The 57,671-nt window shown below is 46.1% G+C and carries 52 protein-coding genes, 3 pseudogenes and 1 riboswitch (1 of these 56 running past the window's edge); of the genes and pseudogenes, 22 read left to right on the top strand and 33 right to left on the bottom strand.

Annotated features, from left to right (window positions below; genetic code table 11):
• The 3 genes and pseudogenes from ntdC to ntdA form a co-directional block, all read right to left on the bottom strand.
• A pseudogene (ntdC, locus tag RAC86_RS03200) lies at positions 1–390 on the bottom strand (glucose-6-phosphate 3-dehydrogenase NdtC); the annotation flags it as partial.
• A 13-nt stretch (positions 391–403) separates the two neighbouring features.
• Positions 404–1,252: a kanosamine-6-phosphate phosphatase gene (gene ntdB, locus RAC86_RS03205; RefSeq protein ID WP_241495694.1), complete on the bottom strand. Its 849-nt coding sequence runs from the start codon at positions 1,250–1,252 to the stop codon at positions 404–406.
• Complete coding sequence (gene ntdA / locus RAC86_RS03210; RefSeq protein ID WP_003233116.1) at positions 1,224–2,549, bottom strand: 3-dehydro-glucose-6-phosphate--glutamate transaminase; 1,326 nt, start codon at positions 2,547–2,549, stop codon at positions 1,224–1,226. Before ntdA ends, ntdB begins: the two co-directional genes overlap by 29 nt.
• A gap of 103 nt (positions 2,550–2,652) precedes the next feature.
• Between ntdA and ntdR the strand changes: the two genes are divergently transcribed.
• On the top strand, positions 2,653–3,642 hold the full coding sequence (gene ntdR, locus RAC86_RS03215; protein WP_144530859.1) for an NTD biosynthesis operon transcriptional regulator NtdR: 990 nt from the start codon (positions 2,653–2,655) through the stop codon (positions 3,640–3,642).
• Between the two features lie 213 nt (positions 3,643–3,855).
• Here ntdR and RAC86_RS03220 read toward each other — a convergent pair whose 3' ends face one another.
• Complete coding sequence (locus tag RAC86_RS03220) at positions 3,856–5,010, bottom strand: AbrB family transcriptional regulator (protein ID WP_015383286.1); 1,155 nt, start codon at positions 5,008–5,010, stop codon at positions 3,856–3,858.
• 106 nt (positions 5,011–5,116) lie between these two features.
• The gene (locus tag RAC86_RS03225; protein WP_377885376.1) at positions 5,117–6,322 is read right to left on the bottom strand and encodes an MDR family MFS transporter; all 1,206 of its coding nucleotides are present in this window, start codon (positions 6,320–6,322) and stop codon (positions 5,117–5,119) included.
• Between the two features lie 113 nt (positions 6,323–6,435).
• Between RAC86_RS03225 and RAC86_RS03230 the strand changes: the two genes are divergently transcribed.
• Complete coding sequence (locus RAC86_RS03230; RefSeq protein WP_241495696.1) at positions 6,436–8,163, top strand: SgrR family transcriptional regulator; 1,728 nt, start codon at positions 6,436–6,438, stop codon at positions 8,161–8,163.
• A gap of 29 nt (positions 8,164–8,192) precedes the next feature.
• On the opposite strand, the gene RAC86_RS03235 is transcribed toward RAC86_RS03230, so the two are convergent.
• Both RAC86_RS03235 and RAC86_RS03240 read right to left on the bottom strand, forming a co-directional pair.
• Entirely contained in the window at positions 8,193–8,519 is a 327-nt protein-coding gene (locus RAC86_RS03235; protein WP_241495697.1) for a four-helix bundle copper-binding protein, read from the bottom strand.
• A 117-nt stretch (positions 8,520–8,636) separates the two neighbouring features.
• Complete coding sequence (locus tag RAC86_RS03240; protein WP_003245806.1) at positions 8,637–9,074, bottom strand: ferritin family protein; 438 nt, start codon at positions 9,072–9,074, stop codon at positions 8,637–8,639.
• 183 nt (positions 9,075–9,257) lie between these two features.
• On the opposite strand from RAC86_RS03240, the gene addB reads away from it, so the two are divergent.
• From addB to hlpB, 5 genes are all read left to right on the top strand, one after another.
• Positions 9,258–12,758 (top strand): helicase-exonuclease AddAB subunit AddB, encoded by a 3,501-nt coding sequence (gene addB / locus RAC86_RS03245; RefSeq protein ID WP_326147446.1) that lies wholly within the window; start codon positions 9,258–9,260, stop codon positions 12,756–12,758.
• Positions 12,745–16,443 (top strand): helicase-exonuclease AddAB subunit AddA, encoded by a 3,699-nt coding sequence (gene addA, locus RAC86_RS03250; RefSeq protein ID WP_377885377.1) that lies wholly within the window; start codon positions 12,745–12,747, stop codon positions 16,441–16,443. The genes addB and addA overlap by 14 nt, the downstream gene beginning before the upstream one ends.
• Positions 16,444–16,514: 71 nt before the next feature.
• Positions 16,515–17,690 carry an exonuclease subunit SbcD gene (sbcD, locus tag RAC86_RS03255; protein WP_033883628.1) on the top strand — a complete coding sequence of 392 codons (1,176 nt, stop codon included), beginning with the start codon at positions 16,515–16,517 and terminating at the stop codon, positions 17,688–17,690.
• A complete protein-coding gene (gene sbcC, locus RAC86_RS03260) occupies positions 17,687–21,079 on the top strand; it encodes an exonuclease subunit SbcC (protein ID WP_377885378.1) in 3,393 nt (1,130 codons plus the stop codon). The genes sbcD and sbcC overlap by 4 nt, the downstream gene beginning before the upstream one ends.
• Positions 21,080–21,092: 13 nt before the next feature.
• Complete coding sequence (hlpB, locus tag RAC86_RS03265) at positions 21,093–21,395, top strand: HNH nuclease-like protein HlpB (RefSeq protein WP_213414398.1); 303 nt, start codon at positions 21,093–21,095, stop codon at positions 21,393–21,395.
• A 36-nt stretch (positions 21,396–21,431) separates the two neighbouring features.
• Here the strand turns inward: hlpB and RAC86_RS03270 are convergent, their stop codons facing one another.
• From RAC86_RS03270 to RAC86_RS03305, 8 genes are all read right to left on the bottom strand, one after another.
• Entirely contained in the window at positions 21,432–21,650 is a 219-nt protein-coding gene (locus RAC86_RS03270; protein ID WP_003233096.1) for a spore germination protein, read from the bottom strand.
• Between the two features lie 31 nt (positions 21,651–21,681).
• Positions 21,682–22,083 carry a spore germination protein GerPE gene (locus RAC86_RS03275; protein WP_326147450.1) on the bottom strand — a complete coding sequence of 134 codons (402 nt, stop codon included), beginning with the start codon at positions 22,081–22,083 and terminating at the stop codon, positions 21,682–21,684.
• Complete coding sequence (gene gerPD, locus RAC86_RS03280; RefSeq protein ID WP_003233093.1) at positions 22,083–22,259, bottom strand: spore germination protein GerPD; 177 nt, start codon at positions 22,257–22,259, stop codon at positions 22,083–22,085. Before gerPD ends, RAC86_RS03275 begins: the two co-directional genes overlap by 1 nt.
• Positions 22,256–22,873, bottom strand: a complete 618-nt coding sequence (gene gerPC / locus RAC86_RS03285) for a spore germination protein GerPC (RefSeq protein WP_377885379.1) — start codon at positions 22,871–22,873, stop codon at positions 22,256–22,258. Before gerPC ends, gerPD begins: the two co-directional genes overlap by 4 nt.
• A 22-nt stretch (positions 22,874–22,895) precedes the next feature.
• Complete coding sequence (gene gerPB, locus RAC86_RS03290) at positions 22,896–23,129, bottom strand: spore germination protein GerPB (RefSeq protein ID WP_003233090.1); 234 nt, start codon at positions 23,127–23,129, stop codon at positions 22,896–22,898.
• A gap of 14 nt (positions 23,130–23,143) precedes the next feature.
• Positions 23,144–23,365 (bottom strand): spore germination protein, encoded by a 222-nt coding sequence (locus RAC86_RS03295; RefSeq protein ID WP_003233088.1) that lies wholly within the window; start codon positions 23,363–23,365, stop codon positions 23,144–23,146.
• A gap of 423 nt (positions 23,366–23,788) precedes the next feature.
• Positions 23,789–23,959 carry an aspartyl-phosphate phosphatase YisI gene (gene yisI / locus RAC86_RS03300; protein ID WP_003233086.1) on the bottom strand — a complete coding sequence of 57 codons (171 nt, stop codon included), beginning with the start codon at positions 23,957–23,959 and terminating at the stop codon, positions 23,789–23,791.
• Positions 23,960–24,104: 145 nt separating this feature from the next.
• Positions 24,105–25,028 (bottom strand): CotH kinase family protein, encoded by a 924-nt coding sequence (locus RAC86_RS03305; RefSeq protein WP_038427585.1) that lies wholly within the window; start codon positions 25,026–25,028, stop codon positions 24,105–24,107.
• Between the two features lie 154 nt (positions 25,029–25,182).
• Between RAC86_RS03305 and RAC86_RS03310 the strand changes: the two genes are divergently transcribed.
• The 3 genes from RAC86_RS03310 (at position 25,183) to wprA (ending at position 29,412) form a co-directional block, all read left to right on the top strand.
• Positions 25,183–26,088, top strand: a complete 906-nt coding sequence (locus tag RAC86_RS03310) for a fumarylacetoacetate hydrolase family protein (RefSeq protein WP_003233084.1) — start codon at positions 25,183–25,185, stop codon at positions 26,086–26,088.
• A 115-nt stretch (positions 26,089–26,203) separates the two neighbouring features.
• The gene (locus tag RAC86_RS03315) at positions 26,204–26,560 is read left to right on the top strand and encodes a YisL family protein (RefSeq protein WP_003244937.1); all 357 of its coding nucleotides are present in this window, start codon (positions 26,204–26,206) and stop codon (positions 26,558–26,560) included.
• A 167-nt stretch (positions 26,561–26,727) separates the two neighbouring features.
• Positions 26,728–29,412 (top strand): cell wall-associated protease WprA, encoded by a 2,685-nt coding sequence (gene wprA, locus RAC86_RS03320; protein WP_101172501.1) that lies wholly within the window; start codon positions 26,728–26,730, stop codon positions 29,410–29,412.
• 30 nt (positions 29,413–29,442) lie between these two features.
• Here wprA and RAC86_RS03325 read toward each other — a convergent pair whose 3' ends face one another.
• On the bottom strand, positions 29,443–30,024 hold the full coding sequence (locus tag RAC86_RS03325; protein WP_082201000.1) for a DUF2777 domain-containing protein: 582 nt from the start codon (positions 30,022–30,024) through the stop codon (positions 29,443–29,445).
• A gap of 145 nt (positions 30,025–30,169) precedes the next feature.
• On the opposite strand from RAC86_RS03325, the gene asnB reads away from it, so the two are divergent.
• Positions 30,170–32,014: an asparagine synthase (glutamine-hydrolyzing) gene (gene asnB / locus RAC86_RS03330; RefSeq protein ID WP_377885380.1), complete on the top strand. Its 1,845-nt coding sequence runs from the start codon at positions 30,170–30,172 to the stop codon at positions 32,012–32,014.
• Positions 32,015–32,095: 81 nt separating this feature from the next.
• Positions 32,096–32,925: pseudogene (locus RAC86_RS03335) on the top strand (phytoene/squalene synthase family protein).
• A 29-nt stretch (positions 32,926–32,954) separates the two neighbouring features.
• On the opposite strand, the gene RAC86_RS03340 reads toward RAC86_RS03335, so the two are convergent.
• Positions 32,955–34,322, bottom strand: coding sequence for an MATE family efflux transporter (locus RAC86_RS03340; protein ID WP_003233074.1), 1,368 nt, complete (start codon positions 34,320–34,322; stop codon positions 32,955–32,957).
• Positions 34,323–34,445: 123 nt separating this feature from the next.
• Between RAC86_RS03340 and RAC86_RS03345 the strand changes: the two genes are divergently transcribed.
• The 3 genes from RAC86_RS03345 (at position 34,446) to iolX (ending at position 37,577) form a co-directional block, all read left to right on the top strand.
• On the top strand, positions 34,446–35,309 hold the full coding sequence (locus RAC86_RS03345; protein ID WP_038428766.1) for an AraC family transcriptional regulator: 864 nt from the start codon (positions 34,446–34,448) through the stop codon (positions 35,307–35,309).
• Positions 35,310–35,326: 17 nt separating this feature from the next.
• A complete protein-coding gene (degA, locus tag RAC86_RS03350) occupies positions 35,327–36,340 on the top strand; it encodes a transcriptional regulator DegA (protein WP_247471485.1) in 1,014 nt (337 codons plus the stop codon).
• A 208-nt stretch (positions 36,341–36,548) separates the two neighbouring features.
• Positions 36,549–37,577, top strand: a complete 1,029-nt coding sequence (gene iolX / locus RAC86_RS03355; RefSeq protein WP_015715649.1) for a scyllo-inositol 2-dehydrogenase — start codon at positions 36,549–36,551, stop codon at positions 37,575–37,577.
• A 50-nt stretch (positions 37,578–37,627) separates the two neighbouring features.
• Here iolX and RAC86_RS03360 read toward each other — a convergent pair whose 3' ends face one another.
• Both RAC86_RS03360 and RAC86_RS03365 read right to left on the bottom strand, forming a co-directional pair.
• Positions 37,628–38,137, bottom strand: a complete 510-nt coding sequence (locus tag RAC86_RS03360; RefSeq protein ID WP_029726286.1) for a DinB family protein — start codon at positions 38,135–38,137, stop codon at positions 37,628–37,630.
• Positions 38,138–38,186: 49 nt separating this feature from the next.
• Positions 38,187–38,848: pseudogene (locus RAC86_RS03365) on the bottom strand (LysE family transporter).
• Positions 38,849–38,914: 66 nt separating this feature from the next.
• Between RAC86_RS03365 and RAC86_RS03370 the strand changes: the two are divergent.
• Positions 38,915–40,369: an aminotransferase-like domain-containing protein gene (locus tag RAC86_RS03370; protein ID WP_082359949.1), complete on the top strand. Its 1,455-nt coding sequence runs from the start codon at positions 38,915–38,917 to the stop codon at positions 40,367–40,369.
• A 7-nt stretch (positions 40,370–40,376) separates the two neighbouring features.
• Here the strand turns inward: RAC86_RS03370 and RAC86_RS03375 are convergent, their stop codons facing one another.
• Positions 40,377–41,015 carry a pentapeptide repeat-containing protein gene (locus RAC86_RS03375; protein WP_124059700.1) on the bottom strand — a complete coding sequence of 213 codons (639 nt, stop codon included), beginning with the start codon at positions 41,013–41,015 and terminating at the stop codon, positions 40,377–40,379.
• A gap of 199 nt (positions 41,016–41,214) precedes the next feature.
• Between RAC86_RS03375 and RAC86_RS03380 the strand changes: the two genes are divergently transcribed.
• Positions 41,215–42,021 carry an alpha/beta fold hydrolase gene (locus tag RAC86_RS03380; RefSeq protein WP_377885382.1) on the top strand — a complete coding sequence of 269 codons (807 nt, stop codon included), beginning with the start codon at positions 41,215–41,217 and terminating at the stop codon, positions 42,019–42,021.
• Between the two features lie 27 nt (positions 42,022–42,048).
• On the opposite strand, the gene cysC is transcribed toward RAC86_RS03380, so the two are convergent.
• The 3 genes from cysC to RAC86_RS03395 all read right to left on the bottom strand — a co-directional run bounded on the left by cysC (position 42,049) and on the right by RAC86_RS03395 (position 44,637).
• The gene (gene cysC / locus RAC86_RS03385; protein ID WP_042977805.1) at positions 42,049–42,648 is read right to left on the bottom strand and encodes an adenylyl-sulfate kinase; all 600 of its coding nucleotides are present in this window, start codon (positions 42,646–42,648) and stop codon (positions 42,049–42,051) included.
• A complete protein-coding gene (gene sat / locus RAC86_RS03390) occupies positions 42,645–43,814 on the bottom strand; it encodes a sulfate adenylyltransferase (protein ID WP_041345028.1) in 1,170 nt (389 codons plus the stop codon). Before sat ends, cysC begins: the two co-directional genes overlap by 4 nt.
• Positions 43,815–43,926: 112 nt before the next feature.
• Complete coding sequence (locus RAC86_RS03395; RefSeq protein ID WP_015715655.1) at positions 43,927–44,637, bottom strand: phosphoadenylyl-sulfate reductase; 711 nt, start codon at positions 44,635–44,637, stop codon at positions 43,927–43,929.
• Between the two features lie 184 nt (positions 44,638–44,821).
• Between RAC86_RS03395 and RAC86_RS03400 the strand changes: the two genes are divergently transcribed.
• A complete protein-coding gene (locus RAC86_RS03400; protein WP_021479582.1) occupies positions 44,822–45,508 on the top strand; it encodes a 2-phosphosulfolactate phosphatase in 687 nt (228 codons plus the stop codon).
• On the top strand, positions 45,505–46,263 hold the full coding sequence (locus RAC86_RS03405) for a phosphosulfolactate synthase (protein WP_003233048.1): 759 nt from the start codon (positions 45,505–45,507) through the stop codon (positions 46,261–46,263). Before RAC86_RS03400 ends, RAC86_RS03405 begins: the two co-directional genes overlap by 4 nt.
• Positions 46,264–46,307: 44 nt before the next feature.
• Here RAC86_RS03405 and RAC86_RS03410 read toward each other — a convergent pair whose 3' ends face one another.
• The 7 genes from RAC86_RS03410 to RAC86_RS03440 form a co-directional block, all read right to left on the bottom strand.
• A complete protein-coding gene (locus RAC86_RS03410; RefSeq protein ID WP_009966972.1) occupies positions 46,308–46,937 on the bottom strand; it encodes a YitT family protein in 630 nt (209 codons plus the stop codon).
• Between the two features lie 95 nt (positions 46,938–47,032).
• The gene (locus RAC86_RS03415; RefSeq protein ID WP_377885383.1) at positions 47,033–48,148 is read right to left on the bottom strand and encodes a mandelate racemase/muconate lactonizing enzyme family protein; all 1,116 of its coding nucleotides are present in this window, start codon (positions 48,146–48,148) and stop codon (positions 47,033–47,035) included.
• 8 nt (positions 48,149–48,156) lie between these two features.
• The gene (locus RAC86_RS03420; protein WP_086343689.1) at positions 48,157–49,425 is read right to left on the bottom strand and encodes an MFS transporter; all 1,269 of its coding nucleotides are present in this window, start codon (positions 49,423–49,425) and stop codon (positions 48,157–48,159) included.
• 111 nt (positions 49,426–49,536) lie between these two features.
• Positions 49,537–50,385, bottom strand: coding sequence for a GNAT family N-acetyltransferase (locus tag RAC86_RS03425; protein ID WP_377885384.1), 849 nt, complete (start codon positions 50,383–50,385; stop codon positions 49,537–49,539).
• Positions 50,386–50,390: 5 nt separating this feature from the next.
• Complete coding sequence (locus tag RAC86_RS03430) at positions 50,391–50,840, bottom strand: GNAT family N-acetyltransferase (RefSeq protein ID WP_124073124.1); 450 nt, start codon at positions 50,838–50,840, stop codon at positions 50,391–50,393.
• Positions 50,841–50,930: 90 nt separating this feature from the next.
• On the bottom strand, positions 50,931–52,769 hold the full coding sequence (locus RAC86_RS03435) for a bifunctional homocysteine S-methyltransferase/methylenetetrahydrofolate reductase (RefSeq protein ID WP_217024223.1): 1,839 nt from the start codon (positions 52,767–52,769) through the stop codon (positions 50,931–50,933).
• Positions 52,770–52,858: 89 nt separating this feature from the next.
• Positions 52,859–52,976, bottom strand: a riboswitch (SAM riboswitch).
• Positions 52,977–53,082: 106 nt separating this feature from the next.
• Positions 53,083–53,574 carry a YajQ family cyclic di-GMP-binding protein gene (locus tag RAC86_RS03440; RefSeq protein WP_014479415.1) on the bottom strand — a complete coding sequence of 164 codons (492 nt, stop codon included), beginning with the start codon at positions 53,572–53,574 and terminating at the stop codon, positions 53,083–53,085.
• Positions 53,575–53,672: 98 nt separating this feature from the next.
• Here RAC86_RS03440 and RAC86_RS03445 point away from each other — a divergent pair, with 98 nt between their 5' ends.
• The gene (locus RAC86_RS03445) at positions 53,673–54,569 is read left to right on the top strand and encodes a CvfB family protein (protein ID WP_015252384.1); all 897 of its coding nucleotides are present in this window, start codon (positions 53,673–53,675) and stop codon (positions 54,567–54,569) included.
• A 52-nt stretch (positions 54,570–54,621) separates the two neighbouring features.
• Here RAC86_RS03445 and RAC86_RS03450 read toward each other — a convergent pair whose 3' ends face one another.
• Genes RAC86_RS03450 through RAC86_RS03460 form a run of 3 tightly spaced genes read right to left on the bottom strand, consistent with a single transcriptional unit; the run spans position 54,622 to position 56,653 of the window.
• A complete protein-coding gene (locus RAC86_RS03450; RefSeq protein ID WP_003244950.1) occupies positions 54,622–55,206 on the bottom strand; it encodes a sporulation delaying protein family toxin in 585 nt (194 codons plus the stop codon).
• Complete coding sequence (locus tag RAC86_RS03455) at positions 55,203–56,132, bottom strand: sporulation-delaying protein SdpB family protein (RefSeq protein WP_033883608.1); 930 nt, start codon at positions 56,130–56,132, stop codon at positions 55,203–55,205. The genes RAC86_RS03450 and RAC86_RS03455 overlap by 4 nt, the downstream gene beginning before the upstream one ends.
• Positions 56,117–56,653, bottom strand: coding sequence for an SdpA family antimicrobial peptide system protein (locus RAC86_RS03460; protein ID WP_003245405.1), 537 nt, complete (start codon positions 56,651–56,653; stop codon positions 56,117–56,119). The genes RAC86_RS03455 and RAC86_RS03460 overlap by 16 nt, the downstream gene beginning before the upstream one ends.
• A gap of 177 nt (positions 56,654–56,830) precedes the next feature.
• Between RAC86_RS03460 and RAC86_RS03465 the strand changes: the two genes are divergently transcribed.
• Entirely contained in the window at positions 56,831–57,178 is a 348-nt protein-coding gene (locus tag RAC86_RS03465; protein WP_003245674.1) for a PadR family transcriptional regulator, read from the top strand.
• A protein-coding gene (locus RAC86_RS03470; RefSeq protein WP_326144920.1) for an HAAS signaling domain-containing protein crosses the window boundary here: on the top strand, positions 57,175–57,671 show its 5' portion. The gene runs 91 nt beyond the window's last position; 497 of the gene's 588 nt are visible here — the first part of the coding sequence; its start codon is at positions 57,175–57,177; its stop codon lies beyond the right edge, outside the window. Before RAC86_RS03465 ends, RAC86_RS03470 begins: the two co-directional genes overlap by 4 nt.

Here is a 57,671-nt window from a genome sequence, read left to right on the forward strand (position 1 = left end):
TTTTAAGATATTTACGTAAGATAAATATCGATAATTAAATCCCATACTGGCTCTTACGCTCAACCTTTCAGCGGTATCTTTCATTATGCTTGCTTCTTCAAGAGAAATAGCCATAGGCTTTTCACACAATACATGCTTATGTTTTCCTAATGCTTGCAAAGCATGTTCTTTATGGCAAAAGTTTGGTGATGCTACAATTAAACCTTCTGAGGCATCAATTAGTTCATCTGCGTTTTCAAATGACTTCCCGCCGAAAGTTTTCACAAAGCTTTCCGCATTTTGTTGATTTATGTCATATACCCCTACTAACTCTGCATTTTTTATTGTAGATAAAGCAGTTGCATGCGCTCTTGCAATACCACCTGCACCTATGATGCCAATCTTCTTCATTTTAATTTCCTCCTCATGATCCAATTAATTTTTTTAAGGTATTAGTAATTCCTTTTGAGTACTCACTATCAGTTATAAGGTGGTGCAAGTTTTTGGCTTCCTGTGTTGCATTTTTTAGCAGATATCCATTCCCTACTGTCTGTAACATACGAACATCATTTCCACTATCCCCAAATGCGATAGCTCTTTCGGTATTTAGGTTGTATTTCTCTAACATAAACGTTACAATTTCATTCTTTCCTGTCCCTATGGGGATAAAATCTACATCATAGCTGTCTTCTGGATCGCCTGCTAAGGGATTACACCGATTTATATTTACTGAAACGCCATATTCCTCGCAGATTTTTTCAATTGCTAATAGGTTTTTCTTGTCGTTTATTTCATCTTGTTCCTGATAGTAGAAGTTATGCTTATACCGTGACTTTCCTAATTGAGTTTGAGGATTCAAAAGAATGTTATGATTTTCATGTAGCTGTTTCACAAGTTTTTCAACCTTTTCTTTACTAAACCCTTCATTAATGCGACTGTTCCACTTGTTATCTTGCTGACCGAAGTTATGCTCTGAAAAGTACGTAATTTCAGTTCCAAGATCACTAGCTATAAAATGCGGAAAATATCTAAATTTTCCTCTTCCCATTTTATCGAGAATAGATTCTATACTGCTCCCAGTAACCCATCCGATTATTAGCTTCCCATCTTTACTTTTTTGTTCTAGATAGTCTTCGAGTTCATAGATGTCTTGTTGCTTTTGTTCGTCGATTGTATGCGGAAAATACGTTTCATCAAAATCACAAAAAACAATATACTGAGGATGTTCAACCGTGGATAACGTTTTATACTCCGATTTCTTGCTTAATAACATGAAACAGTCCCTCCATTACTCTGTCTTGTTCTTCTAAAGTAAATGACGGATATAAAGGCAAATGCAGTACCTGACTATGAGCCTTTTCCGTATGAACCAATTGGAGTCCTGCATACTTGTCCTGTACTAAAGGAGTTTTTTGCATATGAGACAGTATTGGATAATATACATCTGTTTGAACACCAAAATCTTCATTTAATTTAGTCATGATATCTGCCCGATCTTCTGTTCTTACCTTAATAGGAAACAGATGCCATACATGATCTTCACTTAATTCTGGTAATTCAATATAGCCTTTATTCTGCAACTCTGCTAATTGGGTAATGTATCTATCCGCCAAGAACAATCTTTTGAAGTTGTTTAATGAAAGGTACTTCATTCTCTCTAAACCAATTGCTGCCTGTAAATTGTCCATTTTTGAATTAAATCCAAAATTGATGACTTTCTTATTTTTTACATTTACTTCAAAACCGTGATAACTAAATTGAATGCATTTTTTAGCGAGTTCTTCATTATCAGTTGCTATTGCCCCAGCCTTGCCACATACACCAAAATTCTTATAGGGATTAAAACTTAATGTAGTGATGTCTGCATACTTTCCTAAGTCTGTCAGTCCAATTCCTTGGCAGGCATCTTCAATTACTTTCAATTTATAACGATTTGCGATTTGACGAATATGCTGCATGTCTGAATGTTTTCCGTATAAATGCACAGGTAGAATAAACTTTGTATAAGGAGTTATTGCTTCTTCAATTTTGTCAGGATCGATGCAGAATGTTTGTGGGTTAATATCTACATAGATAGGAACGCCTCCCAAAGCTAACACAGCATTTTCAGTAGCTGAAAAGCTATTAGCCGGCATGATAACTTCATCCCCTGGGTTTAATCCTAAAGCCAATAAACCTATCATAATAGCATCGGTTCCACTGCTGGTTGCAATTACATACCTTTTATGTAAATATGTAGATAAAACTTTTTCGAATTGCTCTAAATAGGAACCACTCGTAAATTTTCCAGTTGGCAAAACTTCAGTTAATGTATTTAAGATATCTTCCACTTCATCATTGGTTATTAATCTGTCTACAGGCAAAAAAGGGACTTTACTGATTTCACGATTTTTTTGATAGTTGAAAAGATCATGTTCAATATCTATCTTTTCTTTTAATACTTGTTTCCACCGCTCGTTTACAATACTGTCTTCAATAACAAGTTCTTTTCCTTGTACGTCACCTTTTAAGTGTTTTAATAGTGACATGTTTTCTTTGCTTTTACCTGAAATCTTAACCTGTTTTTGCATGAACAGTACCTCCAATGATTTTATAATCTAAAAATTTATTACAAATTTATCCTAGTTTCTGAAATCGGTAACATGTCAACAACTTTTTTAAGGAAGGGAAAATATGCCTACAATTGATGAAATAGCAAAATTATGCAATGTGTCTAAAACCACAGTGTCAAGAGTATTGAATAATCATCCGTATGTGTCGAAAGAAAAAAGAGATATGATCTTAAAGGCAATTAACGAACTTGACTACACTCCCAATTATTTAGCTCGGAATTTTAGGAGAAATAAGACACAAACGATAGCTTTATCGGTTCCGAGTATCGACCATCCATTTTTTGCTCAATTAATAAAAGGGGTCTCTCATGAAGCACTGTTTAAGAATTACAAGGTAATTGTATTTCAGACCTTTTATGACAAACAGACGGAGCTAGAATTATTAGAGTTATTGAAACATAAAGAAGTGGATGGCATTATTCTTGGGACTTTAGAAAATGAATGGGATCAGATATCCCCTTTCTTAAAGTATGGTCCTATCTTATTATGTAATGAATATCATCACTCAGCGGACATCACGATAATTGGGTATGATGAATTTGAAGCCGCATACATGGGGGTAGTACATTTAATTGAAAGAGGGCATGATAAAATTGGGTTTTGTTTTGATACTCCATATAGCGAAGCTCAATGTCAGAGGAAAGAGGGTTACTTAAAAGCTTTACAAGATTACAATTTACATCATAGAAGCGAATGGATATTCGGCGAAATGTTTAATATCGAGGATGGCTTTCGTGTTTTTCATAAGATAAAGGATCTAAAGGACAGACCCTCAGCAATATTTACAGGAAATGATCAAGTCGCCGCAGGGATTATTAAACAGGCGATGAAAAATGGCTTTAAAGTTCCAGAAGACTTAGCTGTAATTGGTTTTGACAACCAATTGATCTGCCAAGTCGTTACTCCGACCATAACAACAATTGATATCCCCGTAATAGAATTAGGCCAACAGGCTGTGTTGAAAATCATCGAGTCCATTTCGGGTAATGCCTCTTTAAACAGAAGAATTATTAAACTGCCAACAAAGCTTATTATAAGAGAATCAACGTAACGATAGATTTCCCTTTAACATTCTATATCTTTATATAAGAAAAAGAGGTTATTCATTTTAACCTCTTTTTCAATCGTAAGTCGTCAATTATTTCTTTCATTTCACCCTCTGGCAGCACTCACTTCAAATCTGATCCATTAACAACGAAATATCCGCTTATATTTCCCCATCTCGATGGTTTGCGAATTAAAAGTTCTTGAACCCTTTTTTCAACTAGGCATTACTGCCGCTGATTGAGCTCTTTTTGTCTTTTTTTTCACCATGAAGATGGTGAAGCAGGCGATAAAACGGCGGCAGCAGGGCAATAACCAGAATGACGCGAATGACCTGAACCGCAACGACAAAGGTGGAATCAGCATGTAAGGTAACTGACGTCGTCGCCATCTCTGCAATCCCGCCGGGCGCAAATGCCAGAACAGAAGTGATGAGCGAAATTCCTGTCAGCTCGGAAACGATCACGGCGCTCAAAAACATTGCTGCGATTAAACCGACGGACGAGACAAACCCGACGATGATAATACGGGTGACGCCGGCAAACATGCTTTTGTACATCTTAGAGCCGATCGTTGCCCCGAGAAATACTTGTGATACATGGTTAGCTTGTGACGGCCACCATGCCGTCATGTCGTGCCCTGTCACCGCAGCTCCGCCAACATGTACAATTGCTACACCGAGCATGCTGCCGAGCAGCCATGGAGCTGGAAATTTTAAAAATTTCGCAGCTTTGCAAGCTCCCCAGGCAGCGAGAATAAGAATGACGGTCCACAAAACGGGAGCGAGCCTAAAATCTGTCGTTGCAGAAGAAATCGTCTCTGCTGCGGCACTTGCGGTACGATCTTGTTTTGTATAGATCAGAATGACTAAAAACGGAATGGAAAGCACCACGAGCAGCACACGCATCATTTGAACGAGGCTGACTATAGCGGTATTGGCGCCTACTTCCTGTGCGATGCTCGGCATGGCGGAAAGTCCGCCGGGAGCGGTGCCGACAAAGCTAGTCATCATATCCGTTTTGCTGAAACGCCAAAGCACATATCCTGACAGCATGGCCAGCAGGATAGACAATATCAGCATAACGCCGACTGAAAACCAATGGTCTTTGAGAACAGAGAGAACGGATAAATTCAGCTTTTGGCCCAATTCGATGCCGAGGATCATCTGCCCGAGGGCGAGCCATCGTCGGTTAATTCCTTTTTGGTCTGGTGCCATCATCAGCCATGCCGGCCGTATCATGGCGAGGCAGCAGGCGACAATCAGTGTTCCGATCATCCACCCAATTGATATTCCGGTTAATGAAAGAATAAACCCCCCGGCTGCACTGATTGCGATAAACCATAGATCTTTGAGGAGATTTTCGTCTTTCTTCAATGTAAAACCCTTCTTCCTTTTTCACGTAACACTCCAATTGTTCACGTAGTGAATGTATTTATTACTATAGTATATTTTTGTTGATAAAGAAATTATGAATTATTTTCTATAAGCGATTCACTTTTCTTATGACCTTGTGTTCGAGCTTTTCTATTGTGTAAGTCAGAGATAAACCCGCTGTCAGCAGACACACGGCAAGAGCGTAAAAAATCACTTCTCCGCCAAATGATGTCAGGATTAGCCCGCCTGCCAGCGGTCCGATTGAGCGGGATATATCCCAATGCAGACCATAGACAGCATAAAACCGGCCCAGCAAATGAGGCGGCGCCAATTTTGATATGAAGGTCTGGATGTGGATTAGCCCGATGCTTTCGCCAACCGTCATCACCGCTGCCGTCACTAAAAGCATTGTCAGGGAGGTTGAGCATGCAAAACCGGCAGCCGCAAGGGTGTAGCAAATATAAGTAATGAAGAGGATCGTTTTCATTGAAAGCTTTTCGGTCCCTTTGACAAGAGGTACTTGGAGAACACAGCTGAATAAAGCTTTTGCTGCTGAATAGATGGTCAGCATGGACAGATAATCAGAAAACATGTTTTTGCTGAACAGTCTGTATGTTGTTTCTGTTTGTGCATATAACATGCTGATGGGGAGAGAGAGCAGCAAAAGAAGCAGGACAGGCCTGTATATCGTAAAGCTCGCGGACATTTTCGGGGTAACAGCTGGGTGTAGCGGCTTTGTCTCAGGCAGTTTCAGTGCAGCGATCAGAAAGTAGATAAACAATGCTGCAGCATCTAATGCGAATATCCACACGGGGTTATGATTGTACAGCAGCATCCCCACTAGCGGTCCTGCCGTCAGACCCGTCGAATAGATCGCATTGATGACCGCAAACACTTCCGAACGTCTGCTTTCCGGCGTGCTTTCAGCGATTTGGGCGCGGGAAGCGGGAATGTACAACGACCTTCCGATGCCATTCATGACATAGAGAATAGCGAAAACATACGCATGCTCAGCAAATACAAACCCTGTCATTGCCGCTGATTGAAGAAGCAATGCGGTCAAAATCGCTGTGCGCCGCCCAAGCCGGTCCGTCACCCGTCCTGCAGCGAGCGTCAGGAAAATATCAGCAAATGGCTGAAGGCTGATGATCATCATTGGCATCATGATACTGCCGTTTAATTGTTCATGCAGATACAGCACCATAAAAGGTCCCATCATTGCACCTGTCAGGCTTGTCAGCAATTCGCCGAAAAAGCGGAGCCGAACGGGAGCGGTATATCTCGATTTTATAGAGTGAAAACTGGTCAACATGTGATCGCCGCCTTTCGCTGTTTGATATAGTAGTAGTGTATAGAAGGGGCGGCGGCCCAAAAAGTGAAGAAAAGAAGAGATAAAAGTTCCCCTTTTGTCGGGAGGTGCGGGGATTGAAGCTGATAGAGCACTACGTGGCGCTTGTAAAAACAGGCTGCGCCGAGTATGGGCAAATGAACGAAATGACGCTCACTGAGATTGCCGACTGTTTATTTTGTACAGAAAGAAATGCAAAGCTCATTTTACATAAGCTGGAGAACAGCAATTGGATTATCCGGGAAAGCGGGGCGGGGCGCGGCCGTAAATCTAAAATCGCGTTTCTTCGGAGGCCTGAGGAATTGCTTCTTCAAACTGCCAAGGAATATACCATGTCAGGAAAGCTTAAAAAGGCAAAGGAGCTGCTTCAGCAGTATCAGTCCGCATTTCCGGGGCTTCAAAACGAATATAACATGTGGCTTTCAGAGGTGTTCGGATTTGTGACGGAGACGGGCGAGAATGGGACGAAGGATGTTCTGCGGCTGTTCATCGCGCCTGAATCTGTCAGCAGTTTGGATCCATGCCAAATATTTTTGCGGTCTGAGGGCCATTTCGTCAAACAGATATTTGATACACTCTTGACGTTTGATTCGGATATACAGGAGCCGAAGCCTCATTTGGTTCATGGATGGGAAGAGGTCGGAAAAAAACAATGGAGATTTTTTCTTCGAAAAGGTGTGTCATTTCATAATGGACAGCCGCTGACATCGCGGGACGTTGCGTTTACGTTTCAGCGCTTTTTGGAACTGGGTGACAACCCGTATAAATGGCTTCTGCACGGAGTGAAACAAGTCTTAGAAAAGGGCCCTTATTGTGTGGCGCTCATACTCGATAGGCCGAATGCGCTTTTGCCGTATGCTCTTTGTGATGAACGGCTGTCCATACTGCCGGCAGAACAGGGCGGCGGGAAAAATGGAACAGGGCCTTTTCAGGTGAATCAGCAACACAGCGGGATGCTTGTGCTTGAAGCCAATGAGCGTTACTTCAAGGGACGCCCCTATTTGGATCGCGTTGAGTTTGTTTTTTCTGAGCAAGCCGGAGAGATGAACGGTTTTACCATTCAAGAAAAACAAACAAGTCCTGAGCAGCAAACTGTTTTTGATGAGCGGCATGTTCAGTATTTGTCGCTTAATCTAAAAAAGAAGGGGCCTCTGCAGCACCGAAGCTTTAGAAAAGCGCTCCGGCTGCTGATTTCCTCTGAACGGCTCGTTCGTGAAGCGGGAGGGCACCGAAGAATCCCGGTTACGTCCTTTTTGCATCCGAGTTCTTTTGAGTGGGAGGGCGTTTTACCATCTGAATTGTTGAAGAAAAGCAGATACGAGGGCGAAACAATCGTGCTTTATACCTTTTCGGAAACGGATCATCGTGAGGACGCCGAATGGATTCAAAATATTTGCGCCCAGCACGGTATCAGGCTTACACTTCAATTCTGTGATGCTGCTGATCTGCGACGGCCGGAAATCGTGCAGATGGCGGATATCATTCATGACAGTGCGACGTTTTATCAAGACAGCGAGTTTGGTTTTCTGCATTTGCTGCTGTCGGAGAACAGTTTCTTGTATCAGCATCTATCTGAAAAGCTGACACAGATTTGCTCAGGAATGACAGAGCAGATGTTTTCCATGCCTGACCGTTGTTCGAGAATCAACATCTTACGTGACATTGACCGGCAGATGATACAGGAGCTGAATGCGATCCCGCTGTATCAAAATGTGCTCCAGGTGACATCAAGTAAAAATGTAAAAGGCCTGGTGCTTGATGAAGAGGGATGGATTGATTTGTACTCCGTATGGCTGTCCAAATAAAAAGAGGGTTCTTTTTTGAACCCTCTTTTTTACGCTGCCATGCTGCGGCATTGTTCAGCACAGGTGAAGCAGGCTTTCGCACATGCTTGGCAATGATCATGATCGTGCTTTCCGCATTCAGTGCCGCATGCTTCACAAATATCGGCGCAAAGTGCACAAATTTCTTTCATAAACGGGCTGTCCGTTTGCATGGCTTTGACCGCCAGCGCGCAAATATCCGCGCATTCCCTGTCAAGCCGGATGCATCTGCTGAGATGATGCTGTACGCTTTCTTGCAAGCATTTAGTGAAACAATGATTGCAAGCCTTCATACAATCGATGCAAGCCTCAATACAAGCTTCAGAATATTGCTCCATGGTTGATTCCCCCTGTATGACAGTATATGGTTTTATGTTTCCCGGCTGCATTTGAAAAAAACAGGGGAGTGTTTTTTTAGCTAAGGGGATATGTACATATACCCTGAACGGGTATATCTAACGTTCCATCAGATAGTATAGGAACCAGACAGCGTGATTTTGTTCATCACGTGCTGCGCGCGTAAAGACGCCTTTCGCTTTTAAGTTTGACGTTTCCTCGGCCGCACGCAAGTAAAAGTCGACGGTTTCTTGTTCATCTTTAAAAGCGGCATCCAGTCCTCTTGTGAAATTGTCCGGGCATTCTTCCGTTTGTTTCGGCATGATGTGTTTGCCGGTAATTGAACCATACAGTGTGGAAAATTCACGGAGGTGGCGAATCTCGTCACGCCTGATTTCTTCAATCTGTTTTCTGACCTCATCGCTGTGGGCGAGTTCGGCAAGCTTGCGGTAACATTGAATAGCACTGAATTCTCCGTTGATGGCCTTCTGCAAATTCCGAATCAAAACAGGATCTTCCCGGTATGGCACCGGATAGGGATAGTAGCTGTAATGCAAGGGGATTCAACTCCATTCTTAGGAATTGGGCTTCTGTAAAAGTATATGTTGGGCAGGGAGAGATGTGCGGAGATAATCAGCTTTTTATATGTGAAAAGGCCGTTTTTACCAATAGATCAGATTGGTCATTTTCGTCAACATTCGATAAAATATATAGAGATAAAAAGAGAGGGGTCTTCTAATTTGGGAGCAGAGTTTTTAGTAGGCAGGTCCGGGAGTGGAAAAACGAAGCTGATCATCGACAGCATTCAGGATGAATTGCGCCGGGCTCCATTCGGGAAGCCGATCATTTTTCTAGTCCCGGATCAAATGACGTTTTTAATGGAATACGAGCTTGCTAAAACGCCAGATATGGGCGGGATGATACGCGCTCAAGTGTTCAGTTTTTCACGATTGGCCTGGCGCATCCTCCAGCATACGGGAGGAATGAGCAGGCCGTTTCTGACGAGCACCGGCGTACAAATGCTCCTGCGGAAGCTCATTGAGGAGCATAAACAGGAGTTCAAAGTCTATCAAAAAGCGAGTGACAAAAGCGGGTTTACCGCACAGGTTGAGCGGATGCTGACAGAGTTTAAGCGCTATTGTCTGGAACCGGAGGATATCCGCCGGATGGCGGAAAGCGGAACGGCTTCCGAGTATCGCGGAGAACGTGTTTTATCTGAAAAGCTCCATGACTTATCAATTCTGTATCAGCAAATGGAAAAAAGCCTCGCAGATCAATATCTTCACTCTGAGGATTATTTGACATTGCTGGCAGAGCATATCCCGCTTGCGGAAGATATAAAAGGCGCCCATATCTATGTGGATGGCTTTTATCAGTTTACCCCGCAGGAATTCAGGGTGTTGGAGCAGCTTATGGTTCATGCGGAGCATATCACGTTTTCGCTCACAGCGGACAAGCCGTCATATGAGCGGGAGCCGCATGAACTGGAATTGTTCAGAATGACGGGGAAAACCTATTACCGCCTGCATCAGAAGGCGAAGGAACTGAATTTGGACATTACGTATAAAGAGCTGAGCGGGACTGAGCGGCATACAAAGACGCCGGAATTGGCGCATCTAGAGGCACAGTATGAAGCGCGTCCGGCCATTCCATACGCAGAAAAACAAGAAGCCCTTACTGTGATGCAGGCCGCAAACAGACGAGCTGAGCTGGAAGGCATTGCTCGGGAAATTCACGCCCTAGTCAGAGAGAAGGGATATCGCTATAAGGATGTAGCCATTCTTGCGCGCCAGCCGGAAGACTACAAGGATATGGTGAAGGAAGTTTTCGCAGATTACGAGATTCCTTATTTCATTGACGGAAAAGCATCTATGCTGAACCATCCGTTAATTGAATTTATCCGGTCGAGCCTTGATGTTCTGAAAGGGAATTGGCGTTATGAAGCGGTGTTTCGCTGCGTGAAAACCGAACTGCTATTCCCGCTCAATGAACCGAAGGCCAAAGTGAGAGAACAGGTCGATCAGCTCGAAAATTACTGTATCGCCTATGGTATTAAAGGCGACCGCTGGACAAAGGGCGATCGGTTCCAATACAGGCGTTTTGTGTCATTGGATGATGATTTTGCGCAGACTGATCAGGAAATCGAAATGGAAAACATGTTGAATGACACCCGCGATTGGATTGTTCCGCCGCTTTTTCAGCTTCAAAAACGCATGAAAAAAGCGAAGACGGTTCAAGAGAAGGCGGAGGCGCTCTATCGTTATTTAGAAGAGACGGATGTGCCGCTGAAGCTGGATCAGGAAAGGCAGCGTGCTGAGGATGACGGCAGAATCATTGAAGCGCAGCAGCATCAGCAGGCGTGGGACGCAGTCATTCAGCTGCTTGAGGAGTTTGTTGAAATGATGGGAGATGATGAGATTTCTCTTGATTTGTTTCAGCAAATGATAGAAGCCGGCGCGGAGTCGCTTGCATTTTCTCTAATTCCGCCTGCGCTTGACCAGGTGTTTGTCGGCAATATGGATTTGTCCAGAATGTATGGCACCTCCTGCACCTTTGTGCTCGGGGCAAACGACGGCGTTCTGCCGGCACGCCCTGATGAAAACGGGGTCCTGTCGGATGATGACCGGGAATGGCTGAAAACGATTGGGGTTGAGCTATCCTCAGGCGGACGGGAGCGTTTGCTTGATGAGCACTTCCTCATCTACATGGCGTTTTCAAGTCCGTCTGACCGGCTTTACGTATCGTATCCGATTGCTGATGCGGAAGGAAAAACGCTTTTGCCGTCGATGATCGTTAAGCGGCTGGAAGAACTGTTTCCGCATCATAAGGAGCGCCTGTTAACAAATGAACCTGAACAGGTCAGCGATGAGGAACAGCTGATGTATGTCGTGAATAAAAGCGTGGCACAGTCCTTTACCGCGAGCCAGCTCAGGTTATGGACCCGGGAATACGACATCAGCGACGTCTGGTGGAGCACGTACAATGTGCTGATGAGTGAGCCGGACAGGCTGCAATCGAAAAAGCTGTTCTCAAGCCTGTTTTTCCGGAATGAAGTGAAGCAGCTTGAACGCAGCGTGTCGAGACAGCTCTATGGTGAACGCATTCAGGGCAGTGTATCGAGAATGGAAACCTTTAACGCATGCCCGTTTTCCCATTTTGCGTCACATGGGCTGCATTTGAAGGAACGGCAATTCTTCAAGCTTGAAGCACCGGATATCGGCCAGCTGTTTCATTCCAGCTTAAAGCTGATTTCTGACAGGCTGCGTGAGCAAAAGCTGGATTGGCGCGATTTAACGAAGGAGCAGTGCGAGCTGTTTTCCTATGATGCGGTAGAGCGGCTGGCACCGAAACTGCAAAAGGAAATTCTGCTCAGCTCAAACCGGCATTATTATGTGAAGGAAAAACTGCAAAAAATTGTGACACGTGTGTCCGGCATTTTAAGCGAGCATGCGAAAGCGAGCGGATTCGTACCGATCGGGCTTGAACTGGGCTTTGGAGGAAAAGGGCCGCTTCCGCCGCTGACCTTTCAACTGAAAAACGGCTGTACGATGGAACTCGTCGGGCGAATTGACCGTGTTGATAAGGCTGAAAGCTCAAAAGGCCTGCTCCTCAGGATTGTCGATTATAAATCAAGCGACAAAGGCCTTGACTTAGCGGAAGTATATTACGGATTGGCACTGCAAATGCTGACGTACCTTGATTTATCGATTACACATTCAGCTGACTGGCTCGGGATGAGGGCGACGCCTGCCGGAGTGCTGTATTTCCATATTCATGACCCGATGATTCAATCTAATCTCCCGCTTGGGCTTGACGAGATTGAACAGGAGATCTTTAAGAAATTTAAAATGAAGGGCTTGCTCCTCGGTGATCAGGAAGTGGTTCGCCTCATGGATACAACCCTTCAAGAGGGACGTTCAAATATCATAAACGCCGGCTTGAAAAAAGACGGCTCTCTCAGATCAGACTCAGCAGCAGTCGGTGAAAAGGAATTTGATCTTTTGACAAAGCATGTGCGCCGCACCTTCCAAGAAGCGGGCGAACAAATCACCGACGGGCGCGTATCCATTGAGCCGTACAAAATGAAGAACAAGACGCCGTGCACATACTGTGCGTTCAAATCAGTATGCCAATTTGATGAATCACTGGAAGAAAACGAGTATCGCCCATTAAAGGCTGAAAAGGACAAGACAATACTTGAGTGGATAAAAAAGGAGGCGGATGGCAATGAACATTCCTAAACCGGCAGACAGCACATGGACAGATGACCAATGGAATGCCATTGTTTCAACCGGCCAGGATATTCTTGTGGCAGCGGCTGCGGGCTCTGGTAAAACCGCTGTGCTCGTTGAACGAATGATTCGGAAAATCACCGCGGAGGAAAACCCAATAGATGTAGACCGTCTTCTCGTTGTGACATTTACAAACGCCTCAGCGGCAGAGATGAAGCACCGAATCGCAGAAGCCTTGGAAAAAGAGCTTGTACAGCGCCCCGGCTCGCTGCATATTAGACGCCAGCTGTCTCTTTTAAACCGGGCCAGCATTTCGACGCTCCATTCCTTTTGCCTGCAAGTGCTGAAGAAATATTACTACTTGATCGATCTTGATCCGGGCTTTCGGATAGCTGATCAGACGGAAGGCGAGCTGATCGGGGATGAAGTGCTTGACGAGCTGTTTGAAGACGAATATGCAAAGGGCGAAAAGGCGTTTTTTGAGCTTGTTGACCGCTATACGACAGACCGGCATGATCTGGATCTGCAATTTCTCGTTAAACAGGTGTACGAGTATTCCCGATCCCATCCCAACCCGGGGGCGTGGCTGGAAAGCTTTGTTCATTTGTATGATGTATCAGAAAAGAGCGCCATCGAGGAGCTGCCGTTTTATCAATATGTCAAAGAAGATATTGCAATGGTGCTTAACGGGGCGAAGGAAAAGCTCTTGCGCGCGCTTGAGCTGACGAAAGCGCCGGGCGGCCCGGCGCCGCGTGCTGACAATTTTCTTGATGATCTTGCGCAGATTGATGAACTGATTCAGCATCAGGGCGATTTCAGTGAACTATATAAGCGGGTGCCCGCGGTCTCTTTTAAGCGTGCCAAAGCAGTAAAAGGGGATGAGTTCGATCCAGCGCTCCTTGATGAGGCGACAGATTTGAGAAACGGTGCAAAAAAACTGCTTGAAAAGCTCAAAAACGACTACTTCACGCGAAGTCCTGAACAGCACTTGAAAAGCCTAGCCGAGATGAAGCCTGTCATTGAAACGCTCGTACAGCTTGTCATCAGCTATGGAAAACGATTCGAAGCTGCGAAACAGGAAAAATCAATCATTGATTTTTCTGATTTGGAGCATTACTGTTTAGCGATTTTGACAGCTGAGAATGACAAAGGTGAACGTGGGCCGAGCGAGGCTGCGAGGTTTTATCAGGAACAGTTTCATGAGGTGCTCGTTGACGAATATCAGGATACCAACCTCGTGCAGGAATCGATTCTGCAGCTCGTCACAAGCGGGCCGGAGGAGACTGGCAACCTGTTTATGGTAGGAGATGTCAAACAGTCGATTTATCGATTCAGGCTTGCGGAGCCGCTTCTTTTCCTCTCTAAATACAAACGGTTTACAGAGAGCGGAGAAGGCACGGGGCGGAAAATCGATTTAAATAAAAATTTCCGAAGCCGGGCTGATATTTTAGACAGCACAAACTTTTTATTTAAACAGCTGATGGGCGGCAAAATCGGTGAGGTCGATTATGACGAGCAGGCTGAGCTGAAGCTTGGTGCAGCGTATCCGGACAATGACGAGACGGAAACAGAGCTGCTGCTGATCGACAACGCAGAAGATACGGATGCAAGCGAGGAAGCAGAAGAGCTTGAAACCGTGCAGTTCGAGGCAAAAGCCATCGCTAAGGAAATTCGCAAGCTGATTTCATCGCCATTTAAGGTGTATGACGGAAAAACGAAAACACATCGCAATATTCAATACCGAGATATCGTGATTTTGCTCCGTTCGATGCCGTGGGCTCCGCAAATCATGGAGGAGCTGAGAGCACAGGGCATACCGGTTTACGCCAATTTAACGTCAGGCTATTTTGAAGCGGTCGAAGTCGCCGTCGCGCTTTCTGTGCTGAAGGTGATTGATAATCCGTATCAGGATATACCGCTTGCCTCTGTGCTGCGCTCACCGATTGTCGGAGCAGATGAAAACGAGCTGTCTTTGATCCGGCTTGAAAATAAAAAAGCGCCGTACTATGAGGCGATGAAAGACTACCTGGCTGCTGGTGACCGGAATGATGAGCTTTATCAAAAGCTAAATACGTTTTACGGACATCTGCAAAAGTGGCGCGCGTTTTCGAAAAACCACTCAGTATCTGAGCTGATTTGGGAAGTGTACCGCGACACCAAATATATGGATTATGTCGGCGGCATGCCGGGCGGAAAACAGCGCCAGGCCAATTTGCGTGTTCTTTATGACAGGGCGCGTCAATATGAATCAACGGCATTTCGCGGCTTGTTCCGTTTCCTGCGGTTTATCGAACGCATGCAGGAGCGGGGCGATGATCTTGGTACGGCGAGAGCGCTCAGCGAGCAGGAGGATGTTGTCCGCTTAATGACGATCCACAGCAGCAAAGGGCTCGAATTTCCAGTCGTGTTTGCAGCAGGTCTCGGCCGGAATTTCAACATGATGGATTTGAACAAATCGTACCTGCTGGATAAGGAGCTCGGATTTGGCACGAAGTATATTCATCCGCAATTACGCATCAGCTATCCGACACTTCCGCTCATTGCGATGAAGAAAAAAATGCGCAGGGAGCTGCTGTCAGAGGAATTGCGTGTTCTCTATGTTGCATTAACGAGAGCGAAGGAAAAGCTGTTTCTGATTGGCTCATGTAAGGATCATCAGAAACAGCTTGCAAAATGGCAGGCATCCGCGTCCCAAACTGATTGGCTTCTGCCGGAATTTGACCGCTATCAGGCGAAAACGTATCTAGATTTCATCGGGCCGGCTCTTGCCAGGCACAGAGACTTGGAGGATTTGGCTGGTGTGCCAGCACACGCTGACATCTCAGATCACCCGGCTCGTTTTGCCGTTCAAATGATCCATTCCTATGATTTGCTTGATGATGATCTGGAAGAAAGAATGGAAGAAAAAAGCGAGCGCCTAGAAGCGATCCGCCGAGGTGAATCAGTTCCCGGCTCGTTTGCGTTTGATGAAAAAGTCCGCGAGCAGCTGAGCTGGACATACCCGCATCACGAGGTGACGCAAATTCGGACAAAGCAATCGGTTTCTGAGATCAAAAGAAAAAGAGAGTACGAGGATGAATACAGCGGCAGGGCCCCTGTAAAACCGGCTGATGGAAGCATTCTGTACAGACGTCCCGCTTTTATGATGAAAAAAGGCCTGACAGCGGCAGAGAAAGGGACTGCCATGCATACGGTTATGCAGCATATCCCGCTGTCACATGTGCCGTCGATAGAAGAAGCTGAGCAGACGGTTCACAGGCTTTATGAAAAAGAGCTTCTCACTGAAGAACAAAAAGACGCAATTGATATAGAAGAAATCGTGCAATTTTTCCATACAGAAATCGGCGGACAGCTGATCGGCGCAAAGTGGAAGGACAGGGAAATACCATTCAGCTTAGCGCTTCCGGCCAAGGAGATCTATCCTGATGCACAGGAGGCAGATGAGCCGCTTTTAGTGCAGGGTATCATTGACTGTCTCTATGAAACTGAGGACGGATTATATCTATTGGATTATAAGTCGGACCGGATTGAGGGCAAATTCCAGCATGGATTTGAAGGAGCGGCCCCGATCTTGAAGAAACGATATGAAACGCAAATTCAGCTGTACACGAAGGCAGTGGAGCAAATTGCAAAAACAAAGGTAAAGGGATGTGCGCTTTATTTCTTTGACGGGGGGCACATTCTGACATTATAGCGAGATCCATAAGCTCCGGGATTTGTGGCGGAGCGGATCTCGTTTTCTATATAAAAGAGAGGTGAAAGCATTTGCGGATATTACATACAGCTGACTGGCATCTTGGAAAAACGCTTGAAGGAAGAAGCAGGCTGAGTGAGCAGGCCGATGTGCTGGATGAATTGAATACGATTGTAAAGGATGAGCAGATCGATGCCATTGTAATGGCGGGGGATGCATTTGACACCGTAAACCCGCCAGCTTTAGCCGAGCAGCTGTTTTATGAAAGCCTGTCTGCGCTTAGCGACAGAGGAAAGCGCCCGATCGTCGTCATTGCCGGAAACCACGATAATCCTGACCGTTTGTCCGCCGCTTCACCGCTGACACATGAAAACGGCATTCATTTAATCGGTTATCCGACAACAGAGCCGATTCATATTGAAGTGCCTTCAGCAGGAGAGCTTTTGGCGGTTGGAGCGCTGGCGTACCCATCTGAAGCGCGGTTAAATGAAGTGCTATCCGATACGTTTGATGAAAAGCTGCTCCGTGATCACTATGATGTGAAAATCAGGCAGGCGTTTGAGCATATGACAAGCCGGTTCCGGAACGATGCAGTGAAGATTGCCGCCAGCCATATTTATGTGGCAGGCGGAAACCAAACCGATTCAGAGCGGCCGATTGAAGTCGGCGGTGCATACACGGTGGCTGCTGAAAGCCTGCCGGCAGATGCCGCTTACGTGGCGCTTGGCCATTTGCATCGCCCGCAAACGATCAAGCGGGCGCGGACGCTTGCGCGTTATTCAGGATCTCCGCTCGCCTACAGCTTTTCTGAAGCGGGCTACGCAAAATCAGTGACGATTGTGGACGCAAAGCCTGGGGAAGAGGCCACTTGGCAAGAGGTGTTATTATCAAGCGGCAAGCCACTTGTGAAGTGGAAAGCGGCAAATGGATTGAGTGAGGTGTACAGCTGGCTGGATGAAGGCAGAGATCAGAATGCTTGGATTGACCTGGAAATCCGTGTCGCGGACCAGCTGTCACTTGAAGAGATTCACAGGCTGCGGAAGGCGCACCCGGGCTTTATCCATATCAGGCCGGTTTTTGAAGAACAGAACAAAGACCGGAAACGGATCGAGGTTAAACATGTCTCAATCGAGGACCGCTTTAAGAAATTTTATGAAAAACAAACTGGCGGTGCAGTGCCGGATGAAGAAACGGTGAAGCTGTTTTTAGAGCTTGCATCAGGCGTTGAAGAGGAGGATGCGAAATGAAGCCGATCGCCTTAAGCATTAAGGGGCTCCACAGCTTTAGAGAGGAGCAGACGATAGATTTTGAAGGCCTTTCCGGTGCCGGTGTTTTCGGCATTTTCGGCCCGACAGGAAGCGGTAAATCCTCTATTCTCGACGCAATGACGCTTGCTTTATACGGAAAGGTGGAAAGGGCGGCTAATAATACGCACGGTATCTTAAACCAGGCGGAAGATACGCTGTCTGTTTCCTTTACCTTTGCGCTTCAGACGAATCACCAAATCTCATACAAAGTCGAGCGTGTGTTTAAGAGAACGGATGAAATGAAGGTAAAAACGGCACTTTGCCGCTTCATCGAAATCAAGGACGAGCATACGGTGCTGGTCGATAAAGCCAGCGAAGTGAATAAAAGAGTTGAGGAGCTCTTAGGGCTGACGATCGACGATTTTACGAGAGCGGTGGTGCTGCCCCAAGGGAAATTTGCTGAATTTCTGTCTTTAAAAGGGGCAGAGCGCAGGCATATGCTTCAGCGTTTATTTAATTTGGAGCAATATGGAGACAGGCTTGTGAAAAAGCTGAGACGGCAGGCGCAGGAAGCCAATGCGAGAAAAAATGAAATGCTTGCTGAACAGTCCGGTCTCGGTGAGGCGAGCTCAGAGGCAGTGGAGCAGGCTGAAAAGGCTCTCGAACAAGCTGAAGCCCAGCTGGAAGCGATGAGGAAGAACCGTGATCAGGCGAAGGAGCGGTTTACAGAGCATCAGGAGATATGGAATGTCCAAAAGGAAAAATCCGCTTATGAAGAAGAGGAAAAACGTCTCGCAGAAGAACAGCCGCATATAGACAGCATGCAAAAACGCCTGCTGGAAGCAGAAACAGCAGCAGCTCTTAAGCCCTATGCGGACCGGTACGCAGAAGCGATCCAGCATGAGGAGCAAGCTGAAAAGGAACAAACGCTAGCCCAAAAGGATTTAGCAGACCGGACAGCTTTCTTTCAGCAAAAACATGAAGAGTATGAAGCGTGGCGCCAGCATAAAAGCGAGAAAGAGCCTGAGCTTTTAGCCAAACAGGAACAGCTTTCACGCTTGCAGGAAATCGAAATCAAACTGAGTGAGGCCAAGCAAGAGGAAGAGCGCAAAAAGGCTGACCTCCGGCAGAAAGAAGAGGCTCTTCAATCTGTCATGAATGAATTGGAGACCGTAACAGACCGCCTGACACGAGGGCAAAACAGACAGACAGAATTGAAACAGCAGCTCAAATCCCTGCAGGTGACATCCAATGAGCGAAAAAGCTGCCATCAGGCTGCAGAAATGGCATTGCGCATCAGACAAACCGAGGAGCAAATCAAAAAAGAGAAAAAACGAAGTGAAGAATTGAACCTCGTGCTGCAGAAGATGAATGAAGAGAAGAATACACTCGTTCAAAAGACGGAAGCGGAAGAAAACAACATCATTCAGGCATATGAGGCTGTACAAACTGTGTACCATTTGGTGTGCGAAACGGAACGCTCATTAACACATATGACGGAAGAGGCTAGAAAGAGTCAACACACGCTTCACTTACAGCGTGAAAAAGCAAGGGTGGCACTGCTGACAAAAGAGTTAGCCCAAAAGCTGACTGCCGGAAAGCCTTGCCCGGTATGCGGTTCAACCGATCATGATCCATCTGCCTCAGTACATGAAACGTATGAAGCCGACAGCCATCTTGAAGAGGACATCAAACGGACAGATGTGTTATTGACGGAAGCTGCAGCTCTCAGCCAGGAGATTCTTTCAGCCAAAATTACGCTTGAAGAACAGTCCGCGCGCTTTATTGAACAGTGTCCGTTTTTGCAGACAATTCAAACACAGAACCTTGAAGCGGCAGCTTCCTTCGAACATCAGCCGGTGTATGAAGCATTTGAAACTGCCAAATTCGAATGGAAACGAATCAAGCAGGACATTCTTTCTGTTAAGACACGAATGGCACAAATGATTGGCGCCTATCAGGAGTCTTTAAAAAAGGCCGAGCAGCTTAATGAAAAAATCGGTTTTGAAAAAAGAGAAGCTGACCGTATTGAAAGCATCATCAGCGAGCTTCAATCCTCAATGGACAGCAGTCTGAACATGTTTAAAGAAGCATTTCAGAATCAATCTGTGGACGAAGCAGAAAAATGGCAGCAAGCCATTGAAGAAAAGGACCGGGCTGCAGAAGAATGTGAAAAACGAATTGAGAAGAGTATCGCGTTTCTTGCTGAGCATGAAGCACAAAAGGAAAAACTGCGGGAATCTGGACACCGGCTTGAACGGGAAAAGCTGGAGCTTCACTATGCGGCTGAACGCATCAAGAGCGTGATAGCTGATTATGAGCACGAACTCGGAGATTATGCAAAAGGAGATTCGATTCAAATCAAACTCCGCTCTGTCCAGCAGGATCTAAAGCTGTTAAAGGAAAAAGAACAATCTTTATATGAAGAACTGCAAAGCGCCCAAATGAAGCTCAACCAAGCGAAAAGCCGCGCTTCTGCAAGCGAGCTCACTCTTCAAGAGGCGAAGGGCAGATTGGAAAAAGCAAAAGCTGCTTGGCTTGAGAATACAAAAAACACCTCCATTACCCGGACTGAGGAGGTTGAACAAAGTCTCATCCCAGCTGATGAACTTGAAAAGATGAAAACCGGCATAGACCAGTTTATGGATAAACTGAAGCAAAATGCTGCAAACTTAAAACGAGTAGCAGAGATACTTGCCGGCAGAGCATTATCAGAGAGCGAATGGAACGAAACCGTTGCAGCATTACAAGAAGCTGAGGACGCATTTGGCGCTGCTATAGAGGAAAAAGGCGCGGCAGCAAAAGCACTGGCTGTCATTCGCGACCATCATAAACGGTTTAATGAAATTGAAGCTGAACTGAAAAAATGGCAGACGCATATCGACAGGCTGGACAAGCTGCAAGCTGTGTTTAAAGGCAATACCTTCGTCGAATTTTTAGCTGAGGAGCAGCTTGAAAGCGTTGCGAGGGACGCCTCAGCAAGACTCAGTATGCTGACAAGACAGCGCTATGCTATCGAAGTAGATTCAGAAGGCGGCTTCGTGATGCGGGATGACGCGAATGGAGGCGTACGACGCCCGGTTTCCAGTTTGTCTGGAGGAGAGACCTTCCTCACCTCGCTTTCACTTGCTCTTGCGCTGTCTGCGCAGATTCAGCTTCGGGGGGAATACCCGCTGCAGTTCTTTTTCTTAGATGAAGGCTTCGGCACACTGGATCAAGATCTGCTTGATACGGTTGTAACGGCCTTGGAAAAACTTCAGTCAGACAATCTGGCTGTCGGTGTCATCAGCCATGTGCAGGAACTGCGTGCACGGCTTCCGAAAAAGCTGATCGTCCATCCGGCTGAACCGAGCGGCCGCGGTACGCGGGTATCACTTGAGTTGATGTAAGGGAGGAGCGGATATGGCAAAGCAGACTGCCGGAATATGTGAGCTGTGCGGCCGGAGCAATGTCCAGCTGACAGAGCATCATCTCACACCGAAAGAGGAAGGCGGAACGTTTTTGCCGACAGCGATGCTCTGTATTCCTTGCCATAAACAGATTCATGCCTTATATACCAATCAAGAGCTCGCCGTACGTTTAAACGGAATGGCTGGACTCAGAAGCGATCCAGAGCTTGCCCGGTTTGTCAAATGGATCAGAAAACAGCCGCCTGAGAAGCTGATCAAAACAAAGAAATCAAATGAACGAAAAAAGAAAAAATGACTAAAAAGCAGCCCTCTCTTTGCAGAGCGGCTGCTTTTATCCGTTTCCAACCATATCCTGATCGTTGACATCGGGGTCTATATAATTTGTCGCGTTGACTGCATTATTTAATAGAAGGAAATCTCCCGTGTTTCCTGCTCCCGAACCGAGCGCAGATTTTGAAGAGCTTTTCGGAGAAAGGTAAAAGGAATCACCAAAGTTTACGACTCCGCCCGATATGGAATTGATAGCTATAGGCCCGACAATTGCTGGCATAAACGACACCCTTTATCGAAGTCTCTGTTTATTATATGTTCTTGGCGGGCGATTGTGAGCGCGGAGACTGAATCTGTCTGATATGTTTGAGTCTCGCATCACCGCGAATAAGCGAAGCTGATCCGGCATGTAAAACAGAAGAGGCTGAGACCCCTTGAATTTTGATGCTGCGAACATAAATAGCCGGCACCTCGTGGCAAAACGCGCTTTGTACACCTGTTTCGGGGAGCGGCTTCACGACCTGCTGCTGAAAGATCTGATACTCCTTTTTGTTAAATGAGCCTTCATTATGGTAAAACGTGGACAGAGAACGCTGCACAGCAAATACTTTTACACTCATATCGATTTCATTTGTGTCGCCAACTTGAAACACACTTGCGATCCCGAGAGAATTAAACTTAACTAGTCTGATGCGCGATATGCGTTTAAGCATTATTCTGGCGCAAGCGGAGCAAACGGCCCAATAATAAGAGATTCAGGCGGTGTATCAAAAATAGAAGACAGGTAGATGGATTCAGTGTCTCCGATGTGGAAAACGGAGGAACTGGACACACCGTTCATCCGAATGTCCCCGACTTCCAAGCTGCGGTTGATGACTGTAAAGATCATGCTTGCTCATCTCCTTTCATTTCTGATGGAATATGCTCCAGAAAGTGTTCTACAGCGCGGATGACATCACGCTTCACATGCTCAGCGATATGTTCTGCATATTGTGCAGGCGGTGTATTTTCTTCTTTTTTGATATGGGACATATAATAGTGAATCCTGCTGTCCATTTGTTTTCTGATGTCTTCAATAACATGATGTCTGTTTGTATCGTCAAGTCTGCTGTCATATTGATTTTCAAGCTGTTCCAAAATATCTGGGATTTCCTCGGTTAAGTACATGTCGACATTCTGGCGGATCTGCTGCATGAGCTGAGCGCTCTCTTCCTGCTGCATCATCCCGATTTGCGGTGTCGACTGGCTGACGTCAAAGTTTTGGATGCTGTTCGGGTCAGTCGGATTTAAACCGATGTTCAAAGTCCCGTCGAGCCTTTCGATTTTCAACTGATCAAATTTATACTCCACACGCTCAATGGTAGTGGCCGGCCGCTGTTTCATCGTATTCATTTCAGTTTGAATCTCTTTCAGCTGACGTTCGAGCTGCTGAATGTGAATCGCCTGCTGCTGAACGAAGGAATTCAAGTTTTGCAGGTAAGAGGAAACAGATTGATCATACATGTTCTTCACCTCTTTCATATGATTAACGGCCAGGAGGCTGGAGCGGGACCAATGAACCTGTGTCGGGCTCCTGCAGCTGGAGCGGTTGCCCTGAGCCAGAAACTTCTGGTGCCGGTTCTACATAGCTTCCTGTATTATACAAATTTGACAGTGACTTGATTGATCCGGCGCTCCCGATTTGCAGAATGGAGGAGTTGCTGATTGATTCCAGCCGGAGATAGTTGATTTGAATGGTTTGATTAATATAGAAGTTCATGAGCCTCACTCCTTTTACGCATTGGCCACGATCGGCTGATCAACCGCATCATTGTCATACACATTCGTCGCGTTTTGATAATTCATCACCTTGAGGCTGTCGCCGGTATTAAAGCTGCCAGCACCGGCAAACGTTCTGACCTGAGCCTGAGGAGAAATCGTAATGCAGTCCCCGATGTGAACGACTCCGCTCGTACCAATCGCATTAATTTTAAACGCTCCGACAATGGCCGGCATACGAGCACATCCTTTGTTGAAAAATTAAAAAAAGACAGGTAAAGTGAAATGACAATTCTGATTTCAATTGGGCTATTCACGATAGCTTATGACAAACGCACATATGTGTGAGAGAAATTTAAAGGGGACATATCGGCTCTTGATGAAAGCGTTTTATTTTTTTCGGGCCGTTATGTTTAAACATGGCAAAAGAGGATGTTGGGTATAAATTGAGCGGAAATGCGGCGAAGGATGCCGCTATCCGCCTAGGGTGATTTTTGTTTATTTCTTTGGTGTTTTTGCGTGTAGAATGCTTTTTGGAGTATGTCGTGCTGCGGTATTCGATTTTTGGGCGGGCACATTCTCGCCCTGAGGTATATCCCAGAAGTGCTGAGCAAAAAGCGGAGTTACATGTGGTGTATTCTAATTGTTATAGAAAATGATTTACATACGGGAGTTTTCAAGATATCTCCCAAAAATCATTTCTTCTTTAATCCGGGTATTCAGCAGGATATCCAGCTCTTGGCTGCATTGAATCGTTTCTTTTGAATTCATGCCATATTTTTGTGCGGTTTCAATTAGTGTGATCCTCATTTCTTCAATTTTACTGTTCATTACGCTATCTCCAATTCTAGATTTTATTTTGATATAAATACAGGATATCGTTAGTATAACCTATTTTGGCTCAAAAGGTTGCCTTTCGTCAATTTGACTAAAAAAGCGACAATTTTTGCTGCGGCCTTTTTTAATGGAGAAAGGACTAAAGTCTTGCTAAGTGTGCTTGCAAAAAGTCCTGCCGTTCCTCAATTTCTCTAAGTATGTTTGTCTGCTCCTTTTCGATCTGAAAGGGGCTTTTTTTGATAAAAGGATCATCAGCAGCACTTTGACAAATGTCAAGGTGCCATTCGTTGATGAGAGGAGATAATCGTTCAATAGTAAACGACCGCTTCAGCATGTTTTTCATTAATGTGTGATATTGCGACCGGAAGGCGGGAATGGATAGAAGCCTTGACGAAAGCGTCTTTCCTTTTGTCAGAAGCGGGTCTTCGTCATACCATTCTTGTACGGCAAGCGATCTTGTCTCCATCGGGGAAACGTAAAGCCGGCCGGATTCGTTTAAACAAAATGTGTAGTAAAAGCCTTGATTGGTGCAGGCGTTTCCGATCAGCCACAAAAAAAACAGCTTGACATCCAGATACAATTTAATCCTTTCAGCCAATTCGTCATCTCCGGCTGTGCGGATCAGTATGAAAAATTCATGTAAGAATGCCGAGGAATCATTGTTAAAAAGGGACAACGGAACCCTTGGATCGGCCGTCTTCACTCCGTAACTCGTTTTACTGGCTGGCTGATGGTTCTTGATGTTCAAATAAATGCCTTCAGGCTGGCCATTGATGGTCAGAAAGCTGTACGAGGCAACGGGAGCAGGTACGCCGATCTGGTCAAAAAAACAATAGGCGAGTCTGCGCCGCATCAGGGACGGATCATCCTGTTCTGCATTCAAAAAAAGTGTCCTTTCACCAAGCAGAGACTTTTCCCAGCTGATTTCATAGGATGCCTTTTCCGCTCTGTCACGCTGTGTGAGAAGAATGGGAGAAACAGATCGATCTGTTACGAAAAGCCCCTTGGCTGTACCTTTCCTTTTCAGCTGCTCCCGATGAAAAAATAAATGCACGCGCTCCATATTCTTTCCTCCTTCTCAAAACGACATTTGTATGATATGTAGAGCAAGCCCGTCCTGAAACGAAATGAAAACGGAATTGAGAAAAAGGGATTTCAGCATTCGACAGAGAATACATGAAGGAGCATTCTGATTTAAAAGATGATGGAGGAATAACATGAAATTTGCGACAGGGGAACTTTACAACCGAATGTTTGTCGGCCTGATCATTGATGATGAGAAAATTATGGATTTGCAAAAGGCTGAAAAAAAACTGTTTGAACTTGAGACGATTCCGGGATCGCTGATTGAATGTATCGCAGAAGGGGATAAATTCGTTGCGCATGCAAGGCAGCTGGCCGAGTGGGCAAAGAAACCGAATGATGAGCTGGGATCATTTATGTATTCATTATCTGAGGTGAAGCTCCATGCACCCATTCCGAAGCCATCAAAAAATATCATCTGCATCGGCAAAAACTACCGGGATCACGCGATTGAAATGGGAAGCGAGGCTGATATTCCGGAGCATCCGATGGTATTTACAAAATCGCCGGTAACGGTTACGGGGCATGGTGATATCGTAAAGAGCCATGAAGAGGTTACCTCTCAGCTTGATTATGAAGGAGAACTTGCTGTCGTGATCGGAAAAAGCGGGACCCGCATTTCAAAAGAAGATGCATATGACCATGTTTTCGGATATACGATTGTGAATGATATCACGGCGCGTGATCTGCAAAAAAGGCATAAGCAGTTTTTTATCGGAAAAAGCTTGGATACGACATGTCCGATGGGGCCCGTGCTTGTACATAAATCAACGATTCAGGAGCCAGAGCGCCTCAAGGTTGAAACAAGAGTCAACGGCGAGCTGCGCCAATCCGGTTCGGCAAGCGATATGATCTTTTCCATTCCGGAATTAATTGAAACCCTCTCAAAGGGGATGACGCTTGAAGCGGGCGACATCATTGCCACCGGTACGCCGTCTGGTGTCGGCAAGGGGTTTACGCCTCCAAAATTCTTGCGGTCAGGTGACAAAATTGATATTACAATTGATCCGATCGGAACGCTGTCAAACCAAATTGGCTGAATAAAACTGGAGGGCGGACCCGGACCCGCCCGTTTTTTCTGATAATCATCTTTGTGGCAGAGGACAAGTTCATGGTACTATAAGTGGGGTAATTTATCTGATAGGGGGAACATATATGACACACCTACATATTACGACATGGGTGGTAGCGCTGATTCTGCTTTTCGTCAGCTACTCGCTGTATTCGTCAGGAAGTGCAAAGGGCGCAAAAATCACTCATATGATTCTGCGGTTATTCTATATCCTTATTATTTTGACAGGAGCTGAGCTGTTTGTCCGTTTCGCCAACTGGAACGGAGAATACGCTGGCAAAATGATTCTGGGCATTATCACCATCGGCCTGATGGAAATGCTCCTCATCCGCAAGAAAAAAGAAAAATCAACAGGAGGCCTGTGGGTCGGCTTCGTCATTGTCCTTTTGCTGACAGTGCTGCTCGGTCTGCATTTGCCAATTGGTTTTCAATTGTTTTAATAGAAAAACCTATGAACCCGGCTCTTTGATAGAGTTGGGTTTTTTTATATTTATCCCCTCATATTCCAAATCATTTAAAATAACCTTAAAATTCCCTGTAAGCGGTATCTCGTCCTATGAAATTATGATACCTTCAAGGAGATTCATTATTTTGCAGGAGGGATAACATGAAACGCAGAAAATTCAGCTCGGTTGTGGCGGCAGTGCTTATTTTTGCACTGATTTTCAGCCTTTTTTCTCCGGGAACCAAAGCTGCTGCGGCCGGCGCGATCGATCAGGCGGCTGCTCTGGAAAACGGCAAAGAGCAGACAGGCGCCATGAAGGAGCCGGAACAGGTGAAATGGTACAAAGTGACCCCGGGAGCAACGGATATTCAGAAAAACTCACATATGGCACTGACCGTAAAGAGTGATTCAGTACTGAATGTATCTGTATATCCAAGTAAGGAAAAAGCGCTTAAAGATGAGACGTTTGAGATGTACCGTTCTTTCACAGCGGAGGATGGAAAAAGCGAAGTCATTTTTCCATACGCGTGGAGCGGCCCTTACTATGTAAAAGTTGAATACCTCGGAGAAGAAGAGCCAGAGGACGGCGGAACGGCAGAAGCAGCTGCAGAAGCCAAGTATACGATCGGGTATAAAGGTACCAAAAAACAGCCGTCAGATTTAGAAGAGGAAGAAGCTTGTCCGGTTGAAATGAGTGTCGATCAGAAGAAATCAGGAAAAGGCATCCTGGATAAGTTGAGATCGATTCGTGATGAGCAGCTGAGCCAAACAGCAGAAGGCAAAGAACTGACAAGCCTTTATTACAAAGCAGCACCGTTTATCGTTGCAAAACTCGCACTAAATAAAACAGCAAGAAATGAAATCTATCAGGATCTTGTGACATTAAAGCCGTTATTTGACGATGTGTCAGAAAACGGAGCATCATCTTCGTATAAGGTCACTGAAAAGGATCAAAAAGCGATCAACCGGCTATATGATAAAGCTTTACAATCAGTCCCGTCATTCCTTAAAGAGGAGATAAAGAAACAAGCGGACCGACTAAATATGAAGCAGCTGCAAGGCAAAACAGCCGGAACCATTTTAACAGAAAACAATATTGCAGCAAAAAGTGAAGTTCAGACAACAAAGGTTATTTTCAAGGTGAAGGACAATAAAAGCCTCTCATCCGTACATAATGAAATGAAGGGCTTTTCTGCAAGCGCGCAATCGAAAAAAGACATATCCAATGTGAAAAAGGCAAAGAAACTGTTTGACAATCTGTATTCATTTGAACTTCCGAAAGATGAGAAACAGAACGGCGCATATACGGCAAGCGCCAAAAGGGTCAAAAGCGCTGCTGCGACACTATCCAAGATGTCCAATGTAGAGTTTGCGGAACCCGTGCAGGAATACAAAAGCCTGGCAAACGACATTCAGTACCCTTATCAATGGCCGCTTAAAAACAACGGTGAAAACGGGGGTGTCAAAAATGCGGATGTGAAATATGAGCCTGCCAACACATTGCTGTCCAAACGCAAGCTTAACGATACACTCATTGCAGTAGTAGACACAGGCGTAGACAGCACGCTTGCTGATTTAAAAGGAAAAGTAAGAACAGATCTCGGACACAATTTTGTCGGACGGAATAACAATGCAATGGATGATCAGGGGCATGGGACGCATGTCGCAGGCATTATTGCGGCCCAAAGCGATAACGGCTATTCAATGACTGGATTGAATGCCAAAGCAAAAATCATCCCGGTAAAAGTGCTTGATTCCGCAGGTTCCGGAGATACTGAACAAATTGCTCTCGGCATCAAATATGCTGCTGACAAAGGAGCAAAGGTGATTAATTTAAGTTTAGGCGGAGGCTACAGCCGCGTGCTTGAATTTGCTTTGAAGTACGCAGCTGACAAAAATGTCTTGATTGCCGCAGCCAGCGGGAATGATGGAGAAAATGCCTTATCTTATCCAGCATCTTCTAAATATGTGATGTCAGTCGGCGCAACGAACCGCATGGATATGACCGCTGATTTCTCTAACTATGGAAAAGGTCTGGACATCTCTGCTCCAGGGTCTGATATCCCGAGCTTAGTACCGAACGGAAATGTCACGTACATGAGCGGAACGTCTATGGCGACGCCGTATGCTGCCGCTGCTGCAGGATTGCTGTTTGCTCAAAATCCTAAGCTGAAAAGAACAGAAGTTGAGGATATGTTGAAAAAGACGGCAGATGACATTTCCTTTGAAAGTGTCGATGGCGGAGAAGAAGAGTTGTATGACGATTATGGCGATCCGATTGAAATTCCGAAGACACCTGGTGTAGACTGGCATTCAGGCTACGGGCGGCTGAATGTCATGAAGGCTGTCAGCGCAGCTGATTTACAGCTTAAGGTCAACAAGCTGGAAAGCACTCAAACAGCTGTCAGAGGAAACGCGAAGGAAGGCACACTTATCGAGGTGATGAACGGCAAAAAGAAACTCGGCAGCGCCAAAGCCGGAAAAGACAATGCGTTCAAGGTCAATATCGCGACTCAAAAACAGGATCAAGTACTGTATGTGAAAGCAACAAAAGGCGATGCGAAAACATCGTATAAAGTTGTCGTCGTCAAAGGAAAACCTTCCGGCACACCGAAAGTAAACGCGGTGAAAACGAAGGATACGGCAGTAAAAGGGAAGGCAAACAGCAAAGCGATGATCAGAGTGAAAAACAAATCAAAGAAAGTCATTGCTTCTGCCAAAGCTGACGCAAAAGGAACGTTTTCGGTGAAAATCAAAAAACAAAAAGCCGGAACGGTGCTGTACGTCACGGCTGCGGATACAGATAAAAAAGAAAGCAAGGAAGCAAAAGTGGTTGTTGAAAAGTAACCAAAAAGCGGTGCTCGATGCACCGCTTTTTTATTTGCGCCCCCGTTGGACTGCTGAATACATAATGGATCGCTTTCCGTTTGAAGCCGTCCATTCAAAACGGTCTCCTGTCCCTTCGCTGCTGTAGTGATGCTGCATCGCGCATTGTGCGGTGTCATTTGAAAAGTGATAAAAGGACACACCCTGCCCCGCCGAAGTATCCGAAAAGACTCCTTTATTATAAGAAAAGACGCAATCGAATACCGATAAGCCGAAGCTGTGCAAGTGCTGCAGAAATGCGAGAAAGGTTTCGTCGTCAAGCGAATCCAAAAGCGCCATGAGAGGCCGCTTGACTGATTTCTCATAGCGGATGCGTTCTCCGCCGGAAAGGGAGATGTTTTCTGCACCGCATGCCAAAACCAACTTGTCCTGAAAGCCGGCTTGCTCCCACTTTCCTTTATGATGGACCCAGATTGGGCTGTGTTGGAGACTGTCCGCCAGCAGTATATCGCCTTCACCGTTTTCGATTAAGCAGATGCCGTCTTCAATGAGGATGGTGCCGTATTCCCACTTTCGTTCCTCTGTATATAACAATTGTTTCCGTTTCATCCATGCTGTCTCCTTTTTCTTCATTCCTCTCTTTTCTTTCCAATTCAAGCCTGTCCCATACAACTCTTTTATGGACAAATCAACTATCTGCCTATAGATGCATAAACTTACTAAGGTGCTGAAAGAAACGAAATTGTTACGAAAGAAACGGGATTGGAGCTGATGTCACATGTGTGGAATTACGGGTTGGGTCGATTTTAAAAAGCAGCTCGTCCAGGAAAAACAAACGATGGACAGAATGACAGACACTCTTTCCAAACGAGGGCCTGATGATTCAAACGTTTGGGGGGAGCACCATGTTTTATTCGGACATAAAAGACTTGCGGTTGTTGATATTGAAGGCGGACGCCAGCCGATGGCGTGTACCTATAAAGGGGATACGTACACCATTATTTACAATGGCGAGCTTTATAACACGGAAGATTTGCGCAAAGAATTGCGGGCGCGGGGCCATCAATTCGAGCGTACGTCAGATACCGAGGTGCTTCTGCACAGCTACATCGAATGGCAGGAAGACTGTGTCGACCATCTCAATGGCATATTCGCTTTCGCTGTGTGGGATGAAAAGCGAAATTTGTTGTTTGCCGCGAGAGACCGTCTCGGCGTAAAGCCGTTTTTTTACACGAAGGAAGGCTCTTCATTTCTCTTCGGTTCGGAAATCAAAGCAATCCTCGCGCACCCTGATATAAAAGCGAGAGTGGACAGAACGGGACTTTCTGAAATTTTCGGTCTTGGACCGTCCAGAACCCCGGGCACTGGCATATTTAAAGGCATAAAAGAAATCCGCCCGGCTCACGCGCTGACATTTTCCAAAGACGGACTTAATATTTGGCGTTATTGGAATGTTGAAAGCGAAAAACATACGGACAGTTTTGATGACACGGTTGCCAATGTCAGATCGTTATTTCAGGACGCGGTGACGCGGCAGCTTGTGTCGGATGTGCCGGTTTGCACATTCCTATCAGGCGGTCTGGACTCAAGCGCAATTACAGCGATTGCGGCGGGCCATTTTGAAAAGGAAGGAAAAGCACCGCTTCATACTTATTCGATTGATTACGAAGAGAACGATAAATTTTTTCAAGCAAGCGCTTTTCAGCCGAATGATGACGGACCATGGATTGAAAAAATGACAGAGGCTTTCGGCACAACGCACCACAAATGCGTCATCAGCCAAAAAGATCTCGTTGATCATTTGGAGGAAGCTGTACTGGTCAAAGACTTGCCGGGAATGGCGGATGTCGACTCATCCCTGCTGTGGTTTTGCCGGGAAATCAAAAAGGACTTTGTCGTCAGCCTATCGGGAGAGTGCGCGGATGAGATTTTCGGCGGGTACCCGTGGTTCCATACGGCAGATGTTGAGTCTGGCTTTCCATGGATGAGATCAACGGAGGAGCGGATCAAGCTGCTTTCTGACTCATGGCAGAAAAAATTGAATCTGAAAGAATACGTAAATGGCAAATATGAAGAAACCTTGGCAGAAACGCCATTATTAGATGGTGAAACGGGTGTGGATAAAGCAAGAAGACAGCTGTTCTATTTAAATATGCTTTGGTTTATGACGAACCTTTTGGATCGGAAGGATCGCATGAGCATGGGGGCGAGCCTGGAAGTGCGGGTGCCGTTCGCCGATCACCGGCTTGTGGAATATGTTTGGAATATTCCGTGGGAAATGAAAATGCATGATAATCGGGAAAAAGGCATTTTACGCAAAGCGCTTGAAGGTATTTTGCCTGATGACATTCTGTATCGCAAAAAAAGCCCGTATCCGAAAACACATCATCCGGAATATACAAAAGGCGTCAGCGAATGGCTGAAAACGATCAGAAGCCAAAAGGACTCCGTGCTCCATACCTTACTGGACAGAAAACAATTAGATCAGCTTTTAGAAACGGAAGGCTCCTCCTTCAAGGTGCCGTGGTTCGGGCAGCTCATGAAGGGGCCCCAGCTGATCGCCCATCTTGCTCAAATTCATACATGGTTTGAAGCGTATCGCATTGATATTGATGAAGGATAAAGAAAAAGCCGATTCTGCTCAAAGGAATCGGCTTTTTCTTCATATACAATTGCGAGAAAACATAATAGACTTGAAGAAGCAGTGATACATAGGAGTGAAAAGAAATGAAAGAGATAAAAGAAGCCTATCAGCAATGCGGCCAGATCGTCAGCGCCCGCGAACCAGCCTGTTACAAAGCATTTTCGTTTCTTCCGCTGAAGCAAAGGCAGGCAGCTTGGGCGGTTATGGCGTTTTGCCATACGGCAGCCAATGCGGATGAGAAGGCGTTATCTGCCATTAAAGCTGAGGCGGAAGATGTTTTTTCCGGTACGTATAACGGGAATCATTTTTTGTGGAAGGCTTTCGGCCATGCCTACCAGACATTTACACTGGACAGCGAGCCATTCCGTGAGTTCATTGCCGCACAGAAAGCGGAAGATCAACCGTTTGGAAACCTTGATGAATTGCTCATGCACGCATACCAGACAGGCGGGGCAGCCGGATTGATGCTTCTCCCGATTATGGCGCGCCGGCATCAGAAACAGCTGACACATGCAGCCGGTTCTCTCGGTTTAGCGATTCAGCTGATTCGGATTCTGAGAGATATCGGCACTGGCCAACAGCAAAAAAGCCGTATCCCTCGGGAAGTGATGCAGCAATTTGGATATACAGAGGACGACCTTCAAAAAGGCACCGTAAATAAAGCGTTCACAATGACGTGGGAGTATATCGCTTTTGAAGCAGAAGCCTACCTTGAAGAGTGTCAGGATGCCTTGCCGCTATTTCCGCAGTATTCTCAAAAAACGGTGAAAGCCGCTCTTCATTTGCACCGGGCTGTTATAGAAAAAATCCGGGCGAAGCAGCACGATGTATTTCAACATCACTTCGCTCTCACAGAGACCGAAGTGAAGCAGATTCTGTCTGATATCTAAAAAACACCCGGCCTTGATTGAGCCGGGTGTTACGCCATACCTTTTTGAATCCAGATACGTGAGCGCCATCTTCTGTACATTAAGATTCCCCGGACCCATTCATCCGCGATAAAAGAAATCCAAATGCCGGCAAGACCGAAACCGAGGTGGATGCCGAAAAGATAAGCAAGCGGGAGGCCAATGCCCCACATTGAAATCATTGCCATGTAAACCGGGAATTTCGCATCCCCCGCAGCCCGCAGAGAGTTAATGATAATGACATTAAACGAGCGGCCTGGTTCAAGAATAATGGTCATGGCAATCAATAGGCTTGCAGTTGCTATAATGTCAGGGCTTTGTGTGAAGAGTCCGATCAGGTCTTTTGAAAAGATCGTCATCAAAACAGAGGTAGCCGCAGCAATTCCGAGTGCCCAATATAAGCTCTTCATGCAGCGCTCATAAGCGGCATCAAATTGTTTGCCGCCGATATAACGGCCGATTAAGATTTGTGTACCCTGGCTGATCGCAGTGCCGAACAGCAAAATAAACATCGTAATATTTTGCGTATACACTTTTGTTGTCAACGCCTGCGCGCCCATGATGGCGATAAAATACGTGACAATCATTTGCGAAAGGTTGTATGAAAGCTGCTCTCCCGCAGAAGGAATGCCGATTTTCAGCAGCTTGCGCAAATGCTCTTTATGCATATGAAAGACTTTTTTCAGCGACATCTTCAGCTGGATGCGTTTGTTGACAATCACAATCATCGCGATTAATCCGATGACGCGGGCGATAGATGTGGACATGGCCACACCGGCAACGCCGAGAACAGGAAAGCCGAACAAACCGAAAATCACAACAAAGTTTCCGGCAATGTTTAAAATGTTCATGCCGATAGTGACAAACATTGTATCTTTTGTGTAGCCGTAGCTTTTTAAGATCGCGCTGAATGTCATGATTAAAGCCTGAATAAAGGACAGACCTCCGACAACTTGTAAAAAGACTTTCGCATCAGGCATCAGTGCGTCTGATAATCCCATCATATGAAGCAGAGGGACAGCCGCGAAAAAGACGACGGCGCTGATGGCCAGGCTGATGAAGAAGTTGGCGCCGATTGACACATAAGCGACTTCCATGGCTTCTTTCTTTTGCCGTGAGCCTAGAAATTGTGAAATGATAACGGTCGTTCCTGTTGCGATAAAGCTGAACATCACGATAATTAAATTTAAAATCTGGTTGCTGACGCCGACTGCTGCCACGCTGTTATCCGAGTATTGGCTGAGCATCAGTGTATCGGCATTACCCATAAACATATATAATGAGACCTCAATAAAGATCGGCCAAGTAAGCGAAAATAATGAGAACGTTTTGTCAGCGGGTTTTTTCAAAGCAGTTGATTTGAAGACAGCTTGTTTCATAGTGTCTAACCCCTTTCGTAAATAAAATCAACGTTTTAAAGTGTACCTCCATTTCCTTATAATAAAAAGGGATAGAAACGATACTTCTTGTAAAAATCCGACTTAAAAAGGAGGATGATTCAAATGCCTCGCATCCTGTTTACAGTCCCGCCTTTTCCGGTATTTATTGCAGCTGGGGAAGGGGTTTTTAAAAAAGGAGAAACCCATGTGAAACGTGTATTCTCCGTGTTTGATCTGATATATGTCAAACAGGGAACGTTATATATAACGGAAAATGAAACATCGTTTTCTGTTGAAGGCGGCGAGTACATCTTGCTTTCTCCCGGTCTTGAACACTACGGGACGAAGGGCAGTGATGAAGCAACCTCCTACTATTGGCTTCACTTCGATGAACATCGATATGAATTTACGGCAAAGGGAGGCAGCAACTGGTCTGAGCTTCAGCAGGAAAAAGGGAGCTTCGAAGAGCCGGCCCGCTACGGATTGGCCTTGCCGAGAAAAGGCAAGGTGCAGCGCCCGCAGTTTATGGCGCAGCAGTTTGAAAAGCTGATCGATTACTCCGCGGAAAACTCTGATTTGCCGCTCAGAAAGCAAATCTTATTTGAGGAGCTGATGCTGCATCTTCAAAAAGAAGCGTTCCAAATACCGTCTGCGAAAGAGCGAGTAGCCTGGGAGGCGGCCCGGTACTTACAGGAGCACTATAAGGAAAAGACGACAATCAAGGATCTGTCGCTCGCCCTTCACTATCATCAGGATTATGTGAGCCGCTGCATGCAGCAGGTGCTCGGCGTAACTCCGGCACAATACACGAACCGGGTGAGAATGACGGAAGCGAAGCGTCTTTTATCCTCTACAAATGATAAAATGGGCGTTATTGCGGAAATGGTCGGAATGGAAGATCCGACATACTTTTCAAAACTCTTTAAGCAGATAGAAGGCATTTCACCAATTGAATACCGGAAAATTGTCAGCCGGAAAGTTCAATAACCAGACGAGGGATGAACATGAAAACAACAATTTACGATGTGGCAAAGGCGGCGGGTGTCTCGATCACAACTGTGTCCCGTGTGATAAACAATACGGGGAGAATCAGCGATAAAACACGGCAGAAGGTCATGAATGTCATGAATGAAATGGCATACACGCCCAATGTCCACGCCGCGGCGTTAACGGGAAAACGAACGAATATGATTGCTCTCGTGGCGCCTGATATTTCAAATCCGTTTTACGGAGAACTGGCCAAAAGCATTGAGGAAAGAGCGGATGAGCTCGGTTTTCAAATGTTGATTTGCAGCACCGATTACGATCCGAAAAAAGAAACAAAGTATTTTTCTGTGCTGAAACAGAAAAAGGTGGATGGCATTATTTTTGCAACAGGGATTGAAAGCCATGACAGTATGTCTGCTTTGGAGGAAATCGCCAGTGAACACATTCCGATTGCCATGATTTCTCAGGATAAGCCGCTTCTTCCGATGGATATTGTTGTGATAGATGACGTTCGTGGCGGATATGAGGCTGCCAAGCATCTTCTGTCACTCGGCCACACGAACATCGCCTGCATTATCGGAGACGGGTCAACGACAGGCGAAAAAAATAGAATCAAAGGCTTCCGTCAGGCGATGGAGGAAGCGGGCGTGCCCATTGATGAATCACTTATCATCCAGACGCGGTTTTCCTTGGAAAGCGGCAAGGAAGAAGCGGGAAAATTGCTCGACAGAAACGCTCCGACTGCTATTTTTGCCTTCAACGACGTATTGGCTTGTGCCGCCATACAAGCTGCGAGAATAAGAAGCATAAAAGTGCCGGATGATCTTTCTATCATTGGTTTTGATAATACGATACTCGCAGAAATGGCGGCTCCGCCCCTGACAACCGTAGCCCAGCCGATAAAAGAGATGGGGCGGAGCGTCATCGAACTGCTGGCAGAAGCAATAGAGGGAAAACGAAAGGCGAAACAAAAAATAGTGCTCCCGCCTGAGCTTGTAGTCAGACATTCTACATCACCGCTCAACACATGAGCCCGCTAATGAGCGGGTTTTTTCATTAGGACAGTTGAAGCCAAAAAAACATATTGCGTGTAAACCAAAGGCAGTGTAAAATGAAACCATCTTTTGAGAAAGCGCTTGCGCAAAATGGCAGAGCGGATAGAACCGCTGTTTTTTTAGCTGTTAAGAGAAAGCGCTTTCCCAAAGCGAGCCCGAAATGAGATAAAGGAGAGGATGGGACGTGGAACATCAAGTAAGGTGCGCAGTATTGGGATTAGGAAGGCTCGGTTATTATCATGCGAAAAATCTCGTCACCAGTGTGCCGGGGGCAAAGCTGGTTTGTGTCGGTGATCCGTTAAAAGGGAGAGCGGAGCAGGTTGCCAGAGAACTCGGTATCGAAAAATGGTCAGAGGACCCGTATGAAGTGTTAGAAGATACCGGCATTGACGCTGTCATTATCGTAACGCCGACAAGCACACATGGTGATATGATCATCAAAGCTGCCGAGAACGGCAAACAGATCTTTGTTGAAAAACCGCTGACATTAAGCCTTGAGGAATCTAGAGCAGTTTCTGAAAAAGTGCAGGAGACAGGTGTCATCTGCCAAGTCGGCTTTATGAGACGGTTCGATCCAGCATACGCAGATGCCAAACGGCGGATCGACGCTGGAGAAATCGGCAAACCTATCTATTATAAAGGCTTTACGCGCGACCAAGGCGCGCCTCCTGCAGAATTTATCAAACACAGCGGTGGAATTTTTATCGACTGTTCCATCCATGACTATGATATTGCCCGTTATTTGCTAGGGGCGGAAATCACTTCTGTTTCAGGACACGGCAGGATTCTGAACAATCCGTTTATGGAGCAGTACGGTGATGTGGATCAGGCGCTGACGTATATTGAATTTGACTCCGGCGCAGCGGGGGACGTCGAGGCAAGCAGAACCTCTCCATATGGACATGACATTCGGGCGGAGGTGATCGGGACAGAGGGCAGTATTTTCATAGGAACATTGAGACATCAACATGTGACCATCCTATCGGCTAAAGGGAGCAGTTTTGATATCATTCCAGACTTTCAAACTCGTTTTCATGAAGCCTACTGCTTGGAGCTTCAGCATTTTGCCGAGTGTGTCCGGGATCGAAAAACACCGATTGTGACAGATATCGATGCGACGATCAATTTAGAAGTGGGCATCGCGGCGACCAATTCCTATAAGAGCGGCAGGCCCGTACAGCTTGATGTGAAGCGCGCTTATACAGGTATGTAAAAGCTAATGTGTTGCATTTGAGGCTTTCCGCAAAAAAAAGCAAGGACATTTTAGCCCTTGCTTTCTCTTTTCTCATATAAATAGTACATATAATCAGTAGGTACGCCTGAATGGCCCAGCTGTCTCAGCATGGCGGTTACGTTTCCTCTGTGGTAAGTGCCGTGATTGACGACATGCAGGATGGTGTCTGCATAGGTTGATTCCAGTGTACCTAGTTTCGGATGCTGCATTGTGAAGGTCTGTTCTAAGTCCGTCTGGCGGCTGAAGAAATCATGATACTGTGACTCCAGCTCGGCAGCGTGCTGTTTAATCGCTGCCATATTACCTTGCGCGGACTGTAATTTGCCTGCGCTGTCTATAATCTCTTGGTAGGCCACTCCCGAAAGAACATTCAGCCAAATGTAGTCAGCCCTGCACATATGAAGCAGCACGTCGCTGACAGAAGGAAATACGCTCTTTACTTCTTGATAGGCAGTTTCCTCCGGCAGGTTTTCGATATGGGTAAATATTTTCTTGTTTGCCCAAGAATGATAGTCATAAAACTGTTTTGCATCAGTCATCAGCATGCCCCCTTTTCTAAGAAATTCGTTTTTTTCATCTGTTTCTCCTTCAATTGCAAAAGAGTGACACCCCAAAATATCCTGCCGCTGCCCACATTACCGCTGCAGAGCATTTGTTTACGATCAGCATAAGGCTGCCGCTCGTATCTATCGTCTGAAACAACCGGCCCGCTATTGCAAGGCTGATAAACCAAATCCAAGACACAGCGATGCAGGCGGCCATAAAGAGCCATTTCTCAAGCCCCGAATATTGAAGAGAGCTCGTGCCGATGACGCCGATCGTGTCCAGAATGGCATGCGGGTTTAAAAGAGAAACAGCGGCCGCTAACGCAGCTTGCTTTTTTGGTGTGAACGTATGTTTCTCATTTTGGCTTGTGTTCGGACGGCTGTTCCAAGTCACCCAGCCCATATAGAGCAAAAATAAAAATCCGCCGGCCATCATGACTGTCTCAAACACAGGCAGCTCCTGCACAATGACAGATACGCCCGCAACGGCTAATACGATTAACAGGGTATCGCAGACTGAAGCGCTGATGACAGCTGGGAGAGCCCGCCAAATATGCTTTTGCCACGCGCCTTGCTGAAAAATAAACACATTCTGCACTCCCAGCGGCAAAATTAAGCCAAACGCGAGCACAATTCCGTGAATGATTGCATTCATGCTGAAAAAGCTCCCTTCACATTTTTTTCAATCATAAGAGAGATTGTCACTAAAGTCTCCAGCCATTTGGTTGGGTTAGGAACCAGCCAAATGTATAATGTGTAAAAAAGGGGGGCATGACCTTGTCGCAATGGCAGCCAAGCCGAAAGTCGGATGTTCCGCTGCATCGGCAGATCGAACAATATATGAAAGACAAGATTCTTCACGGAGAGTGGGCTGTAGGGACGAAAATCCCCTCACAGAGAACGCTGGCCGGCATGTTTCAAGTCAACCGCAGCACAGTCACAGCAGCCATAGATGAACTCACGTCTCAAGGCTTGTTAGAGGGAAGAAGAGGCGGCGGTACGAAGGTTGTAAACAGTACTTGGAGCGTGCTGGCGGCTGAGCCTCCGCTTGATTGGAGCGATTACGTCCGTTCGGGCATTCATCGCGCCAATTCTTCCATCATCCAAGCTATTAATCAGAACGAACCAAGAGCGGATATCATCAGATTAGGAACTGGAGAACTTTCACCGGATCTTGTGCCTGCTGACACAATTGGACGGATGTTTCAGCAAATCAATCCGGGCTTCCTGTCTTTAGGATATGAGCAGCCGAAAGGAAACCGTCAGCTGCGGGAGGCAGTGGCCGACCATTTAAAAGGAAAGAAGATCCATGTGTCACCGTCTGCAATTTTAATTGTGTCCGGTGCACTTCAGGCACTTCAGCTCATCTCAATTGGACTTTTAAAACGAGATTCTGTCATTTTGACGGAGAAGCCGTCCTACCTTCAATCCTTGCATGTATTTCAATCAGCTGGGATGCGGCTTCGCGGCTTGCCGATGGATGATGAAGGGGTCAAAGCGGGGCTTGTTTCTTCTAATCGAAAACAATATGGAGGACAGCTGCTTTACACGATTCCGTCGTTTCATAATCCGACAGGCACAGTCATGTCAGAGCAGCGAAGGAAAGAGATCATCAGCCTGTCAAAAAAAGAGCAGCTGCCCATCATTGAGGATGATGCGTACGGTGATTTATGGTTTGAAGAAAAACCTCCGCAGCCGTTGAAAGCAATGGATCATGAGGGCAATATTCTGTATCTGGGCACGTTTTCAAAAACGGTTAGCCCCGGTCTGCGAATCGGCTGGCTTGCCGGTCCGGAGCCGGTTATTGAAAGGTTGGCGGACATTAAAATGCAGACAGACTACGGATCAAGCGGCCTGTCCCAGTGGGCGGCTGCCGAGTGGCTGTCACAGGGGTATTATGAAGAGCATCTGACTTGGGTACGCAGGAAGCTTAAAGAAAGGAGAGACGCCGCCGTTCATTTTCTCGAGCGGTATGCCGGGGACATTGCCACGTGGCGGATTCCCGCAGGCGGCTTTTATATTTGGGTGACATTTCACAAAAACCTGCCTGTCAGCCGTTTCTTTTATGGATTGCTGAAACGGCAGGTGCTTGTGAATCCCGGCTGCATTTATGACGGTGAAGACCGAAACAGCATCAGGCTGTCATATTCCTATGCATCTCTTGGAGATTTGGAAACTGGCATTAAAGCGGCAGCTGAAACAGCCCGCCGCCTGATGATGTCCTAGGATTTGGTTATACGATGACAGCTCCCAGTGCCCTGGCGAAGGCAATCGCATGCTCAGGTGCGATTTTGCAGCCTTTCAATTTGTCGAGGGAGACATGAAGCTGTTCAAAACGGCACGTGCTGATGTCCATGTTTTGAAGGGACGTGCCGGTAAAGCTGGCGCCTTCTAATTCGCATCCGTCAAAGTGTGTCTGCTGGAGCACCGTATTGCTGCATTCACTTTGCATAAGAGCACAGTGATCAAATCGAACTTGTTTCATATTTGAGTACGAAAATGAGCTGAAATGTCCGTGGCATTCCTCGAATGAAACATTTCGCAGCGTTGCTTCCGCCACATTCATTCCAACCATTTTTGACTGCTTAACAGAAGTTCTGTGAATGACAGCCCCGCTGAAATCGGCGTTTGATAAATCGCATTTTTCAAAGATCACATCGGTCAGTTCAATATGCCGAAAAGACACTTCGATAAAGACGACATTTCTGAATACCGTTTTTTCAACACATAGTCTTTCGATATCTTCGCCGCAGATGGTACAATCTTCAAACAAATGCATGCTGATTACATCATCCTGCGTCACGGCATCATGAAAATCTGCGGTTTGCAGGTTTTCCGGTATGTTCGGTTTTTGAATTGCGATTTTATTCATGTGATGACATCCTTTGCTGCCCGAAAAACAGAGGCTTCCGGGTTCAATTTAATAGATCGTTAAGGAAATTGATACATATAGTAAATCGTGAAGAGCCTTTTCTTGGTACAGCAGCCAGCTTGTTTTGTAAGCATAAATGGAAAGCTTCCTATACGTCAAGGCGTTTACAGGCCGGGAAAGCCAAAGGGAGGAATGCGGAATGGGGCATTACATCAAAACCGAGGAGCATGTGACACTGTTTGTAGAGGATATCGGACATGGAAGGCCGATCATCTTTTTGCACGGGTGGCCGTTGAATCATAAGATGTTTGAATATCAAATGAATGAGCTTCCGAAAAGGGGATTTCGTTTTATCGGCGTTGATTTACGGGGATATGGGCAATCTGACCGCCCTTGGGAAGGCTACGATTATGACACGATGGCCGATGATGTGAAAGCAGTCATTTATACGCTGCAGCTTGAGAATGCGATTCTTGCCGGTTTTTCAATGGGCGGCGCCATTGCAATCCGTTATATGGCAAGGCATGAAGGAGCCGATGTTGATAAGCTGATTTTACTGTCTGCGGCGGCCCCCGCGTTTACAAAACGCCCGGGTTATCCGTACGGGATGAGGAAGCAGGATATTGACGATATGATTGAATTGTTCAAAGCTGATCGGCCCAAAACACTGGCTGATTTAGGGAAACAGTTTTTTGAGAAAAAAGTGTCTCCAGAGCTTAGACAGTGGTTTCTCAATCTGATGCTGGAGGCCTCCTCCTACGGGACGATCCACTCGGGCATCGCATTAAGAGACGAAGATCTCAGAAAGGAACTTGCTGCAATCAAGGTGTCGACGCTGATCCTGCACGGGAGAAAGGATAGAATTGCGCCGTTTGATTTTGCGAAAGAATTGAAGCGCGGCATCAAACAGTCGGAATTGGTTCCGTTTGCAAACAGCGGGCACGGAGCATTTTATGAGGAAAAAGAGAAGATCAACAGTTTGATTGCGCAGTTCTCCAACTCATAAGAAAAAACCCGACATTGATCGGGTTTTTTATATAATTCCTCTGTTTTGCAGTGCGTTAATGATGAGATCAGCTCCATCGGAAATAGAGGTCTGGTCTGACTCAATGATGAAATCGGGTGAAAGCGGCGCTTCATACGGAGAATCGATCCCGGTGAAATGTTTGATCTTTCCGTTTCGCGCTTTTTTATAAAGCCCTTTTGGATCGCGCTGTTCACAAACATGCAGCGGGCACTTCACATAAATTTCGAAGAACTCACCTTTAGGAAAGAGCGCTCTAACCATGTCCCGATCCTCTCTGAATGGAGAAATAAAAGCCGTTAAAATCATTTGCCCGCTGTCGACAAACAGCTTCGCCACTTCTCCGATCCGGCGGATGTTTTCAATCCTGTCACCAGTCTGAAATCCAAGATCTTTGTTTAAGCCGTGGCGGATATTATCACCGTCAAGCACGTAGCTCTGAATGCCCTTGCGGTAAAGCTTTTCATCGACTGCATTGGCCAGCACCGATTTTCCAGAGCCGGACAAACCTGTAAACCAGAGGACGCAGCTTTTGTGTCCGTTTAAGGATTGTCTGTCAGACTTTGAGATGGCAGCGGGATGCCAAATGATGTTCGGATTGTGTGTCATTGCAATTCCCCGCTGTTTTGCTTGATGGCAACAGGCTGTTGGTGAAGTCCCTTGATCAGCACGGCTGCGACCTCAGGCCGGCTGAATTCTTTAGGCGGCTTTTTGCCTTGGCGGAGAAGCTCTCTCACTTTTGTGCCTGATAAGTGGATGTGGTCTCTCGGGCTGTGCGGACATGTTTTGGAGGTGCCCATGTTTCCGCATTTTCGGCAATAAAAGCTGTGCTCAAAAAACAGCGGCTTGATGCCCAGCTCTTCCTCTGTGAATGATTGAAAAATATTTTGGGCGTCGTATGTTCCATAGTAGCTGCCGACACCCGCGTGATCACGGCCTACAATAAAATGGGTGCAGCCGTAATTTTTTCGGACGAGCGCATGGAAAATCGCTTCCCGCGGACCTGCATAACGCATGGCGGCAGGGAAAACCGATAACATGACACGATCCTTTGGATAATAGTGATTAAGCAAAGCCTGGTAGCTCTCCATTCTGATATCGCTGGGGATATCGTCTGACTTTGTTTCTCCGACAAGCGGGTGAAGCAGCAGACCGTCGACCGTTTCTAACGCTGTTTTTTGAATGTATTCATGCGCTCTGTGAACAGGGTTCCTGGTTTGAAAGCCGACAATCGTCTTCCAGCCGAGTTTTTTAAAGGCGGCTCTTGTTTCAGCGGGCGTTGCATAAAACTGTTCGAAAGATTTGTCAGGCAGGCGGCTGACCGTGATAGGCCCTCCGATATAGTAATCCGGGCGCGCCAGCAATTTTTTTACGCCTGGGTGGGCAGGATCGTTTGTTTTAAAAACAGACAGTGCTTCTTGTGTTTTATCAGGCTGGTATATATCGGTGACTGTGATCATGCCGTAGGTAACACCGTCTTTCACAAGCTTGACGTGATCTCCGGCAGACAGCTGTCTTGCTGTTTTTTCTCCGACAGGCAGCGTAATCGGCAGGCTCCACGGCAAGCCGTTTGCCAGCCTCATCTCTTTCACAACGGAATGATAATCTTTTTCTCCCAAAAAACCTGTTAACGGGCTGTATCCGCCGATCGCGATAAGCTCCAGATCACTCAGTGCAAGCTGATCCAGCTCTGCTTGGCACGCGCACCCTTCAAAATGGCATGCGGGATCACAGCGGTTGATTAATACCCCTCCGTGGGGTTCGTTTCCATTCAACGTGTTCAACCTCCATTTATACGTTTCCTTGTTTTCTTTGCTGCAGTTAATGAAAGTTTGACATCAGCGCCTCAACATCATTTCGACTCTCATAGCCAGAACCTGCCGTCCGCTATTCTTGATGCAGGCCGCATTCTGTTTTCTCCCGTCCGGCCCATCTTCCAGCCCTCTCATCGTTCGGGTCCGGGGAAGGCAATGTACACATTTCACAGCCTATGCTCGGGTAATGTTGATCGTGCAGTTTGTTATAAGGCAAATTGTGCAGGCGGATGTACGTCCAAACGTCATCCCATGTCCAGTGGATGAGCGGGCAAATTTTGATGAGCTCAAACTTCTGGTCCAGGTTTACGTATTGAATATGCTTTCTCGTTGGTGACTGATCCCGGCGCAGTCCTGAAATCCAAGCTGTCATGCCGGACAGGTGCTTTTTGAGCGGTTCGATTTTCCGCAATTGGCAGCAGAGGTTCGGGTTATGCTTCCACAGCTCTCCGCCGTACTTCGTCCCCTGTTCTGTTAAGCTCAGCTCGGGTTCGAGCATCTGGATTGCAAATCCCGGATATCGTTCTTTGACGGTCTCGATCAGCTCATATGTTTCCTGAAAATGAAGCCCGGTATCCAAAAAGATGATGTGTGCATTTTTGTTGATTTTTGATATTAAGTCGAGAAGCACCATTCCTTCTGCGCCAAAGCTGCAGGCATACACAATCTTTTCTCCGTACGTTCGGTAAGCCCATTTCAACACATCGAGCTCATCGATCAATTGATCCGTTATCCGTTTGGACAGCATGTCGTTCCATGTGTCATATGTGATGGTTTCGTTCAATGTTTTCCCCCCGTTTGCATCTGCTTTTTTTATCTATTGATCGAGTTATAGGCAGACTATTCATTTTTTGCATAAAGGTTCAGGTTTTAGGTGCCGCGCCCGCCTAAAATGAGGTGCGGAACCATTAAGAGCCCGGCTGAATATGCTTTTTAGCAAAATGGTTTTATGCCCAAGGAGAGGTAGTATGCCGATTGCCATTTATCAGGGGCATCATCATTCGCTTGCCCCGGCGGACATTAACATCGTCATTGATGTCATCAGAGCCTTTACGGTCGCCCATTATGCGTTTATCGGCGGGGCGAAAGAGATTTTGTTGGTCCGGACAGCTGATGAAGCCTTTGCGCTGAAAGACACCTATCCGGATTATGTATTGACGGGAGAGGAAAAGGGGGTCGGTATCAGCGGATTTGATTTAGATAATTCTCCAAAACGCATGGCTGGGCAGGATATGGCGGATAAGCGCCTGATCCAGAAAACAACAAACGGCGTCACAGCAGCATTGGGGGCGCTGAACGCAAAGCATCTGTTCGTAACTGGATTTTCCAATGCCAAAACAACGGCAGAGCATGTGAAAAAGCTCGCCGCAAACGATTGTGTCATAAACATAGTGGCTTCCCATCCATCCGGTGATGACGATATGGCGTGTGCGGAGTATATCAAAGGCATCATTGAAGGGACAAATGCGGTAACGGCTGAGGAGGCGATTCAAAGAATAAAACGCTCTTCTGTTGCGGAGAAGTTTTTTGACAGCCGCCAGCCATTGTTTGATTCGGAAGACATCGTTTACTGTACAAAAGAACTGACGGGCGATTTTGTGATGAAAGTGAAACAAGATGGAGAAGTTCCAACGATAGAGAGGGTCATAATATGAATGATTTTTCACTAGAATTGCCAGTGAGAACAAATAAGCCGAGAGAAACCGGGCAGTCCATTTTAATTGATAACGGCTATCCCTTGCAATTTTTCAAAGATGCGATAGCCGGAGCGTCCGACTATATTGATTTTGTGAAATTCGGCTGGGGCACATCATTACTTACGAAAGATCTTGAAGAAAAAATCAGCACACTGAAAGAACATGACATTACATTTTTCTTTGGCGGCACACTGTTCGAAAAGTACGTAAGCCAGAAAAAAGTGAATGAATTTCATCGGTACTGCACCTATTTCGGCTGTGAATATATTGAGATTTCAAACGGTACGCTCCCGATGACAAATAAAGAGAAAGCGGCTTACATTGCCGATTTTTCTGATGAATTTCTTGTGCTCAGTGAGGTGGGCAGCAAGGATGCGGAATTAGCAAGCCGGCAAAGCTCTGAGGAATGGCTTGAATATATCGTTGAGGATATGGAAGCGGGCGCGGAAAAAGTGATTACAGAAGCCAGAGAAAGCGGAACGGGAGGGATCTGTTCCAGCAGCGGCGATGTCAGGTTTCAAATTGTTGACGACATCATTTCCTCGGATATTGATATCAACAGGCTGATTTTTGAAGCGCCTAACAAAACGCTTCAGCAAGGGTTTATTCAAAAAATCGGGCCGAATGTGAATCTGGCCAATATTCCATTTCATGATGCCATCGCGTTGGAGACGCTGCGTTTAGGGCTAAGATCCGATACCTTTTTTCTGTAAAACAGCGGCTGCGGGGCTCTCGTCGTGAAGAGAGCCTCTGCCTATTATTTTTTATGGCGGTACATAGGCGTGAGATAGGGAAGAGAGGTCAGGCGGATGTTGTAGATGAAGTCGATGACTCTTGTCGATATCACCTGGCATATGAGGGCTTGAATGACGATGCCCCAGTCAATAATAGACGCGGTGACCATAAAAATGATGCAATTCATGATGAGCAGGATCGTTCCAGGATTCCCGCCGCGGTAGATAGAAATCATCAGAGCAAGGGCTCCGAATCCTCCGTTCGAAATTTTATATTTGTATAAAAGTCCGATGCCGAGTCCCAATAACACTGCGCCGCTTGCCAGATCAAGCCACAGATTAGATGTGATATCCGGAAAAACTGCATCAAAGATCAATACCGAGACAGAGGTGACGGTGATAGAAGCGAGGGTGCCGGTGAATGTTCTCATCTCCAGCCATTTTAAAGCGGTAAAAAGCATTGATACATTCACAGCCCACACTGAAAAGCCGTGGGGGATTTGAAACAGATAATGCAATAGCACCGCAATACCTGCTGCACCGCCTGTCGGAATATCATGCGGAAATAAAAACAAGGACATGCCGAGTCCCTGTAGTACGCCGCCTACGACAATCATAAACGTAAGTTTTGCTTTCATCAGCAGTTCAGCCATTAAGTCATTTGCTCCTTTATGAAAAGACTTGTCCGCTGTTTTCATTTTATGAGGCTGTCCATTATTTATGTCTCAAAATAAAGAAATGGTCCAGCTTAATAGGCTGAGCCATCCCACTTGTAGCGATTGACGATCTCCATATTGATCTCTGTTCCAATGCCTTTTCCTTTCGGGATGTGGACCATTCCTTTTGAAGGCTGCAGGCTGACGAGATCTGTAAAAGGATTCTCCATGACGTCCCACTCGATCGGTTCAATGTGATCTTTCTTCATTTTAGACCATGGGGGCAGACAGGCTTGTGCAAATAAAGCATAGAGCCGTGAAAGCGATCCGTCATATGCATGGGCGGATGCTCTGACGCCGAAATAACGCGCGAGCTGGAGGCAGTCCCGAAACTCATCAATTCCGTTGACATGCATGACATCGGGCTGAATGATATCCAAACAGCGCTGTGAAAGGAGAGGCACATATTGCGCCGGGCCTTTCATGTTTTCTCCGCCGGCAACAGGAACAGACAAACGGCTTCGAAGCATAGCGTAATCCTGCGGCTGATCAAAGGGCAAAGGCTCCTCAAGCCAGCCAATGTTCGTCCATTCGGAGAAATAGCGCTCCCATTTAAAAGCCGCAGCGGTATCGTAGCTTTGGTTTGCGTCCAGTATCATCGTAATGGAGCTGCCTGCTGTATGCTGCAGCGCATTGATGTGCCGGACATCCTCTTTGAATGAAGTCCCGCCAATTTTGACTTTGATTTGCTCAAAACCATTTTTCAACTGGGCTTCAACATTGGAGACTGAGCGGCTGATCCATTGCGGGGAGTCTGAGTACGATTGAAAAGACGCGTACACAGGAATCTCCTCTCTGTATCGCCCGCCCCATAATTCGCAAACCGAACAATCCGCAGCTTTGGCTGCAATCTCTGTCAGCGCCATGCTTACAGCGGAGGCCGCCCGCTGGTGCCATTTTTGAATCGTGCGCACTAATGACAGGCGGCTGCCAGCCTGTTTTCCTAATAGAAACGGGATGATCCGCTTCGTAAAACCGACATGGAGAGCAGGGAGCCAATCAACGCATTCTCCCCAGCCGTCTATCCCGCTTTCGGTGATAATCCTGATGAGATAACAAGTCCGATATCGTTTAAACCCATTGGCATCTCCGTATGGCTTTTCTAATCGGTGAAATAGCGGAAAGGTTTCAATCCGTACAATTTTCACACTGGGTGCTACCTTTCCTCAGCGGGCTGTAGCCGATTTCCAGCCATTTTAGTGTCTTCTTTTTCTTTTGTTTCTTCATTGTTTTGCTTCACATGGATGAGCATCATCACAAGAATCCCGACAACGAGAGTCAATCCCGCGATGCTTAAAAACATGCCGGGTCTGGACCATTGCATCAGGCGGCCGAAAATCGGAGGACCGATCGCTACTCCTAAGAAACGTACAGAGCCGTACAGCGAGGTGACAAATCCCCGTCTTTCCTTGCCGACAGCCCCGGTAATAAAACTGTTCACACAAGGAAGGACAAGACCTGAGCCTATGCTGCTCAGTACAAGAACACTGATAAAAAGGACAAGATTTTCAATGAATGACAGTGCCGCGTAGGATACGGTCATGAACGCCAATCCAAGTACGATCAGCTTTTTCATTAACGATTGCTTTTGCCCGATTTTGCTTCCTGTTGTATAGGACGTCACACACATAACCAAAAGCGGGATCGCTAAAATCAAGCCTTTTTTCACGCCGTCGGTGTCGTATGTTTTTTCAAGAACATCTGAGAGATAAAACAGGATGCCGAATAAAGTAAACAAACAGGTCGCACCGGCTAAATAAGCGGTAAACAGCCATCTGCCTTCATGTTTAAAGACACTTAACAGCCCTTTTGCATATTTTCCGATTGGTGGCGGTTCTTTTTCCTTTTTCTTTTCTTTAATAAAAATCCAAGTCAGTACGATCGAAATGATACAAAACACAGGAAAGGCAAAAAACGCGCCATACCAGACAAGCAGGGCGATCAGCGAGCCAATGATCGGCGATAGCACTTTCCCCATGCCGTTTGAAGCTTCAACAAGGCCGAGCACCTTGCTCTCCTGGGCGCCTTTAAACAGATCTCCCGTCAGTGCCATGGCAATTGGGCCGGTTCCGGCTGCCCCGATTCCCTGTAACGCTCGTCCTGCCATGACCCAAGGGTAGGCATTGTCAAAAAAACCTGCCGCAAACCCGGCTAACAAACCGCCGGCACCATACAAAATTAAGCAGGGAATAATGATGACTTTCCTTGAGAATCGGTCTGCGAGATAACCGACAATCGGAATCGCAAATGCTGCAATTAAGGAAAATACTGTGATCACGAGACTGACTTGAAATTGTGATAAATGAAGTTCAGATTTCATTTTTGGCAAAATCGGAATAAGCATCGAGTTTCCTAGGGTTAATATTAAAGGGATTGAACCGATTGCTACAATCGTCATTCCGTTATTTTGTTTTGATGATTCCATCTCAGAGCACACTCCTTTTCTTCTGCTTAGAATGTCCCTGTTGGCTTCGTTTATTCAGCGATCAGACAGCAAAAAACCGAACAGAAGATACCTGTTCGGGAAAAAAGAGGGTTAACCGAGAGCCTGTGAAATCAAAGCATATAAGTGTCCATTTTGAATAGGCGCTTTTTTCTGATAGAACAAAAGCGGAGGTTCATCATCTTTAAGAAATCCCATTTCTATCAGGCTGTCATGCAGAGACGTGTGTTCACTCGGTATATCGATTCGCATCGGCCCTTGTTTGCCGGCCGCCAGCCTGTTAATTATCTGTGCTGCAACATCTGATGATGGAGCGATGATGGGGCCGAATTTCAAATTGGCCGGTGTCTGTACAGAAAGTCCGTAGCCAATGAGCTGTCCGTCCTGATTTCTGGCGATGATACATTCGCATGAAGCAGAAATAAGCTGCTGCAAAAGGTTTGATCGATCTCCGCCAAAGGCAGCCAGATCCGCCGTGGTTAAGTCGTGAAAGTCTTGTTCTCTAAAGGATGTCAGTTCAGCGTCAAGCTTTTTTGTATAAGGTTGAAAACTATGACAGCTGTACTTTCGCACTGAACCTGCTGTATGAAAACCTGCTTTTTCATAAAGCGGCAAACCTTCTTTTGTGGCGCAAAGCCTGATGGCTGTGTTTTCATCCGTTTGGGTGATACAGGCGTTTACCATACGCCGGCCGAGACCGAGCCGTTGATATTCTTTGTCCACGATCACGAGGCCGATAGAAGCAAGACGGCCAAACAAAAACAAGCCGATGCAGGAAATAATATCACCGCTGACATTTTGATAGCCGAAAAAGCGTCCTTGCTGGACAAGCAGTGCCAGCTCTTGTTCGCCGTAATCCGGCCACCCGGCTTGCCTGCAAAGCCGCAATAGACTAGGGGTATGTTCTTCATGAAGCTTAATCAGCTTATCGATTACCCTCATACAGATCACCTGCTTGTTTCGAGTTTTTTATACATGATGATATGTGTGCCTATGCCGGGAATCTCAAACGGTTCGCCGAGTTCTTCCCAGCCAAGTTTTGAATAGTAGCCTTTCACATGGCTTCTGGCATTGCACCAGACTGCCTGAACGCCGTTCTCCGCCAGTTTCTCTTCCGCGTGTTTGATCAGCGTGCTCCCGCCTTTTTGATCGCGATATCCTTCAAGCGTTGCCATGCCTCTCAGCCGATATGCTGGGGATTCTGTTATTAATGGCTGATTTTGCGGGGAAAAAGAAGCGATGCTGATCAGCTTCCCTTCAAAAAACGCGCCGAGATGAAAGGAGCCTTTTGCATGATCCTCTTCATATTTGCATTGTTCAATGGATTGATGGGGGCGCAGAATGCGGTGCCGGATTTCATATGTATCTTCCGCGGAAATGGTTTTGACTTCGAGCATAATGTTCCTCCTCATGACTGTTTTTCTATATCGTAACACGAATCCCGTTGAAAAAGACCGCCCGATTGGATCAGACAGTCTTTAAAGGGATTAATGCAAAAAGATATTTTGGCGCTGCTCATCTTTTTGCTGAATATATGAAGTGAGCTCAGCGGTTAAGTCAGATCTGAGGAAAGGCGTTATCAAGTAGATGCCGTTAAACAGCTCGCATGCCGTATCCAGCAGGGAGCGGGCAATTGCAAGGCCTTCCGCCTTTTGCTTTTCTTTATCTTCACCGGCATGGGCCATTTTTTCGCGAATCGTATCAGACAGCTTAATGCCGGGAATTTCATTATGGATGAATTCGGCATTCCGGCTGCTTGTCAGCGGCATGATGCCGATATAGATCGGCGTCTTCAGATGTTTTGTTTCGTTATGGATATCGACAAGCTGCTGCTCGGAATAGACAGGCTGAGAAACAAAATAATCTGCGCCGCAATCTATTTTTTTCTCAAGCCGTTTTACCGCTTTATCCAGATGGCGGACGTTAGGATTAAATGCGGCGGCAACTGAGAAATTCGTTTTCTTGCCGAGCGGTTTTCCAGACAGAGACAGACCTTCATTGAATTGTTTGATCAGCCTGATTAAATCAAAAGATGTTAAATCATATACAGACGTCGCACCAGGAAAATCCCCGATTTTAGAAGGGTCACCTGTAATAGCAAGCACGTCATTCAGCCCTAACGTATCAAGGCCCATTAAATGTGACTGTAAGCCGATAATGTTACGGTCACGGCACGTAATATGGACAAGGGAACGCATATCGAGCTGCTGCTTGACAAGGGCGCCGCAGGCAACATTGCTGATCCGCGGGGTCGCCAGAGAATTGTCGGCGAGTGTCAGGGCATCGATTCCCGCTTCTTTTAATTCAGCAGCCGCCGATAGAAATTTGTCAAAGCTTAGTTTTTTCGGCGGGTCCAGCTCTACGATAATAGAGCGTTTTTTCGCCGCGATCTCATCCAGGCCGGGCTCGGTTCGCTCGTGATGAACAGAAATGAATTCTTTCGCCCGGGTTTTGACTTCTTTTTCCGTAATCGGAGCCAGTCCGCCAACCGCTTCCGCCATCGCCCTGATGTGATTCGGTGTTGTGCCGCAGCAGCCGCCGATAATCCGCGCGCCTTGCTTACGGAATTCTAACGCGCTGTTTTGAAAATACGTGTCGTCTGTTTCATAGACGAGCCGTCCCTCTTCAAGCGAAGGAAGACTGCTGTTCGGATAAACCGATAAGAATACGTCATCAAAAATTGGCACTTCGCTGAGCGCTTCAATCATGTGATAAGGGCCGAGGCGGCAGTTAATGCCGACAATATCAGCTCCGAGATCCGCAATCGAGCGCAATGCGTCAGAAAGCGGCGTTCCGTCCTGCAATACGCCTTGCTCGTGCATGGAGACATTGAGCATAATCGGAAGATCAGTCTCTTTGCGCGCGATTTTCAGCACTTCACGGGCTTCTTCCAAATCATAATATGTTTCTAACAGTAAGCCATCCGGCTCTTCATGCAGCAGCAGATACAACTGCTCGCGGAAGCTGCGCTTAATTTCGTCAAGACTGTACGCATTTTTATTAAATGTCCGTATGCCGCCCATCGTTCCAAGCACGTATGCATCGCCTGCTGAAGCCCGCGCGATCTTTACGGCCTCCTGATTCATTTTTTTGATGTCATCCTCAAGACCGTGTCTGGATAATTTAATATAGTTGGCCCCGTACGTATTCGTTTGAATAATGTTGGCTCCCGCTTCAACGTACGCTTTATGTATGCGCTGAATTTCCTCCGGCTTTGAAATATTGAGCTCCTCAAAACACCTGTCAATGCCATAGGAGTAGAGGAGCGTCCCCATGGCGCCGTCACCGATTAACACCTGTCTTTGCAAATCTTCTAAAAGTCCCATTGTCTGCCTCCTTTATTCACATCAGCAAGGAAAAAAGAGAAATAAAAAAAGTCCTCTTAAGAAGAAGACTTTGTCAGTGATTTTGTCTCTTCTTATCTTCCAAGCTGTTCGAGCTTGCTGGATTTAGCACCTTGGTCATGGCTGATCGCCATTACACCGGTTGCTGAAGCTTCGTCGGGCCAGTCCCTCTGCTTCTCTTGATAAGAACGGATATGAAATTTTCGTGTCAGGAAGTGCCAAAAGATACCTGGCGTTTTTCCCTTTCTCCAAATTTACCGAAAATAAAGACAATAATCAATAGGAATCAGAAAATTTATCTGAAATTTATAAATTGAACGTCAATTGGCAGGTCTGCTCCCCGCACAGCTGAGATAATCTGCTGCAGGTCATCTTTGTTTTTTCCGGTGACACGCACTTGATCATCCTGCACCTGAGACTTTACTTTCAGTCCGGAGTTTTTGATGATCGTATTGATTTTTTTTGCGTTGTCCTTGTCAATGCCTTGAACAAGCTTTGCACGCTGGCGTACCGTTCCGCCTGACGCGTTTTCAACCTTGCCGTACTCAATGTTTTTTGTCGGTACGTTTCGTTTAATCAATTTGCTGACCAGCACATCTTTCAGCTGGCTTAATTTGAATTCGTCATCGGAAACGAGGACGAGCTCCTCTTTATCTAAAGAAATGTCGCTTTTGCTGCCTTTAAAGTCATATCGGGTACTGATTTCCTTCAGTGCAATTTGGATTGCGTTTTGCACTTCAGGCAATTCCACCTTGGATACAATATCAAATGAACTTTCTTTTGCCATATGAAAACCTCCATAACATTTAACTTATGTGTTGATTATAGTAGAATAAAGAGAAACTTCCAACAGAACAAAGAATCAATTTGTGATGATTGGAAAAAATGTTAACAAAATCCGCAGAGAATAAGCGGAACAGGAAGGACGATAGCATGAGACCAGGGCAGCAATTAACCTTGAGTATAGATCACCAAACCGACTTCGGTTATTTTTTAACCGATGGGGAAGATACGATTCTCTTACATAACAGTGAAATGACTGAGGATATCGAGGACAGAGACGAAGTAGAAGTCTTTATATACGTCGACCAGCAGGAAAGGCTTGCGGCCACGATGAAAATTCCGGTCATCAGCGCGGATGAATATGGCTGGGTTGAAGTGGTGGATAAAGTGGAAGATATGGGCGTTTTCGTTGATGTCGGTTTATCGAAGGACGCACTAGTCGCAACTGAGCATTTACCCCCGTATGAAGATGTCTGGCCGCAAAAAGGGGACAAACTTTACTGTATGCTGAAGGTGACGAACCGGGGGCGCATGTTTGCGAAACCAGCGCCGGAAGATATCATCAGCGAACTGTTTACCGACGCTTCAGAAGATCTGATGAATAAAGAGCTGACAGGTACGGTGTACAGGCTGATCGCATCGGGTTCATTCGTGATCACGGATGACGGTATCCGCTGTTTTATTCACCCGTCAGAAAGAAAAGAGGAGCCAAGACTCGGTTCAAGAGTCACAGGCCGGGTGATTCAAGTGAAAGAAGACGGTTCAGTCAACTTGTCGCTGCTTCCAAGAAAACAGGATGCAATGTCAGTTGATGCTGAGTGCATTCTAACGTATATGAGAATGAGAAACGGTGCCATGCCGTACAGTGACAAAAGCCAGCCTGACGATATCAGAGAACGTTTTAATATGAGCAAAGCCGCCTTTAAACGCGCGCTGGGCCATTTGATGAAAAACGGAAAAGTGTATCAGGAAAATGGATGGACATACGAGAAAAAATAGCATGAAAATGGCTCGCCTGCAGCAGACTGCGGAGCGAGCCGTTTTTTTATGTCTAGTTTAATTCATCAACCAGTGTTCTGATTGCCATTTCGCGATCCACATTGTCTGAAATCGCTATCGGCGTAATATCAATGGCGAGAATGATCAGAATCAGGGCACCGGCTGCAGCAACATAGGAAACATAATAGAAATAGTTAGCGGTATCAACAGTGTTGACAAGCTCGGCCTGAACTCTGGAAGTATCATCCTTGGAAGCGGCGATTTCCTTTGCAGCTTCTACTTTTTCTTCAACGATTTGACCTGCTTTTTTCAGCAGTTCATCCACTTTCAATGCATCTTTGCTGTAAACAGCTTTCTTCAGGTTATCAAAAAAGTCAGCATCCTCTTTTTTTATATCAGCGACAACCTGATTGGCAAAAGCCTTTGCCTGTTTTGTGTTGAGTTTGTCTGTCATCGCTTTATTAAAGACCTCTGGAAGCTGTTTGCCAACTTCCCCTTGGGCAAACACAAAGCCTTTAAAAATTTCCTCACCTGAATACTCAAGCTGCTTTGCCTGTGCCACACTTTCTTGCTGCTTCACCAAAAACACAGTCGTCACCAATACAACCGACAAAAATACTAGAAACGCCTTCTTCAAACTGAAACCTCTCCCTTCTTGTGTTTTTTATTCCACAACCGTCTGCGAATATATGTAAATTGAATCGTGGAATCGATAGGAGTGAGATACAATATCAAAATGCCGGCCATGATAATCGAAAAACTGATGAGGCCCAGCATGACTGCAAAAATCTCATGCATAAAAACAGCGATGAGCAAAATCAATCTCCAATGCTTCTTCGGCGCAAACAGCGCCGCGAAGATGACAATTTGAACCAGCAGCGTCCCCCATGTCGGAATCACCACGAACGGACTTGTTACAATTGGCTTCGTTAACGCCTGAAAAAAGCCGTTGAAGCCAATGGTTTTTTCCTGGGCGAAATAATAGACGGCCGTTCCGTCCACCCATTCCTGCTGAGACAGCTTAGCGACGGTAGAGTGAAAATAAAGCACCGCCACTTGGATTCTGATCACAAAATAAGAAATAAAAGCTGTTATTTTTCCAAGTGTTCTTTTGCCCTCTATAGGTCTCGTACTCCAATGCCATTTTCTCGGATCGGTCAGCGTGATGGGAAGCAATAAAAAGGTCATGACGGCTGCTGCCTGCTCGCCTCCGTCGATGACGATCAGCGATGACTGCAGGCTGTAACTGACATACCAATGCAGAACCCCGGTGATCCTGGGGCGCCAGCCAATGACAACAAGCACCAGAATGGCAATGCAGACCCATCTGAAAAGATTTAACATCATATAGTTATTTTCGCCGAGGCAAAAGAGACTGAGATTCATTTTACAAGCTGGATAGCTGCTGATCCCGCTGGCTGGCTTCATAATGAGGCTCGGGTGATTGATGAGCAGCGTCAGCAGGCTGGATAGCGCAATGATGCTTCGCGCGAGGCCGTATACATTTGTCCACGGGTTTCTTTCGTCCCATCTGGTGATGGTCTGTTTTATGTTTTCGAGCATGAGATCACAACCTTGACTATGCTTTTTACCTGATAAGACGAAGGGGTGTATTTAGAATAGCTCCAAGGAACAATATCCTCTTTCGTCAAATAGTAGCTGCCACAAAGCAGCGGGCGGGGAGCGGGTGTTTTTAATTGCACGGTTTTGGCTTTGCTTTTGCATGCGCCGAGGTCCTTTTCTTTACATGCTGTCCACTGTTCCTTGCCGACTTGGCTGTAGATCACGCCCATTTCAACGCCTTGTGACCGCCCATACCGATACAGGCCAAATAGGTTGTCAGCCCTCATATTGGGCCATCTGACCTTGGCGCTGGCATTTTCAGCCTCATATAAGCCGATTGCAGTATCACGCGGATTTTTGCTAAAAAAGCCCCAGCCCTGAGGGAGGATGCTGGACATGAGAAATTTGGAGTCCTTTGTCAGCGGAATCGGGGTTGTCCCTAAGCTGCCAATAATAGAAAACAGAAATAGCGAACCCCAAAGGATTGAAAAAATGACAAAAAATGATATCGATTTCTGCATTCGACTGCTCCTTTTAACCTGAAGAATCGTTTTTACACTTTTCATAATATAAAAACATTTATGTAATAAAAAGGTTAAAAAGTATGAGAAATCCCATTTTTGTTAAAAGAAAAAACAGGACATTTTACACTGCTATATGTGATTGATATATAGTGTTTTTTTCGATATATTTAAACCATGAAAACGAATCAAGTTAATGACCGCTGGATTGTTCAATTTCGAAAAGGGATTTTCGAGCTGGCCATCCTATCCCTACTGCGTTCTAAACCGATGTACGGTTATGAGCTGACGTCATCCTTAAAAACCACCTCGGCGCTAGCTATTTCAGAGGGAGCGATTTATCCGATTTTGAAACGTATGACCGAGAAGGGATGGATCGAATTTTTTTGGGAAGATTCACTGGACGGCCCGAAAAGAAAGTATTACAAAATGACGCAAAAAGGAGAAGAAATGTTAAAAGAACGGCTGGAGAAATACCTGGAAACCCATCAAGCCTTACTGTCTTTATCGGGGGATTTGCTATGAATGGGCAGCTTATCATTGACCGATACATGGAGGAACTAAATGCAGAGCTGGCGAATATGCCTGATGTAGAGAGAGAAAACGCTATCGACGAATTAAAGGGGCATATCACCGCTTTCGTTCAAGACAGAATCAAAGCCGGCCTTAGTGAAGAGGAACTGCAGAAAGCTGTTGAATCTGAATTTTCTCATCCGAAGGAGCTTGCCGAATTGATAATGGGTGATGGGGGAGAGACGAAAAGGAGGAGGTCTTTATTGGGCAAAAGCTGGCTTTCGGTCCTTCTCATTGTCACGGTTATCGCCCTGCCGCTGCTGCCGTCCGACTTCATACATCTGCCGCTGGCTGTTTATTTAATGGTGCTCGCCGGATATGTATGGAAGCGGAAAAAATTGATGATGTTTGCAGGTGTCAGAAAAAACAAAATGCGCTCTCAAAAGGAGATTGTTACGATTTCGCGAGTCGGTGCGGTTTATCTGCTGTTTTTAGCAGTGCTGCT

This window comes from Bacillus sp. LR_5, from assembly GCF_042709275.1.

Excerpts from the sequence above, each read along its gene's own strand:
- ntdB (WP_241495694.1), bottom strand. The coding sequence starts at position 1,252 with ATGTTATTAAGCAAGAAATCGGAGTATAAAACGTTATCCACGGTTGAA.
- ntdA (WP_003233116.1), bottom strand. The coding sequence starts at position 2,549 with ATGCAAAAACAGGTTAAGATTTCAGGTAAAAGCAAAGAAAACATGTCA.
- ntdR (WP_144530859.1), top strand. The coding sequence starts at position 2,653 with ATGCCTACAATTGATGAAATAGCAAAATTATGCAATGTGTCTAAAACC.
- RAC86_RS03225 (WP_377885376.1), bottom strand. The coding sequence starts at position 6,322 with ATGTTGACCAGTTTTCACTCTATAAAATCGAGATATACCGCTCCCGTT.
- RAC86_RS03235 (WP_241495697.1), bottom strand. The coding sequence starts at position 8,519 with ATGGAGCAATATTCTGAAGCTTGTATTGAGGCTTGCATCGATTGTATG.
- addA (WP_377885377.1), top strand. The coding sequence starts at position 12,745 with ATGAACATTCCTAAACCGGCAGACAGCACATGGACAGATGACCAATGG.
- sbcC (WP_377885378.1), top strand. The coding sequence starts at position 17,687 with ATGAAGCCGATCGCCTTAAGCATTAAGGGGCTCCACAGCTTTAGAGAG.
- hlpB (WP_213414398.1), top strand. The coding sequence starts at position 21,093 with ATGGCAAAGCAGACTGCCGGAATATGTGAGCTGTGCGGCCGGAGCAAT.
- RAC86_RS03270 (WP_003233096.1), bottom strand. The coding sequence starts at position 21,650 with ATGCCAGCAATTGTCGGGCCTATAGCTATCAATTCCATATCGGGCGGA.
- RAC86_RS03275 (WP_326147450.1), bottom strand. The coding sequence starts at position 22,083 with ATGCTTAAACGCATATCGCGCATCAGACTAGTTAAGTTTAATTCTCTC.
- gerPD (WP_003233093.1), bottom strand. The coding sequence starts at position 22,259 with ATGATCTTTACAGTCATCAACCGCAGCTTGGAAGTCGGGGACATTCGG.
- gerPC (WP_377885379.1), bottom strand. The coding sequence starts at position 22,873 with ATGTATGATCAATCTGTTTCCTCTTACCTGCAAAACTTGAATTCCTTC.
- gerPB (WP_003233090.1), bottom strand. The coding sequence starts at position 23,129 with ATGAACTTCTATATTAATCAAACCATTCAAATCAACTATCTCCGGCTG.
- RAC86_RS03295 (WP_003233088.1), bottom strand. The coding sequence starts at position 23,365 with ATGCCGGCCATTGTCGGAGCGTTTAAAATTAATGCGATTGGTACGAGC.
- yisI (WP_003233086.1), bottom strand. The coding sequence starts at position 23,959 with ATGAACAGTAAAATTGAAGAAATGAGGATCACACTAATTGAAACCGCA.
- RAC86_RS03305 (WP_038427585.1), bottom strand. The coding sequence starts at position 25,028 with ATGGAGCGCGTGCATTTATTTTTTCATCGGGAGCAGCTGAAAAGGAAA.
- RAC86_RS03310 (WP_003233084.1), top strand. The coding sequence starts at position 25,183 with ATGAAATTTGCGACAGGGGAACTTTACAACCGAATGTTTGTCGGCCTG.
- RAC86_RS03315 (WP_003244937.1), top strand. The coding sequence starts at position 26,204 with ATGACACACCTACATATTACGACATGGGTGGTAGCGCTGATTCTGCTT.
- wprA (WP_101172501.1), top strand. The coding sequence starts at position 26,728 with ATGAAACGCAGAAAATTCAGCTCGGTTGTGGCGGCAGTGCTTATTTTT.
- RAC86_RS03325 (WP_082201000.1), bottom strand. The coding sequence starts at position 30,024 with ATGAAGAAAAAGGAGACAGCATGGATGAAACGGAAACAATTGTTATAT.
- asnB (WP_377885380.1), top strand. The coding sequence starts at position 30,170 with ATGTGTGGAATTACGGGTTGGGTCGATTTTAAAAAGCAGCTCGTCCAG.
- RAC86_RS03340 (WP_003233074.1), bottom strand. The coding sequence starts at position 34,322 with ATGAAACAAGCTGTCTTCAAATCAACTGCTTTGAAAAAACCCGCTGAC.
- RAC86_RS03345 (WP_038428766.1), top strand. The coding sequence starts at position 34,446 with ATGCCTCGCATCCTGTTTACAGTCCCGCCTTTTCCGGTATTTATTGCA.
- degA (WP_247471485.1), top strand. The coding sequence starts at position 35,327 with ATGAAAACAACAATTTACGATGTGGCAAAGGCGGCGGGTGTCTCGATC.
- RAC86_RS03360 (WP_029726286.1), bottom strand. The coding sequence starts at position 38,137 with ATGACTGATGCAAAACAGTTTTATGACTATCATTCTTGGGCAAACAAG.
- RAC86_RS03370 (WP_082359949.1), top strand. The coding sequence starts at position 38,915 with ATGACCTTGTCGCAATGGCAGCCAAGCCGAAAGTCGGATGTTCCGCTG.
- RAC86_RS03375 (WP_124059700.1), bottom strand. The coding sequence starts at position 41,015 with ATGAATAAAATCGCAATTCAAAAACCGAACATACCGGAAAACCTGCAA.
- RAC86_RS03380 (WP_377885382.1), top strand. The coding sequence starts at position 41,215 with ATGGGGCATTACATCAAAACCGAGGAGCATGTGACACTGTTTGTAGAG.
- cysC (WP_042977805.1), bottom strand. The coding sequence starts at position 42,648 with ATGACACACAATCCGAACATCATTTGGCATCCCGCTGCCATCTCAAAG.
- RAC86_RS03400 (WP_021479582.1), top strand. The coding sequence starts at position 44,822 with ATGCCGATTGCCATTTATCAGGGGCATCATCATTCGCTTGCCCCGGCG.
- RAC86_RS03405 (WP_003233048.1), top strand. The coding sequence starts at position 45,505 with ATGAATGATTTTTCACTAGAATTGCCAGTGAGAACAAATAAGCCGAGA.
- RAC86_RS03410 (WP_009966972.1), bottom strand. The coding sequence starts at position 46,937 with ATGGCTGAACTGCTGATGAAAGCAAAACTTACGTTTATGATTGTCGTA.
- RAC86_RS03420 (WP_086343689.1), bottom strand. The coding sequence starts at position 49,425 with ATGGAATCATCAAAACAAAATAACGGAATGACGATTGTAGCAATCGGT.
- RAC86_RS03425 (WP_377885384.1), bottom strand. The coding sequence starts at position 50,385 with ATGAGGGTAATCGATAAGCTGATTAAGCTTCATGAAGAACATACCCCT.
- RAC86_RS03430 (WP_124073124.1), bottom strand. The coding sequence starts at position 50,840 with ATGCTCGAAGTCAAAACCATTTCCGCGGAAGATACATATGAAATCCGG.
- RAC86_RS03435 (WP_217024223.1), bottom strand. The coding sequence starts at position 52,769 with ATGGGACTTTTAGAAGATTTGCAAAGACAGGTGTTAATCGGTGACGGC.
- RAC86_RS03440 (WP_014479415.1), bottom strand. The coding sequence starts at position 53,574 with ATGGCAAAAGAAAGTTCATTTGATATTGTATCCAAGGTGGAATTGCCT.
- RAC86_RS03445 (WP_015252384.1), top strand. The coding sequence starts at position 53,673 with ATGTTAACAAAATCCGCAGAGAATAAGCGGAACAGGAAGGACGATAGC.
- RAC86_RS03455 (WP_033883608.1), bottom strand. The coding sequence starts at position 56,132 with ATGCTCGAAAACATAAAACAGACCATCACCAGATGGGACGAAAGAAAC.
- RAC86_RS03460 (WP_003245405.1), bottom strand. The coding sequence starts at position 56,653 with ATGCAGAAATCGATATCATTTTTTGTCATTTTTTCAATCCTTTGGGGT.
- RAC86_RS03465 (WP_003245674.1), top strand. The coding sequence starts at position 56,831 with ATGAAAACGAATCAAGTTAATGACCGCTGGATTGTTCAATTTCGAAAA.